General features: G+C 60.6%; 36 protein-coding genes, 2 pseudogenes and 1 riboswitch. Of the genes and pseudogenes, 30 read left to right on the forward strand and 8 right to left on the reverse strand.

What is annotated here, in order from left to right:
- A pseudogene (locus ACQKP2_RS18695) lies at positions 1-191 on the reverse strand (hypothetical protein); the annotation flags it as partial.
- A 72-nt stretch (positions 192-263) separates the two neighbouring features.
- On the opposite strand from ACQKP2_RS18695, the gene ACQKP2_RS18700 reads away from it, so the two are divergent.
- From ACQKP2_RS18700 to ACQKP2_RS18760, 13 genes are all read left to right on the forward strand, one after another.
- Complete coding sequence (locus ACQKP2_RS18700) at positions 264-578, forward strand: hypothetical protein (protein ID WP_427578512.1); 315 nt, start codon at positions 264-266, stop codon at positions 576-578.
- Complete coding sequence (glnE, locus tag ACQKP2_RS18705; protein ID WP_427578513.1) at positions 575-3,514, forward strand: bifunctional [glutamate--ammonia ligase]-adenylyl-L-tyrosine phosphorylase/[glutamate--ammonia-ligase] adenylyltransferase; 2,940 nt, start codon at positions 575-577, stop codon at positions 3,512-3,514. The genes ACQKP2_RS18700 and glnE overlap by 4 nt, the downstream gene beginning before the upstream one ends.
- A 202-nt stretch (positions 3,515-3,716) precedes the next feature.
- Complete coding sequence (gene waaF / locus ACQKP2_RS18710; protein ID WP_427578514.1) at positions 3,717-4,751, forward strand: lipopolysaccharide heptosyltransferase II; 1,035 nt, start codon at positions 3,717-3,719, stop codon at positions 4,749-4,751.
- A gap of 1 nt (position 4,752) precedes the next feature.
- Complete coding sequence (waaC, locus tag ACQKP2_RS18715; protein WP_427578515.1) at positions 4,753-5,814, forward strand: lipopolysaccharide heptosyltransferase I; 1,062 nt, start codon at positions 4,753-4,755, stop codon at positions 5,812-5,814.
- Positions 5,814-6,935 (forward strand): glycosyltransferase family 4 protein, encoded by a 1,122-nt coding sequence (locus tag ACQKP2_RS18720; RefSeq protein WP_427578517.1) that lies wholly within the window; start codon positions 5,814-5,816, stop codon positions 6,933-6,935. The genes waaC and ACQKP2_RS18720 overlap by 1 nt, the downstream gene beginning before the upstream one ends.
- Positions 6,936-7,742: a lipopolysaccharide core heptose(I) kinase RfaP gene (rfaP, locus tag ACQKP2_RS18725; RefSeq protein ID WP_427578518.1), complete on the forward strand. Its 807-nt coding sequence runs from the start codon at positions 6,936-6,938 to the stop codon at positions 7,740-7,742. It abuts the gene before it with no gap.
- The gene (locus ACQKP2_RS18730) at positions 7,742-9,193 is read left to right on the forward strand and encodes a lipopolysaccharide kinase InaA family protein (protein WP_427578519.1); all 1,452 of its coding nucleotides are present in this window, start codon (positions 7,742-7,744) and stop codon (positions 9,191-9,193) included. Before rfaP ends, ACQKP2_RS18730 begins: the two co-directional genes overlap by 1 nt.
- 264 nt (positions 9,194-9,457) lie before the next feature.
- Positions 9,458-11,215 carry a carbamoyltransferase family protein gene (locus ACQKP2_RS18735; RefSeq protein WP_427578520.1) on the forward strand — a complete coding sequence of 586 codons (1,758 nt, stop codon included), beginning with the start codon at positions 9,458-9,460 and terminating at the stop codon, positions 11,213-11,215.
- Entirely contained in the window at positions 11,199-12,329 is a 1,131-nt protein-coding gene (locus ACQKP2_RS18740; protein ID WP_427578521.1) for a glycosyltransferase, read from the forward strand. The genes ACQKP2_RS18735 and ACQKP2_RS18740 overlap by 17 nt, the downstream gene beginning before the upstream one ends.
- A complete protein-coding gene (locus ACQKP2_RS18745; protein WP_427578523.1) occupies positions 12,329-13,225 on the forward strand; it encodes an antimicrobial resistance protein Mig-14 in 897 nt (298 codons plus the stop codon). Before ACQKP2_RS18740 ends, ACQKP2_RS18745 begins: the two co-directional genes overlap by 1 nt.
- Before the next feature lie 8 nt (positions 13,226-13,233).
- The gene (locus tag ACQKP2_RS18750) at positions 13,234-14,634 is read left to right on the forward strand and encodes a PIG-L deacetylase family protein (protein ID WP_427578524.1); all 1,401 of its coding nucleotides are present in this window, start codon (positions 13,234-13,236) and stop codon (positions 14,632-14,634) included.
- 65 nt (positions 14,635-14,699) lie between these two features.
- The gene (locus tag ACQKP2_RS18755; protein ID WP_427578526.1) at positions 14,700-15,656 is read left to right on the forward strand and encodes a glycosyltransferase; all 957 of its coding nucleotides are present in this window, start codon (positions 14,700-14,702) and stop codon (positions 15,654-15,656) included.
- A gap of 162 nt (positions 15,657-15,818) precedes the next feature.
- Positions 15,819-16,913: a glycosyltransferase family 4 protein gene (locus ACQKP2_RS18760; RefSeq protein ID WP_427578527.1), complete on the forward strand. Its 1,095-nt coding sequence runs from the start codon at positions 15,819-15,821 to the stop codon at positions 16,911-16,913.
- Here ACQKP2_RS18760 and ACQKP2_RS18765 read toward each other — a convergent pair.
- Positions 16,902-17,513, reverse strand: a complete 612-nt coding sequence (locus ACQKP2_RS18765) for a toluene tolerance protein (RefSeq protein WP_427578528.1) — start codon at positions 17,511-17,513, stop codon at positions 16,902-16,904. The genes ACQKP2_RS18760 and ACQKP2_RS18765 overlap by 12 nt on opposite strands.
- Before the next feature lie 110 nt (positions 17,514-17,623).
- Here ACQKP2_RS18765 and ACQKP2_RS18770 point away from each other — a divergent pair, with 110 nt between their 5' ends.
- The 5 genes from ACQKP2_RS18770 (at position 17,624) to hldE (ending at position 23,633) form a co-directional block, all read left to right on the forward strand.
- Positions 17,624-18,802 carry an O-antigen ligase family protein gene (locus ACQKP2_RS18770; RefSeq protein WP_427578529.1) on the forward strand — a complete coding sequence of 393 codons (1,179 nt, stop codon included), beginning with the start codon at positions 17,624-17,626 and terminating at the stop codon, positions 18,800-18,802.
- Positions 18,803-18,810: 8 nt separating this feature from the next.
- A complete protein-coding gene (gene msbA, locus ACQKP2_RS18775) occupies positions 18,811-20,616 on the forward strand; it encodes a lipid A export permease/ATP-binding protein MsbA (protein WP_427578530.1) in 1,806 nt (601 codons plus the stop codon).
- A 188-nt stretch (positions 20,617-20,804) separates the two neighbouring features.
- Positions 20,805-21,509 (forward strand): sulfotransferase family 2 domain-containing protein, encoded by a 705-nt coding sequence (locus ACQKP2_RS18780; RefSeq protein ID WP_427578532.1) that lies wholly within the window; start codon positions 20,805-20,807, stop codon positions 21,507-21,509.
- On the forward strand, positions 21,502-22,107 hold the full coding sequence (gene cysC, locus ACQKP2_RS18785) for an adenylyl-sulfate kinase (RefSeq protein WP_427578533.1): 606 nt from the start codon (positions 21,502-21,504) through the stop codon (positions 22,105-22,107). The genes ACQKP2_RS18780 and cysC overlap by 8 nt, the downstream gene beginning before the upstream one ends.
- Positions 22,108-22,208: 101 nt before the next feature.
- Positions 22,209-23,633: a bifunctional D-glycero-beta-D-manno-heptose-7-phosphate kinase/D-glycero-beta-D-manno-heptose 1-phosphate adenylyltransferase HldE gene (gene hldE, locus ACQKP2_RS18790; protein WP_427578535.1), complete on the forward strand. Its 1,425-nt coding sequence runs from the start codon at positions 22,209-22,211 to the stop codon at positions 23,631-23,633.
- Positions 23,634-23,747: 114 nt separating this feature from the next.
- On the opposite strand, the gene ACQKP2_RS18795 is transcribed toward hldE, so the two are convergent.
- From ACQKP2_RS18795 to ACQKP2_RS18810, 4 genes are all read right to left on the reverse strand, one after another.
- The gene (locus ACQKP2_RS18795) at positions 23,748-24,716 is read right to left on the reverse strand and encodes a metal ABC transporter ATPase (RefSeq protein ID WP_427578536.1); all 969 of its coding nucleotides are present in this window, start codon (positions 24,714-24,716) and stop codon (positions 23,748-23,750) included.
- Positions 24,717-24,750: 34 nt separating this feature from the next.
- The gene (locus ACQKP2_RS18800) at positions 24,751-25,563 is read right to left on the reverse strand and encodes an aldo/keto reductase (RefSeq protein WP_427578537.1); all 813 of its coding nucleotides are present in this window, start codon (positions 25,561-25,563) and stop codon (positions 24,751-24,753) included.
- Entirely contained in the window at positions 25,560-26,735 is a 1,176-nt protein-coding gene (locus ACQKP2_RS18805) for an NAD(P)/FAD-dependent oxidoreductase (RefSeq protein ID WP_427578539.1), read from the reverse strand. Before ACQKP2_RS18805 ends, ACQKP2_RS18800 begins: the two co-directional genes overlap by 4 nt.
- 187 nt (positions 26,736-26,922) lie before the next feature.
- Complete coding sequence (locus ACQKP2_RS18810) at positions 26,923-27,255, reverse strand: DMT family transporter (protein WP_427578540.1); 333 nt, start codon at positions 27,253-27,255, stop codon at positions 26,923-26,925.
- A gap of 103 nt (positions 27,256-27,358) precedes the next feature.
- On the opposite strand from ACQKP2_RS18810, the gene ACQKP2_RS18815 reads away from it, so the two are divergent.
- Both ACQKP2_RS18815 and waaA read left to right on the forward strand, forming a co-directional pair.
- Positions 27,359-28,279 (forward strand): LysR family transcriptional regulator, encoded by a 921-nt coding sequence (locus ACQKP2_RS18815; RefSeq protein WP_427578541.1) that lies wholly within the window; start codon positions 27,359-27,361, stop codon positions 28,277-28,279.
- Positions 28,272-29,549 (forward strand): lipid IV(A) 3-deoxy-D-manno-octulosonic acid transferase, encoded by a 1,278-nt coding sequence (waaA, locus tag ACQKP2_RS18820; protein ID WP_427578542.1) that lies wholly within the window; start codon positions 28,272-28,274, stop codon positions 29,547-29,549. Before ACQKP2_RS18815 ends, waaA begins: the two co-directional genes overlap by 8 nt.
- Positions 29,550-29,623: 74 nt before the next feature.
- Here the strand turns inward: waaA and ACQKP2_RS18825 are convergent, their stop codons facing one another.
- Positions 29,624-31,063: a TolC family outer membrane protein gene (locus ACQKP2_RS18825; RefSeq protein WP_427578544.1), complete on the reverse strand. Its 1,440-nt coding sequence runs from the start codon at positions 31,061-31,063 to the stop codon at positions 29,624-29,626.
- Positions 31,064-31,249: 186 nt separating this feature from the next.
- Positions 31,250-31,355: riboswitch (TPP riboswitch) on the forward strand.
- A 145-nt stretch (positions 31,356-31,500) separates the two neighbouring features.
- Here ACQKP2_RS18825 and thiC point away from each other — a divergent pair.
- The gene (thiC, locus tag ACQKP2_RS18830; RefSeq protein ID WP_427578546.1) at positions 31,501-33,390 is read left to right on the forward strand and encodes a phosphomethylpyrimidine synthase ThiC; all 1,890 of its coding nucleotides are present in this window, start codon (positions 31,501-31,503) and stop codon (positions 33,388-33,390) included.
- 179 nt (positions 33,391-33,569) lie between these two features.
- Positions 33,570-34,862, forward strand: coding sequence for a putative hydroxymethylpyrimidine transporter CytX (gene cytX / locus ACQKP2_RS18835; RefSeq protein WP_427578548.1), 1,293 nt, complete (start codon positions 33,570-33,572; stop codon positions 34,860-34,862).
- Here the strand turns inward: cytX and ACQKP2_RS18840 are convergent.
- Positions 34,831-35,577 carry an RsiV family protein gene (locus tag ACQKP2_RS18840; RefSeq protein WP_427578550.1) on the reverse strand — a complete coding sequence of 249 codons (747 nt, stop codon included), beginning with the start codon at positions 35,575-35,577 and terminating at the stop codon, positions 34,831-34,833. The two genes, cytX and ACQKP2_RS18840, sit on opposite strands and share 32 nt — an antisense overlap.
- Positions 35,578-35,802: 225 nt before the next feature.
- Here ACQKP2_RS18840 and ACQKP2_RS18845 point away from each other — a divergent pair, with 225 nt between their 5' ends.
- The 8 genes and pseudogenes from ACQKP2_RS18845 to ACQKP2_RS18880 all read left to right on the forward strand — a co-directional run.
- Positions 35,803-36,420: an NUDIX domain-containing protein gene (locus ACQKP2_RS18845; RefSeq protein WP_427578551.1), complete on the forward strand. Its 618-nt coding sequence runs from the start codon at positions 35,803-35,805 to the stop codon at positions 36,418-36,420.
- Positions 36,411-36,863: a DUF1249 domain-containing protein gene (locus tag ACQKP2_RS18850; RefSeq protein WP_427578552.1), complete on the forward strand. Its 453-nt coding sequence runs from the start codon at positions 36,411-36,413 to the stop codon at positions 36,861-36,863. Before ACQKP2_RS18845 ends, ACQKP2_RS18850 begins: the two co-directional genes overlap by 10 nt.
- 111 nt (positions 36,864-36,974) lie before the next feature.
- On the forward strand, positions 36,975-37,790 hold the full coding sequence (gene cpdA, locus ACQKP2_RS18855) for a 3',5'-cyclic-AMP phosphodiesterase (protein WP_427578553.1): 816 nt from the start codon (positions 36,975-36,977) through the stop codon (positions 37,788-37,790).
- Between the two features lie 127 nt (positions 37,791-37,917).
- Positions 37,918-38,526, forward strand: a complete 609-nt coding sequence (locus ACQKP2_RS18860) for a YqiA/YcfP family alpha/beta fold hydrolase (protein WP_427578554.1) — start codon at positions 37,918-37,920, stop codon at positions 38,524-38,526.
- A 63-nt stretch (positions 38,527-38,589) separates the two neighbouring features.
- Complete coding sequence (gene parE, locus ACQKP2_RS18865; RefSeq protein WP_427578555.1) at positions 38,590-40,497, forward strand: DNA topoisomerase IV subunit B; 1,908 nt, start codon at positions 38,590-38,592, stop codon at positions 40,495-40,497.
- Entirely contained in the window at positions 40,497-41,483 is a 987-nt protein-coding gene (locus ACQKP2_RS18870; RefSeq protein WP_427578557.1) for an esterase-like activity of phytase family protein, read from the forward strand. Before parE ends, ACQKP2_RS18870 begins: the two co-directional genes overlap by 1 nt.
- On the forward strand, positions 41,480-42,004 hold the full coding sequence (locus tag ACQKP2_RS18875) for a retropepsin-like aspartic protease family protein (protein WP_427578558.1): 525 nt from the start codon (positions 41,480-41,482) through the stop codon (positions 42,002-42,004). Before ACQKP2_RS18870 ends, ACQKP2_RS18875 begins: the two co-directional genes overlap by 4 nt.
- Positions 41,994-42,088, forward strand: a pseudogene (locus ACQKP2_RS18880) (carbamate kinase); the annotation flags it as partial. The gene ACQKP2_RS18875 and the pseudogene ACQKP2_RS18880, both read left to right, overlap by 11 nt.

Consider the following 42,088-nt stretch of genomic DNA (forward strand, 5'->3'; position numbering starts at 1 on the left):
GTGGTTTGATCTGTTACGCACAGGACGGCGACGAAGACGGCGATGGCGTTTTCGAAATTGCGAGCCGCTGCGGGTCGCGAGTTCGCCCATACGGGTCATCAGATAGTGAGCACGGTCTTCGCCTCTTTGTCGAGAACCGATTCCAGGGCGTCCAGCCATTCCTGGGTTTCGACGGGATCGAGGTCTTGCATGGCTTGCTCCAGGGCGGAAAGGCTACCAGAATCGGTTGCCTGAGTTAGCGACTGGCCTTGTGGGCAGACGTTATGAATTCTTGGATTGCCGACAGGTTGGTCCGGCGGCGTGTAGTTTTACTACAAATCATCCGGCATTTCAGCCTGCCTAATGTATATACGAGTAGTAAAACTACACATGAGCGGCTTGTGGCTCCCGGCTGCGTTGTGAGAAATATCGTTAAGGTTGGTCTTTTTCCAACCGGAAAAGGTGAAGACTTGATGCTCACTGCCAAAAAAGAAGAATTTTCAGCTATTTCTAACTTTTGTTCGACAGTCCCTCAGGTAGTGGGTTTTGCAAAATCACTACATGCAGCCCGATATACGCCGATCAAGGATAGACCATGAGCCTCCCGACGCTTGCCGAACTGCCCGCCATTCTCCTGCCGTTTGTCACCCGCGCCGAGCAGTCGCTGCGCGCCGCCGTTGCTGCGTTGGACGACGATCATGGGTTGTCCGCCTGGACAGCTGAACGCTGGGCGCAATTCGCCCGCGTTACCGCAGCCAGCGATTTCGTGATTGAACAGTGTGTTCGTGACCCTTTGATGTTGCTGGAGCTGGTGCAGTCTGGCGAACTGGACCGCCGCTTCGCGCCTGGCGAGTTGTGTGCGCAGATCGCCGCGGCAGCGACCGCTGCCGATACCGAAGAGGCCCTGGGGCGTGCCTTGCGCCGCCAGCGTGCCCGTCACCAGGTGCGCATCATCTGGCGGGACCTGACGCGTCAGGCCGATCTGGTCCAGACCTGTCGCGATTTGTCGGACATGGCCGATGCCAGCATCGACCAGGCTTATCAATGGTTGTACACGCGTCATTGCCAGCAGTTTGGCGTGCCCACCGGCCGACGCAGCGGCGAACCGCAGCACATGGTGATCCTGGGCATGGGCAAGCTGGGTGCGGTGGAGCTCAATCTGTCTTCGGACATCGATTTGATCTTCGCCTACCCCGAAGGTGGTGAAACGGTCGGCGTGAAGCGTGCGCTGGATAACCAGGAGTTTTTCATCCGCCTGGGGCAGCGTCTGATCAAGGCCCTGGACCCCATGACCGTCGATGGTTTCGTCTTCCGTGTCGACATGCGCCTGCGGCCTTACGGATCGTCCGGCGCCCTGGTCCTGAGCTTCAATGCGCTGGAGCAGTATTACCAGGACCAGGGGCGTGACTGGGAACGCTACGCGATGATCAAGGCACGCGTGGTGGCCGGCGACCAGGTGGCCGGCGCCCAGTTGCTCGACATGCTGCGGCCTTTTGTCTATCGGCGTTATCTGGACTTTTCCGCCATCGAAGCGCTGCGCACCATGAAGCAGCTGATCCAGCAGGAGGTGCGGCGCAAGGGCATGGCCGACAACATCAAGCTCGGTTCCGGCGGTATTCGCGAGGTGGAGTTCATCGCCCAGGCGTTCCAGCTGATTCATGGCGGTCGCGACTTGAGCCTGCAGCAGCGCCCGCTGTTGAAAGTGCTCGGTACGCTGGAGGGGCAGGGGTATCTGCCGGCGGCCGTGGTCAGTGAGTTGCGCGAAGGCTATGAGTTCTTGCGCTACACCGAGCATGCCATCCAGGCGATTGCCGACCGCCAGACCCAGATGCTTCCCGATGGCGAGCAGGATCAGGCGCGCATTGCCTTCATGTTGGGCTTTGCCGATTGGCCGGCCTTTCATGAGCAACTGATGCATTGGCGTGGCCGCGTGGCCTGGCACTTTGGTCAAGTGATCGCCGATCCGGACGAGGAGCAGGGCGCAGAAAGCGAAGTGGTGGTCGGTGGCGAGTGGCTGCCGTTGTGGGAAGAGTCCCAGGATGAGGAAGCGGCTTGCCGGCAGTTGCAGGAGGGCGGTTTCACCGACGCGGTCAAGGCACTCAAGGCGCTGGCCAGCCTGCGTGGCAGTGCGCAACTGCGCGCCATGCAGCGTTTGGGGCGCGAGCGCCTCGATGCCTTTATTCCGCGCTTGCTGGCTCAAGCGGTGGAGCATGCCAACCCGGATCTGGTGCTGGAGCGGGTGTTGCCGTTGGTTGAGGCCGTGGCGCGTCGATCCGCTTACCTGGTGTTGCTGACCGAGAACCCCGGCGCATTGCGCCGTTTGTTGACCTTGTGCGCGGCGAGTCCGTGGATTGCCGAGCAGATCACGCGCTTCCCGTTATTGCTCGACGAACTGCTCAACGAAGGCCGGCTGTTCAAGCCACCGTTGGCGCCGGAGTTGGCCGCCGAGTTGCGCGAGCGTCTGACGCGGATTCCCGAGGACGACCTCGAACAGCAAATGGAAGCCTTGCGCCATTTCAAACTGGCGCACCGGTTGCGGGTGGCAGCCTCGGAAATCGCCGGCAGCCTGCCATTGATGAAAGTCAGTGACTACCTGACGTGGCTCGCCGAAGCGATTCTGGAGCAGGTGCTGGCCCTGGCCTGGCGTCAGACCGTTGCCAAGTACGGCACGCCGTTGCGTACCGATGGCACCTTGTGCGATCCGGGCTTCATTATTGTCGGTTACGGAAAAGTCGGTGGCCTGGAGCTGGGGCATGGTTCGGACCTGGACCTGGTGTTCATCCATGACGGTGATCCACAGGCGGAAACCGACGGGCCGAAGTCTATCGACGGTGCACAGTTCTTCACCCGGCTCGGGCAGCGGATCATTCACTTGCTGACGGCCCAGACCAACTCCGGTCAGCTGTATGAAGTGGACATGCGCCTGCGACCGTCCGGTGCGTCGGGATTGCTGGTGAGTTCGCTGGGGGCGTTTGCCCGGTATCAGGAAAATGAAGCCTGGACCTGGGAGCATCAGGCGTTGGTGCGGGCGCGGGTGCTGGTGGGCAGCGAGGATGTCGGCCGCGCGTTCGAGCAGGTTCGCGCGGCGATCTTGGGCAAGACGCGGGACTTGTCGACCTTGCGCCAGGAAGTCAGCGAGATGCGCGCCAAGATGCGTGACAACCTGGGCAGCAAGAGCACCGCGGCCGGCACTGGGGCAAACGCCTTTGAGGCCACGGCGCCATTCGATCTCAAGCAGGACGCCGGAGGTATCGTCGATATTGAATTTATGGTGCAATACGCGGCCTTGGCGTGGTCCCATACGCACCCGGCGTTGCTGCGCTGGACGGACAATATTCGCATTCTGGAAGAGCTGGAACACGAAGGGCTGATGCCTGTCGAAGAGGCCAGTCTGTTGCGCGAAGCCTATAAAGCTTATCGCTCCGCCGCCCATCGGCAGGCCTTGCAGAAGGAGGCCGGCGTGATACCGGGTGACCAGTTCACGAACGAGCGGCAACAGGTCATGCGGATCTGGCGCGAGCTGGGGCTAAACTGAACAGGATATTTGATACGCCGATATTCCCTGTAGGAGCGAGCATGCTCGCGATGGTCGTTAACGATAACGCTGGGTACCTGACAACCAGCGGTGTTCTTCAGTCCATCGCGAGCATGCTCGCTCCTACAGCAGATTTGCAGTGTTTTTGTAGAATTATCGAGGCGGGGAGGCGTATGCCTCCCCGGATCGTTTTGGAAGCCACATGAATATTCTGATCGTTGGGCCCAGTTGGGTCGGTGACATGGTGATGGCGCAGACACTGTTTCAGTGCCTCAAACAGCGCCACCCGCAATGCGAGATCGACGTGCTGGCCCCCGAATGGAGCCGGCCGATTCTTGAACGCATGCCCGAAGTCCGCCAGGCCTTGAGCTTTCCGCTCGGCCACGGTGTGCTTGAGCTGGCAACGCGTCGGCGCATCGGCAAATCCCTGGCCGGCCAGTACGACCAGGCGATCCTGTTGCCCAACTCCTTGAAATCGGCGCTGGTGCCGTTTTTCGCCGGCATTGCCAAACGCACCGGTTGGCGTGGCGAGTTCCGCTACGGCCTGCTCAATGATGTGCGCACGCTGGATAAAGAACGTTACCCACTGATGATCGAGCGCTTCATGGCGCTGGCGTATGAGCCGGGTGCCGAATTGCCCAAGCCCTATCCGCGTCCCAGCCTGCAAATCGATCCGGTGACCCGTGAGGCGACGCTGGCCAAATTCGGTCTGGTCCTCGACCGCCCGGTGCTGGCGCTGTGCCCCGGTGCCGAGTTCGGCGAAGCCAAGCGCTGGCCATCGGAGCACTACGCCAAAGTGGCCGAAGCGAAGATCCGCGAGGGTTGGCAGGTTTGGCTGTTCGGTTCGAAAAACGATCACGCCGTGGGCGAGGACATCCGTTCGCGGTTGATTCCGGGTTTGCGTGAAGAGTCGGTGAACCTCAGTGGCGGCACTTCGCTGGCCGAGGCCATCGACCTGCTGTCCTGCGCCGATTCGGTGGTTTCCAACGACTCTGGCCTGATGCACGTCGCTGCAGCGCTCAATCGCCCACTGGTCGCGGTATACGGCTCGACGTCGCCGGGTTTCACGCCGCCGCTGGCCGAGCATGTCGAGATTGTGCGCCTGGGCATCGAATGCAGCCCGTGCTTTGACCGCACGTGCCGGTTCGGCCATTACAACTGTTTGCGCCAGTTGATGCCGCAAGCGGTGAACGAAGCCTTGCAGCGTTTGCAGGGCACTGTGGTTGAGGTCAAATAGTTTGCGGGTATTGCTGATCAAGACGTCGTCGCTGGGCGACGTGATTCATGCCTTGCCGGCATTGACCGATGCTGCGCGGGCGATTCCCGGCATCACATTCGACTGGGTGGTGGAAGAAGGCTTTGCCGAAATCCCGACCTGGCACCCTGCAGTGGGCAAAGTGATCCCTGTGGCGATCCGCCGCTGGCGCAAGAATATCTGGCAGACCGTCAAGAGCGGTGAGTGGAAGCGCTTCAAGCAAAGCCTTCGCGCCACGAAATACGATCTGGTCATCGATGCCCAGGGTCTTTTGAAAAGCGCCTTGCTGACTCGCTATGTCAAGGCACCGGTTGCCGGGCTCGACAAGCATTCGGCCCGTGAGCCGATCGCCTCACGCTTCTACTCCCGTCGTCTGGCCGTGGCTCGCGGGCAGCACGCGGTGGAACGGGTGCGTCAGCTGTTCGCCGTGGCCCTGGGTTACGACTTGCCCCAGGGCATGGGCGACTACGGTTTGAACGTCGAACGCCTGGTGGAATTGCCGCGCAAGAATCCTTATGTGCTGTTCCTCCACGGCACGACCTGGGACACCAAACACTGGCCCGAGGCTTACTGGCGCGAGTTGGCCGAGCGTGTTGGCTACCTCGGTGTCGGCGTGAAGCTGCCCTGGGGTAATGCGATCGAGAAGGCCCGTGCCGAACGCATTGCCAGGGACATGAAGCATGTCGAAGTGTTGCCCAGGTTGAATCTGGCCGGCGTCGGCAAAGTGCTGGCCGGTGCGCAAGCCTGTGTCGCGGTGGATACCGGTCTTGGCCACCTCGCTGCGGCGCTGGACGTGCCGACCCTGTCGTTGTTCGGACCGACCAACCCGGGCCTGACCGGCGCCTACGGCAAGTCGCAGATTCACCTGGCCAGCGACTTCCCCTGTGCGCCGTGCATGCAAAAGAAATGTACTTACCAGCCGACGGCCGAAGATGCCCGCCGGTTTGACCTGAAACGCGACTGGCCGTTGTGCTTCACGCGTCTGAATCCCGAGCGTGTCGCCAGCAGACTGAGCACGTTGTTACTGGCTGAGGAGCTGCGCTGATGCAATTGGCATTTGTCCTGTACAAATACTTTCCCTTTGGCGGCTTGCAGCGCGATTTCATGCGCATCGCCCTGGAGTGCCAGAAGCGTGGCTATCAGATTCGCGTCTACACGCTGATTTGGGAAGGCGATGTACCACCGGGTTTTGAAGTGCTGGTGGCACCGGTCAAGGCGTTCTTCAATCATCGGCGCAACGAAAAGCTCAGCGAATGGATGGAAGCGGACCTGGCCAAACGTCCGGTGGACCGTTTGATCGGTTTCAACAAGATGCCCGGCCTGGATGTCTATTACGCCGCCGACGGCTGCTTCGAAGACAAGGCGCAAAACCTGCGCAACTCGCTCTATCGACGCTGGGGGCGCTACCGCCACTTCGCCGAGTACGAGCGGGCGGTATTCGCCAGGGATGCGAAAACCGAAGTGCTGATGATTTCCGAAGTGCAGCAACCCCTGTTTATCAAGCATTACGATACGCCGCTCGAGCGCTTTCATTTGCTGCCGCCGGGCATCGCCCAGGACCGTCGCCGACCGGCGGACGCGGACGAAATCCGTGCCGGGTTCCGCGCCGAATTCGACCTCAAGGACGATGACTTGCTGGTGGTGCAGATCGGTTCGGGGTTCAAGACCAAGGGGGTCGATCGCAGCCTCAAGGCACTGGCGGCATTGCCCGCCGATCTAAAAAAGCGCACCCGCCTGTTTGTAATCGGCCAGGACGACCCCAAGTTATTCCAGATGCAAAGCGCCACATTGGGGCTGGGCGACAGCGTGACGTTCCTCAAGGGGCGCAGCGATATCCCGCGCTTCCTGTTGGGCGCTGATCTGTTGATTCACCCGGCGTACAACGAAAACACTGGCACCGTGCTGCTCGAAGCGCTGGTGGCCGGGTTGCCGGTGTTGGTCAGCGCAGTCTGCGGTTACGCTCATTACATTGCCGAGGCCGATGCCGGCCTTGTGCTGGACGAACCTTTCGAGCAGGCGCAACTGACGCAATACCTGACCGGCATGTTGCATGACACCCAGGCGCGAGCAGCCTGGAGCCGCAATGGTCTGGCCTTCGCCGAGACGGCCGACCTCTATAGCATGCCGCAGCACGCGGCCGATGTGATTCTGGCGGAGCACGCTTAAATGAAGTTGAAGCTGGCTGAACCCTTCAAGAGCCTTTGGGCCGGACGCGATCCGTTCATCGAGGTCGAGGGGCTCAGGGGCGAGGTGTACCGCGAGCTTGAAGCTCGCCGCACCCTGCGCACCGAAGTGAACGGCAGCGGATTTTTCGTCAAGATCCACCGTGGCATCGGCTGGGGCGAGATTTTCAAGAACCTGCTGACCGCCAAGATGCCGGTGCTCGGTGCAGGCCAGGAATGGACGGCCATCCAGCGTTTGCAGGAGGTCGGTGTTCCCACCATGACGGCCGTCGCCTATGGCGAAAGAGGCAGCAACCCGGCAGACCAGCATTCGTTCATCGTCACCGAAGAACTGGCACCGACCGTCAGCCTCGAAGATTTCAGTATCAATTGGCGCAAGCAGCCCCCCGAGCCGAAACTCAAGCGTGCACTGATTGCTGAAGTGGCACGCATGACCGGCAAGATGCACCGTGCCGGGGTCAACCATCGCGACTGTTATATCTGCCACTTCCTGTTGCACACCGACAAGCCGGTGACCGCGGATGATTTCAAGCTGTCGGTGATCGACCTGCATCGTGCCCAGACGCGGCCGGCCATTACGCGACGCTGGCGCAACAAGGATCTGGCGGCACTGTATTTCTCTGCCCTGGATATCGGCCTGACCCGTCGCGACAAATTGCGGTTTCTCAAAGGTTATTTCCAGCAACCGCTGCGGCAGATCCTCGCTGAAGAGGCCCCGCTGCTTCATTGGCTCGAAGGCAAGGCGAACAAGCTCTACGACCGCAAGCAGCGATACGGGGACGCGCTCTGATGCGTTTGTCTGAACTGAAAAGCGCCGGTCGCAGCCCGGAACTGCCCTTGAACGTGACATTGGCCGATGCCGCCGGGACGGCCGATTTGCAGTTGCTGAGCCTCTTGCGGGTCTTGCCCGGCCAGCGTTATGTCGGTGCCGGTGTCTGGCGTGGCCGTCCCGTGCTGGCCAAGCTTCTGGTCGGCAGCAAGGCCGCGCGGCACTTTCAGCGCGAGCTTGAGGGCGTGCGCCTGCTGAGCGCGCAGGGCCTGACCACGCCGCAGCTGTTGGCCGATGGCCTGAAGGAAGGTGAGGGTGGCTGGCTGCTGTTCGAGTTTCTGGAAAATGCCGAAAGCCTCGGCGATGCCTGGAAGCAGGTCGAGCACTTGCCTGCGTTGGCAGAAGAACAGGCTGCGGTATTGGCCGAGGCGCTCGGTGCAATCGGACAGATGCACCGCAAGGGTTTGTGGCAGGCAGATCTGCACCTGGACAACCTGTTGCGACAGGGAGATCGCCTGTACTTGATCGACGGCGCCGGCATCTGCGTTGAAACGCCCGGTCAGGTGTTGTCGCGCCAGAAGGTCCTGGAAAACCTCGGGGTTTTCTTTGCCCAGCTGCCAAAGACGCTGGAGCCGTTCACCGAAGAGTTGCTGGTGTACTACCTGCTGAGTAATGGCGAGCATGCGTTGCCCATGGAGGCGTTGCAAAAGCAGATCGACAAGGTGCGCAGTTGGCGCCTCAGGGATTTTCTGAGCAAGGTCGGCCGTGAGTGCACGCTGTTCAGTGTCCGGCGCGGAGCGTTCGGGCTGCGGGCGGTTCGCCGCGAAGAAGAAACGACCCTGCTGCCGGTGCTGGAGCGGGCCGATGCCTTGCTCGATCAGGGGCATCTATACAAAACCGGCGGCGCAGCGAGCGTCGGCAAGGTTGTGGTGGACGGTCGTACGCTGGTGATCAAGCGTTACAACATCAAGGGCTTCGCCCATTGGCTCAAGCGCTTCTGGCGGCCGAGCCGGGCCTGGCATTCCTGGCGCGAAGGCAATCGCCTGGCGTTCCTCGGTTTCGCCACACCCCAACCCCTGGCGTTGCTGGAGAAGCGTTTCCTGTGGTTGCGCAGTCGCGCGTACCTGATCACCGAACATCTGTCGGGACCGGACATCATCGAGCGCTTTGCACCTTACGTCGAGAGTGGGGATGCACCAGAGGCTGAGTTGGCGGCGCTGGATCATCTGTTTGCCGAATTGATCCGCGAACGCATCAGTCATGGTGATTTCAAGGGACACAACCTGTTCTGGCAGGATGATCGCTGGGCCCTGATCGACCTGGACGCGATGCGCCAGCATGCTTCGCCGGGCAGCTTTGCGCCGGCATACGCACGGGATCGCGCGCGATTCATGCGTAACTGGCCCGAGAACAGTGCCTTGTATCAGGTGATTGATCAGCGATTGCCCAAAGACATCTCCAGCGCGACCTGAATATTTTCGCGAGCAGGCTCGCTCCCACATTGGAAGTCATTCCTCTTGTGGGAGCGAGCCTGCTCGCGAAAGAACGTGCGGCCGGCAGGTTTACGATCTGCCCCGGCATTTTCAGATGCATGGGCGCTTGCCAATAGCCGCTAGAGGCTTACCACTGCTTTTAAGCTATAATCCCGCCCTTTAGCTGCCTCGCGCTCGTTGCGAAGGCACATCATTTTTGAGGCGCCCATGCGCCTGCATGCAGACTAAAGAGGCTAGACCCCTGTGGCATTGACGATTCTTGGCCTGTCCGGCGCCCTTAGCCATGATCCTTCCGCAGCCTTGTACATCGACGGCAAGCTGGTCGCTGCGGCTGAAGAAGAGCGCTTTGTGCGCGATAAACATGCAAAGAACCGCATGCCCTACGAATCGGCGAAGTTCTGTCTGGAACAAGCCGGCATCAAGCCTTCCGACGTTGACGTGGTCGCGATTCCGTTCGCGCCGATCAGCCTGTTCGGCAAGGCACGCTGGCACTACGCCAAGCGTTACTGGTATGCACCGGACCGCGCGCTCGACGCGATCCTGATGGGCAACCGTCGCTACAAGCGCTATCGCAAGAAAATCGTCTGGTGCCTGGAGCAACTGGGCTTCGATCCGAAAAAAATCAAGATCGAACCGGTCGAGCACCACCTGGCTCACGCTTCCAGCGCCTACCACTGCTCCGGTTTCAAAGAGAAAACCGCGATCCTGGGGATCGATGGCAAGGGCGAATACGCCACGACCTTCTTCGGCTACGGCCAGAACGGCAAGATCCACAAGATCAAGGAATTCTTCGATCCGGACTCCTTGGGCGGACTGTATGGCGCGATCACCGAATTCCTCGGTTTCGAAATGCTCGACGGTGAGTTCAAGGTCATGGGCATGGCGCCGTACGGCGACGCCAGCAAATACGACTTCTCGCGCCTGGCCTCGTTCGAGAACGGCGAGCTGGTAATCAACACCGAATACGCCAACGTGATCGGCCTGCGTCGCTATAAAGAGAAGGGCAAGGGTTTCTACTTCTCGCCGAAACTCATTGAGTGGCTGGGTCCGAAGCGCGAAGGCGACATCGCCGACGAGCCTTACATCCACTACGCCGCGAGCATGCAAGCGCTGTTCGAAAAGCTGGCGTTGCAGATGATCGACCATTACCTGGGCGATGTGCTCAAGGAAACCGGCAAACTGGCCTTCGCCGGTGGCTGTGCGTTGAACGTCAAGCTCAACCAGAAAATCATCGCTCGTGACGACATCAAGGAACTGTTCGTGCAACCGGCGTCCGGTGATGCCGGTACCGCAGTCGGCGCCGCCGCCTATGTGTCCCATGCCCGTGGTGTGCCGGTCGAGAAGATGGAGCACGTCTACCTCGGCCCGTCGTACAGCAACGAGGATGTGATCGCGGCCTGCGCCCGTCACGCCGACAAGCCGAAGTGGCGCAAGCTGGACAACATGCCGCAGCAGATCGCCAAAATCATGGTCGATGGCAATCCGGTTGCGTGGTTCCAGGGACGCATGGAGTTCGGCCCGCGTGCGTTGGGTGGTCGTTCGATCATCGGTTGCCCGAGCGTCGAAGGCGTTGCCGACCGCATCAACCACCAGATCAAGTTCCGCGAGCGCTGGAGGCCATTCTGCCCGTCGATGCTCGACACCGTGGCACCGCAGATGATCAAGATCGATCACCCGGCGCCATTCATGACCTTCACTTTTGAAGTGGCCGAAGAGTGGAAAACCCGTGTGCCGGAAGTCGTCCATGAAGACGGCACCTCCCGCGCCCAGGTGCTCAAGCGCGAATACAACCCGCGTTACTACGACATGATGAAGGCACTGGAAGAGCTGACCGGTAACGGCGTGTCGCTCAACACCTCGCTCAACCGCCGCGGCGAACCGATGATCTGTTCGCCGACCGACGCCTTGAACATGTTCTTCGGTTCGGATCTACAGTATCTGATCATGGAAGACATCCTGGTGGTCAAAGAGGGCGCGAACGCCTATGACACGCTCGGCTGAGCGCCATGTGCTGCAGTTCTGCCACGGTTATGACGGACCGTTTCTGGACTGCGCCCGGCAGTACGCCACCCTGTTCGCGGGGACCGGTTATCGCGTGACCACGGTGTTTCTGACCGGGGTTGCCGACGCCGAAGTCGCCGCGGGCTGCGCCAGCGATGAAGTGTTGTTCATGGAGTACAGCTCCAAGGCCATTCGCGGCCTGAAGCTGGGCGCCATCGGCGATCTGCGCAAGATCGCCGCTTCACGCAATTTCAGTTTCTGCATCGCCCATCGCTTCAAGCCGATCTACATCGCCTTGCTCGGTACCTCGTTGCCGGTGATTGGCGTACATCATGCGTTTGATGATTACAAGCGCGGCACACGCAAACTCTTCGCTCATGTTTTCCGCAAGCGACTGAGCCTTCTCGGGGTCTCCGATGCGGTGCGTGACGACATGCGCAAATGCCTGCCAAAGTGGCCGGCTGCGCGGATTCAGACGCTGTATAACCGTATCGACGTGCAAACGCTGCAAGAGACCCAGGTGTCTGCCCGAGAGGCCCGTGAAACGCTGGGCCTGGCGCCGGATGCCTGGATTGTCGGCAACGTCGGGCGGCTGCATCCGGACAAGGACCAGGCCACTTTGCTGGACGGGTTTGCCGCTGCACTGCCGGGCTTGCCGGCCAGCAGCCAGTTGGTGATTCTCGGCAGCGGTCGGCTTGAGCAGGATCTCAAGGCCCAGGCTCGTGAACTGGGGATTGGCGACCGCGTCCTGTTCCTCGGCCAGGTGCCCGAGGCTCGGCGGTATTTCCGCGCCTTCGATGTGTTTGCCTTGAGCTCCGACCATGAACCATTCGGCATGGTGCTGCTCGAAGCCATGGCCGCCGGCGTGCCATTGCTCGCCACGGCCTGTGGTGGAGCGAAGGAAGTGGTCGAGGGCGTGGGCATTCTGTTTCCGCTGGGCGACGCCGGACACCTGGCCCAAGGGCTGCAACATCTGGCGGCGATGGATGAGCAGCAGCGTCGCCAGTGTGCCGAGCTGATGCTTGACCGCTTGCGCGAGCGATTCTCCGACCGCGCGGTACGTGATGCCTTCTGGCATCTGCCGCACGTTATCGAACTGGCACCGAGGGGCTGATGCTCAACCGATTTCAAGGCTGGCGCGAACGTGGCTGGTCGCTGGCCGATGCTTCGACCTATGCCCAGACCTGGCAGCGTTATGGCGGCAGCGTCGCGACTCACCCGATGGTGGTCGAGCGCCTGGCACAGTTGGCCGATATCCCGGTGCGTTACCTGGCCTGGGAGCAAAACGGCGACGTAAAAGCAGCGATCCCGACCTGGGGGCGCGACCTTGCGTTGTCCAAGGACGTGCTCAAGCGTCGTGGCAAAAAAGGCCTGTTCGACCTCGGCAATGCCGAGATCATCCTGCCCGCCGCTGCCGATGCCCAGGCTCCACTGCGTCATCGCGGTCGTTATCTGTCGGCGCTGAACGAAAGCCGATTCACCGGCATCAAGTTGCAGCCTGAGCAATTGGCCATGGCCCGCACACCTGAAGAACTGTCGAAGAAATTTCGCTACAACCAGCGTCGTGAACTCCGCTTGCTGGAAGAGGCGGGCGGGGTGGTGCGACCGGTTTCGGACTTCTCCAGCAGCGAACTGGCAGCCATTTATTGCGATCTGTTCCAGCGTCGCTGGGGGTTCCCCGCCACCGGCGCCGAGCGTATGGCCGAGGTCATCGGGTTGCTGCGCGAGTTGCTGATCGGTTCGGTGATTTTCCTCAACGACGCACCGATTGCGATTCAACTGGTGTACCGCGTCGAGACGCCGCAGTGGATCAGCGTCGAGTACATCAATGGTGGCGTCGACCCTGAAACCCGCGAATTCAGCCCCGGCAGTGTGCTGAGTTTTCTCAATACCCAAAGTGCCTGGGAGCATGCCCGGGCACTGGATAAACCCTTGCGTTTCTCTTTCGGTCGCGCCGACCGGGAGTACAAGGATCGCTGGTGCAACCCCGTGCCGGTCTACACCGTATGAGCCAACCCATGAGCCGCAAACAGCAACTGCTCAAGCGCCACCGGCGCAACAAACGTATCGGCCTGCTGATTGCGCTGGTGCTGTTGGTGATTTGCGGTGTGCTGCTGGCCTGGTGGTTGCCGCTGCTGTTGGCGGTTCTGGGCTGGATTGCCCACGAGGCCTGGTTTGCCGACCACCTGTTCTATTCGCCCAAAGACGATTACCAGTACAACTTTCCTCCTTACACGCCGCAGCCCAAGGTTCATCTCAACGGTGATCGCCTGCGACTGGATGATGGGGTCATGCTGGTCGAAGACGCGACCCTGGTGCTGGCACTGCGGATCAAGAGCACGTGGCTGGGGCGTTTTTTCGATCCTGTGGTCGAATTGTCCGGTGGCGAGCAGCCGGACCGACAAACCTTCGAACGCGGAGTTAACGGGCTGCGTTACCTGAACCTCAGCGGTCAGGCGCAGGTGTTGTCGCGAGGGGAGTTGCGCTTGCGTGGACGCTTTTGCCGGCTTCTCGGTGAGCCGGTGCTGTGGGCCTTCGAACATCCGGATTACCGCCGCCGGCGGGTCATGGTCATCGCGCCCCATGCCGATGATGCGGAACTGGCGGCCTACGGCTTGTACAGCCAGGCGGATGAAGCATGGATCGTCACGCTGACCGCGGGTGAAATCGAAGCCGAGCACTATCAGCAAATGGGCTTGGGCAAGGTCGAAGCTGCACGCCTCAAGGGCCGTTTGCGGGCCTGGGACAGTATCGCCGTGCCACGTTGGGCCGGGGTGCCCGAAACCCGGTGCGTGCAATTGGGTTACTTCTGTCTGCAGTTGGCAGCCATGCAAGCGTCGCCCACGGTGTCCGTAGGTTCGCGGGAAGCGGACTTGTGCGATACCCGACTGTTTCGCCAGATGAACCCGTTTGCCCTGCCTGGCGATGGCGATGGTGCGCCAACCTGGAACAACCTGCTGGCCGACCTGCGAGAGCTGCTGTTGCGGGCGCAACCTGAAGTGATCGTGCTTCCGCACCCGACCCTGGATCCGCACCCGGATCATATCTGTGCTCAAGCAGCGGTTCTCGAAGCCTTGAAAGGGCTGGAGTTACAGCCCGCGTTGCTGGGTTACGCCAATCACCTGCATGACAACGACCGCTGGCCGATGGGTGACAGTGGCGTCGGTGTGACGCTTCCTCCTGTGTTCGATCCGGCGCAATCGCTGCACCCTTATTGTCTGTTGCTTTGTGCGGCGCAACAGCGTGACAAGGCCATGGCATTGGCGATGATGCACGACTTGCAGCCCCGGTCTCCGTTCAAGCGGCGCATGCGTCGTGGATTGCAGCGTCTGCTGGCAGGACGGTCCGGCTCGCCCTATGGTGAAAACGAGTTTTTTCGCAAGGCTGTGCGTCGCCATGAGCTGTTCTGGCATTTATAAAGTGCTACGGACCTGAATCGGGTGGTTCAGGTACGCCCGGTTTGCCTGTTGCGGCAAGGAAGACGATGAAAGTTCTATTTCTGGTACAGAAAGATCAACGGGCCATTCTGGACCGTCTCTACGATGGCGTAGCGGCTCATTGCGAGTGCGATTTGCGATGGCTCAGCAGCAAGGAGCAACGCAATCTGCGCAGCTACTTCCGACGTGAAGTCGATGTTTCACGTTATGACCGCATCGTGTTTTTCCTGCGCTTCAAGCAGGAGATCCGCCAGGTTGCGTTTATCCGCACGATTCCCAACCTCGTGATTCTCGAGCACGACGCCTACCAGAACTACATTCCTTGCAAATACACCGGCAAGTTCAGTGCGCACTACCGTCGTCTGCCTTGGGCTCGAGTCATCAGCTCAGGTTTTGTCGTCGCCGAGCGCCTGCGCGGCGAGGGCTTCGATGCGGTGTTCGTTCCCAAGGGCTACGACCAGACGCAGCTTGAGGATCAGGGGCGCGAACGGGACATCGAACTGGCGTTTGTCGGCAGTACCAACAGTGTCGCCTACAGCGGGCGCAAGGCCCTGCTCGATGAGTTGGCGAGCGTCGAGCCGCTGGTCGTCACCCGCACAAAATCCGGAGAGGAATACCGCGATACGCTCAACCGCATTCGCTTTTTCGTCAGTGCCGATGTAGGCATGGGCGAGTTCATGATCAAGAATTTCGAAGCCATGGCCTGTGGTTGCGTATTACTGGCCTATGACCAGGGTGCTGCGGAAAGTCAGGCGCTGGGCCTGCAGGATATGCACAACATCGTGTTTTATCGCAGCATTGCCCAGCTACAGGAGAAACTCTCCCTGCTGCGCGGCGACCCTGCACTGGCGCAGCGCATCGCTCGCAATGGACGCGAGTTGGCGGCCAGCCAGTTCAGTTTTGCGCGTATCGGTCAGCGTATCGTCGAGGAACTGGAGCCTGCATTGCGCGCGCGTGCACCGCTGAGTCTGCTGGAAAAGGTTCGACTCAAATTGGGCATTTGACAAGCAAGGTAGAGCAATCGATATTGCTCGCGACTTATATTCTATTGAGACTTCGGTGCAATTTTTCCACGAAAGTGACATCACCCTGGTAGTCACCTGTGTTGACCGGCTGGGTCTGCGGGAAACCGCTTTCGAGAGCGCCACGCCTTGGCCTTTCACCCCATGAGTATTCTTAATGTCATGTGGGCCAGCGGTGCCGCGTTCGCCTCAACTCACAAGGTGCATCAACTCATCCTGTCTCAGGTATCGCCCCCTGTACCGGTTCAAACCTGGCTGCTTCAGGGGAGTGCTGCCGAGTGCGGCGTGAGCATCGGTGAGGTGCGTGAATGGGGATTGTCCTCTGCCCGGTTGAAAGGGCGAGGTTTCTGGCGGTTCACCCGGCCCTGGATGGAGTCCAGGTTCCAGAGAGCCCTTGAAGGCAGTGATACGCGTGTGGCGTTGCTCGACGGCCTGGGTGTAGCGCGCACGCTTTTGCCAGCGCTTGAGGCATTGCCGGCTATTCGTGCGGTGGTGATCTTTCATGGTTCGACGCGCCTTCATTCGGCAGACCGGGCATTGTTTCAACGATTCCCGGCCTCCCGGCTGACATTGGTGGCGGTATCCAACACGCTCGCGGCTTCGTTGAGCGAAGACCTGAAAATGCCGGTGCTGACATTACGTAGCGCCTACGATCCTGCCGCTTTCCGTTCTGCCCTGCTTCCCGGAAACGAGGCTCGTGCCCGCCTGGGGTTGCCCCAGGATCATTCACCGGTACTGGGTGCGGTCGGTCGGCTGGTGGCAGGCAAGGGTTTTGCCTGTTTGATCGATGCCTTTGCCGGAGCATTGCAAACGCGGCCCGATCTGAAGTTGGTGATCCTGGGTGAAGGTGCGGCCCGTGCCGAGCTTGAGATGCGCATCGATCAATCGCAATTGCATGGCAAGGTCTTGTTGTCGGGCCATTTGAACGATGCGGCGCAACTCTACCGTGCATTCGACTGGGTCGCGATACCCTCTCTGAGTGAGGGCCTGGGGTTGATCATGCAGGAAGCGGTGATGGCCGGTGTACCGGTATTGTCCAGTGATCTGGACGTATTTCGCGAGCAGTTGGGGGATGCCGGTGTTTACGCTCCGGCCGAGGATGCAACGGCCTGGCGCGAGTCGATCGTGCGGGCATTGAATGTTTCTGCCGCAGAGGTCGCAGCCGAGCAATATCAGGCTCTTGCGCCGGATCAAGCCTGGCTGGAGTTCAGCCGGACCGCCCGAAATCTACTCGCTTGATGGCAAGACGGCCTGTTCGAGCGCTTGCATCGGAAAGCTCTCGTTCAGGTTCTCGCGTGCAATATAGCGGGCAAAATGCTGCAGGTTGCGCTTGATCAGGTGACGGGGCAGCGGCCCGCGCAGGAAACGCATGTCGGCTACATCAATGAGGCCCATGCGGTTATCGGGCGTCACGACGATGTTGCCCAAGTGCAACGATCGGAAGTAGATCCCCGATTGATGAAGATTGCGAATCAGTCCGGCCAGGTCTGGCAGCGCCTGCGGCCAGGTAAATCCCTCCTTGCCGGCGATCTGGCGCAACGTTTCTCCAGGTAACGGCTGGTAAAGCACCGCCGTCATGCCCGGGGACTCCAGTCGGTAGTATTGCAGGACCTGCAAGGTCGGCACGCCGAGTTTTTCAAGCTCCAGAGCATTGTCGATGAAGCGTTTCGAATAGGGACGAAACAATGCCGATGAAAAAAAACGCTTGCGGCGGAATAGTTTCAGAATATTCCCATTCTGCAACAGGTAGACTTTCGGCCCGAAGCTGTCGGCCTCCAGTACCTTGGCACCGCCAATCAGATTTTTTAAAGCCGCTTGTGGCAGCCGGGAGCATTGCATCGTAGGAAGCCTTGTTGGGAAGACGGAGCACTTTGGCGGGCAATGATGCCGAAAAGTTTCAGCTTTCACCATGCCGCTTTGGGTGGGAGAACGAACTCAGGAGCAATTTGATGCAAGAAACACGTTGGGCGCAAGTCTGGATGTCGATAGGCCTTTTGTGGTTTTTATTGGCGATCGCCATCGCACCCACCAACAAGATTTATCAGCAGGGCCTGGTCGCATTTCTCTGGTTGCCCGCCATGATTTTCACCTGGTCGGCACGCGCCCGGCTCCGGGAGTTGTTCCATGAACAACGCTGGGTCTATCTGCCGATGCTCGGTCTCCTGATCTGGTCGTTGATCAGCCTTACATGGACAAACGCCAGTGACATAAGCCGTGAAAGCAAGCGATTGCTCTACATTGTGGTGTTTCTGCTGTTTTTTCCGGTTTTTGCCAACGGCCGCACCGAGCGCGTGATTCGCATCATGCAGTGGGGAGGATTTGGTCTTGCAGTGACTGCCGTGGTGGCCATCGTCAAGTTTTATGGCGTGAGCGGCAACGGCTTGAGCGCACGCCTGGAGGGGTTGGGAGAACTGTCTCATCCGATTCTGGGGGGCTATGTCATTGGTGTCGCCGCTGTGTGGCTGGCCCTTTGGGCGCCGAGCACCGGCAAGATCCAGATCAACTGGGCCGTCGCGCTGGCAGTGCTCGTCGTCTTTGTGCTGCTCAGCCAGAGTCGTGGTGCTGCCTTGGCGTTGTTTCTGACACTGCTGGCCATGCCGATCTGGTGCAATGACCGCCGTAGCCGTGTAGTCGCTGCGGCTGCATTGATCATCGCCACGCTGGCTTTCCTGTTTTTCGAACCCTTGGTCATGGCCCGTGGCGTGTCATATCGTCCGCAGATCCTCGCGGCCAGCCTGCAAATGATTGCCGAGCATCCCTGGTGCGGCCTCGGGCTGGGCGGTGATTACAAAGTGTTCGCATCCGGTCAGTATTTTGATCATGCACATAATTTGTTCACCCACATTGCCATCGAGCTCGGCCTGCCTGGGCTGGTATTGTGGTGTGCGATCTGGTTCGCGGCGCTGTTCCAGGCCTGGAAAGTTCGTGAAACCTTCTATGCCAGGGGCGTCATCGGCATCTGGGTGTTCTCGACCCTGGCGATGCAGTTCGATGCCGCCAGCCTGACCGGGACGCCAAGAGCCGAGTGGTTCATCAGCTGGTTGCCATTAGGGTTGGCCAGTGTTTTGGTATGGGCGCGGGTCAAGCCCGATGCCTGTGATAAAATTTCCCGTCTTCCTAACCAGTGAGCTCTACGATGAGTGACGCACCGCCCAAAGCGGAACAGGATTCCAGCATGAAGATTTATCTGCGGCTGTTGGGGTATGTGAAACCCTACGCCGGTCTCTTCCTGCTGAGTATCGTGGGCTTCGTGATCTTTGCCTCCACTCAGCCAATGCTGGCAGGCGTTCTTAAATATTTCGTCGACGGCCTGAGTAATCCGGAAGCAGCACTGTTTCCCAATGTTCCTTACCTCAAGGACTTGCAATTATTGATGGCCGTTCCATTGCTGATCATCCTGATCGCAGCGTGGCAAGGCCTGGGCTCGTTTCTTGGCAACTACTACCTGGCGAAGGTTTCGCTGGGGTTGGTGCATGACCTGCGCGTCATGCTGTTCAACAAGTTGCTGGTTCTGCCCAACCGCTATTTCGATACCCACAACTCCGGGCATTTGATTTCGCGCATCACGTTCAACGTCACCATGGTGACCGGTGCCGCCACCGATGCCATCAAAGTGGTTATTCGTGAAGGTCTGACAGTGGTTTTCCTGTTTGGCTATCTGGTATGGATGAACTGGAAACTGACCATTGTGATGCTGGCTATCCTGCCGCTGATCGCACTCATGGTGGGTAATTCCAGCAAGAAATTCCGCAAGCAAAGCAAGAAAATCCAGGTGGCCATGGGCGACGTGACCCACGTGGCCTCCGAAACCATTCAGGGCTATCGCGTGGTGCGCAGCTTCGGCGGTGAAACCTACGAAGAGAATCGTTTTGCCGCGGCGAGTCAGAGCAATACCGACAAGCAATTGCGCATGACCAAGACCGGGGCTGTCTATACGCCCATGCTGCAATTGGTGATTTACACCGCCATGGCGGCGCTGATGTTCCTGGTGTTGTTCCTGCGTGGCGACGCTACCGCCGGTGATCTGGTGGCTTACATTACCGCCGCCGGCCTGCTGCCAAAGCCGATCCGCCAGCTGTCGGAAGTCAGTTCGACCATTCAGAGGGGTGTCGCAGGGGCCGAAAGCATTTTCGAGCAACTGGACGTCGAGCCTGAAGTCGACAATGGCACGATCGAGCGCGACCGCATCAATGGTCATCTGGAAGTGCGCAATCTGAGCTTCACCTATCCGGGGACCGAACGTGAAGTGCTGAAGAACATCAGCTTCACAGCGTCGCCAGGGCAGATGATTGCGCTGGTTGGTCGCTCCGGCAGTGGCAAATCGACGCTCGCCAGCCTGATTCCGCGTTTCTATCATCACGACATCGGTGACATTCTGCTCGATGACGTCGAGATCGAAGACTACCGTCTGCGCAATCTGCGCCGGCACGTGGCCCAGGTCACCCAGCATGTGACCCTGTTCAACGACACCATTGCCAACAACATCGCCTACGGTGACCTGGCGGGCGCACCGCGTGCCGACATCGAAAAGGCCGCCAGGGATGCCTTTGCGATGGATTTCATTTCGCAGATGCCCGACGGCCTGGATACCCTGGTCGGTGAAAATGGCGTGTTGCTGTCCGGCGGGCAGCGTCAGCGCCTGGCCATCGCACGGGCTCTGTTGAAGAACGCACCGCTGCTGATTCTCGATGAGGCGACCTCGGCACTCGATACCGAATCCGAGCGCCACATTCAGGCGGCGCTGGATCAGGTCATGAAAGGCCGAACCACGCTGGTCATCGCCCACCGCTTGTCGACCATCGAGAAGGCCGACCTGATTCTGGTGATGGATCAGGGGCAGATCGTCGAACGTGGCACCCATGCGCAACTGCTGGCACACAATGGCTACTACGCACGTCTGCATGCGATGGGCCTGGACACGCCGGCTGAAGACATCGCCTGACCCCGACAACAGGGTGGGCCGGGCCCACCCTGCTGTACTCCCGGCGTGCAAGGCGTCCGGGGGAATTGTATCCAGATCCTTACGGTTCTTGACCAAACCTGAATAAATCTCAGCAACGCGGCTGTTAAGGTTCCTGAACGAATTTTGACGTCAGTCGAAGAGGCCATCCTTTTCGCGCGGGTGCTGGAATGTTGCAACGCTATCTCTGGAAGCTGTTACCCAAACCACAACGCCAATTCCTTCTGGGGCGCCTGTCGGTCGTGGATCGCCAGGTCGTGAACAAATCGATGTCGGCCAATCTGCGTTACCCGGAAAATTTCACGCAGCATTCCTGTCTGTTCATCCACGTTCCGAAATGCGCCGGCAGCAGTGTTTGTGTTGCGTTGTTCGAAGGCTGGACGCCGGGTCACTTGCCTTTGTACTGGTACGAACAGCAGTTTCCCGAGCAGTTTGCCAACAGCTACAAGTTTGCCTTTGTCCGCGATCCTCTGGAGAGAGCGTACTCGGCCTACTCTTATCTGCGCGGCAATGCCATGAGCCGGCGCGATCAGCCGGCGCAGAAGCTGGTCAGCCAGTACCGCGATTTCGACGATTTCGTTGCACGCTGGCTGCACCCCGAAACCATCCAGCGACAACTGCACTTCGCTGCACAGACGGACTTCCTTACCGACTCGTTCGGTCACCTGGCAATGGACTTCATCGGTTATCAGGAACACCTGGAACGGGATTTCCGGCTGGTTTGCCAAGCGTTGGGGCATGAGGTGTCATTGCCACACGTCAACGGCTCGCGGCAACGTCATCCGATCCCGGCCCGGGAATTCTGTTCTGTACGTACCCGCCGGCTCGTACGCCGCGCGTACCAGCGCGACTATGAGCTGCTCGGCTATGAATGAAATGGTGTCGATGCCGGTATCAGGGATCAGCCCTTATGCGTTAACGCTGTCGAGCGCCGACCGGGCTGTGCTCAAGTCGCAGCGACCTCGTTGTCTATGGTTGACCGGGTTGTCCGGGGCGGGCAAGTCGACTTTGGCCAATGCGCTGGAGTTGCAATTGAACCAGCGCGGGTTGCACACGTTCGTGCTTGATGGAGATAACCTGCGTGCCGGTCTTTGCCGCGATTTGGGCATGGACCCTGAGAGTCGCCGGGAAAACATCCGGCGCATGGCCGAAGTTGCGCGGTTGATGGTTGATGCGGGGCTGATCGTGATTGTTGCGGCGATCTCGCCGTTCAGGAGTGATCGTGACGCGGCGCGCGCCCTGTTTGCAGAGGGTGAATTCATCGAGGTGTATGTGAGTACGCCGTTTGATGTATGCGAGCGGCGTGACCCCAAGGGCCTGTATCTGGCTGCCCGGCAGGGGCGGCTGAAGAGTTTCACGGGCATCGACAGCCCCTACGAAGCGCCGCTGAGCCCGGAGTGCGAAATTGATACGCAGGCGTTGGAAATGGCCCAGGCGTGTCGGCGCTTGACGGACGCTTTGCTCAAAAAATAAGCAATTGGCTCGGCGAATCATCCCGTTGCAGCCGCCACACAAGCATAAGCCTGCCCTGTGTTAATATCGCGCCCCTGTTCATTTTGTATGTGGGTTGCTCCATGAAGTTGTCCATGCCGCGATTCGATCAAGCCCCTGTCTTGGTGGTCGGCGATGTCATGCTCGACCGTTATTGGCATGGTGGTACCTCACGGATTTCTCCTGAGGCGCCAGTACCCGTCGTCAAGGTCGATCACATCGAGGACCGCCCGGGCGGTGCCGCCAACGTTGCGCTCAACATTGCCGCCCTTGGCGCCCCGGCCTCATTGGTCGGTGTAACCGGTGACGACGAGGCCGCCGACAGCCTGGCCAACAGCCTCAAGGGCGCCGGCGTACGGGCGTTGTTCCAGCGTATTGCCCATCAGCCAACCATCGTCAAGCTGCGGGTGATGAGCCGTCACCAGCAATTGCTGCGTATCGACTTCGAAGAACCGTTCGCCACGGACGCGCTGGCCTTGTCGGTGCAGGTCGACGAATTGCTCGAAGGCATCAAGGTGCTGGTGCTGTCGGACTACGGCAAGGGTGCGCTGAGAAATCACCAGGTGCTGATCCAGGCCGCCCGCGCCCGTGGCATTCCGGTATTGGCCGACCCCAAGGGCAAGGATTTTTCGATCTACCGCGGTGCGAGCCTGATCACGCCGAACCTCAGTGAGTTCGAAACCATCGTCGGTAAATGCGCCGATGAACACGAATTGGTGAGCAAGGGTGCGCAGTTGATGCACGACCTTGATCTGGGCGCCTTGCTGGTGACCCGTGGCGAGCACGGCATGACGTTGCTGCGCCCGGATCATCCGGCGCTGCACCTGCCAGCTCGTGCCCGCGAAGTGTTCGACGTGACCGGTGCCGGCGACACGGTGATTTCCACCCTGGCGGCGGCAATCGCCGCTGGCGAGGAGCTGCCTCACGCGGTGGGCCTGGCCAACCTGGCGGCGGGTATCGTGGTCGGCAAACTCGGTACGGCTGCCATCAGTGCGCCGGAACTGCGCCGTGCCATCCAGCGTGAAGAGGGTTCGGAGCGTGGTGTGCTGGGGCTCGAACAACTGTTGCTGGCGGTCGATGATGCGCGTGCGCACAACGAGAAGATCGTCTTCACCAATGGCTGCTTCGACATTCTGCACGCCGGCCATGTGACCTACCTGGAACAGGCCAGGGCGCAGGGCGATCGCCTGATCGTGGCGATCAACGACGATGCCTCGGTCAGTCGCCTGAAAGGGCCAGGACGGCCGATCAACAGTGTTGACCGGCGCATGGCCGTACTGGCCGGACTGGGTGCCGTGGATTGGGTGATCAGCTTCCCTGAAGGCACACCGGAAAACCTGCTGCGCGAGGTCAAACCGGACGTGCTGGTCAAGGGCGGAGATTACGGGATTGATCAGGTCGTCGGCGCGGACATCGTGAAGGCCTACGGCGGGACGGTCAAAGTGTTGGGCCTGGTGGAAAACAGCTCGACAACCGCGATTGTCGAGAAAATCCGTAAATCCGAGTGATGCGCTGATCGCTCCCACGCTCCGCGTGGGAGCGCCTCTACGGACGCTCCGCGTTCGGCTTCAAAGGGACGCGGAGCGTCCCGGGCTGCGTTCCCACGCAAAGCATGGGAACGATCAAGGGCGTGCAGCCCTGCTCGGCACGATCTTCTTCAGCAATTGCCGGGCCTTGCCTTGCAGTCGCGTCAGTCCCGAATCTTTCGCCGGTGGGGTCAAGCCCTGCTGGCTTACCCAATCCTTCCAGCGAATCCGCTCATCCTTCACCAGCCAGCCCTCCTGCCGGGCGAAGCTTTCGGCCAGGAACAGCCCGCGCGTGCTGGCCGGATACAGGTGGTCCTTTTTCAAGGTGTAGAGCTCGGCCTGTGGTTGACCGTCCTTCAAGGGCATCAGGTACAGATCGGGGCGCTTGCGGTCCAGGCGTGCCACCAGTTGATCGCCCTCCAACCGTTCGTCGACGTGAAACAGGCTCAGGGACTTGGCTTCCTTCGGAACGTCCAGGCGCAGGTCGTAGATCAGTTGCAGCGATGCCGTAGGCAAGTGCACGTAGGCCTGAGGCCGTTCGATCAGCGGCAAGTTGGCGCAACGCACCGGCCGGGCAGAGCCGGACAATGGCGTCAGGCGAAAGGGCAAGGCCTCGCGATAATGCAGGGCCGAAGCGTAGGGCGCAGGTAACCAGGTGTCGTTGAAGCGCCCACCGAGCCAGCCTTCCGGGGTTTCCAGCAGGCACTCCTCGGCAATCTCCTGCGTCGCTGTATGCAGCGGCAGGTTCAGTTCATGGGCCGGCACGTAGCCTGAAATCAGCTTGAGCACCACGTCGCCACGGTCCTGCCGGCGCTGCCGTACCAGCACCCAGTAATCGCGATTCTGCCAATGCAGTGTCAGGCGCACCGAAACCCCGAGGTTGGCCAACTCCAGGGCAAATCGCTCGGGGTTGGCGACGGTCACCGGACGGCGCCGTTGCAGGATCTGGGAGAAGTTGAGCGGCCTGCCCACGCTCTGATAACTCAGGCCTTCGGGAGTCGCTTCGACGAACAATGGCAGGGTCTTGAAGTTGCTCGGGTTCTTTCTGATGAGCGTACGCGGCATGTCGGCTCCTGCTTAAGGCCGCGTTTTGGCGGCGTCAGTTGCTACGTAGGACCTGGGCAACGGTCGCGACGTTATGGGCGAGGTGCAGCGGATTGATGGTCCCGACAATAGCACTGGCGACACCCGGTTGTTCAAACAAAAGCTCGAAACTGGCGCGCACCGGATCCACCCCCGGGCTCAGGCACGCGTGACCGCTGGCAAGGGCTTTTTTCACCAGAATGGCTTTGCCGTGAGCAGCAGCGTAGTCAATGACGGGCTTCTCGCTTTGCTCGTTCAGATTGTAGGTCACCATGGCGCAATCGCCCTGCTCCAGCGCTTTCAAACCACCCTCGACTGTTTTGCCGGAAAAGCCGAAGCCGCGAATCTTGCCTTCGGCCTTGAGTGCGGCCAGGGTTGCATAGACTTCGCAGTCATTGAGGATGGTCAGGTCGTTGCCGTCGGAGTGCACCAGCACCAGATCGATAAAGTCCGTCTCAAGGCGTTGCAGGCTGCGCTCGATGGAAAACCGCGTGTGCGCGGCCGTAAAGTCGTGACGGGACAGGCCGTCGGCGAACTCTTCGCCAACCTTGCTGACAATCACCCAATCCTGGCGCTGTCCACGCAGGAGCGGGCCGAGACGTTCTTCGCTGCGGCCATAGGCAGGCGCGGTGTCGATCAGATTGATGCCCAGGTCGCGGGTGAGCTTGAGCAGGCGGCGCGCGTCATCGTCATCGGGGATCTGGAAGCCGCTGGGGTACTTCACCCCTTGATCGCGGCCAAGTTTCACCGTGCCCAGGCCCAGCGGAGAAACCAGCAGGCCGGTGCTGCCCAAGGGGCGATGCAGATTGTGCAGGGTTGGTTGGCTCATGGCAGCAGTTGCTCCCAGGCCGGTACGCCCATCGGCGGTTTGGGCAGGGGCGGCAGCGGCGTTGCAGGGCCCGGTTGAATGCCGTCGCGGGCCAGGCTGGCGATCACCCTGTCGGCGAAGTCCGGTGCCAGCGCCAGTTTGGTTGGCCAGCCCACCAGCAACCGGCCTTCATCGGCGAGAAATGCGTTGTCGGGGCGGGTCAGTCCCGATTGCAGCGGCTCGGCGCGATCAACGCGAAGGGTTGCCCACTGCACTGCGCCGAGGTCAATCCAGGGCAGCAACTGGCCAAGTTCCTTGCGGGCGGTGGCGATCTGTTCGGCCGGTTCGCGAGCCACGCCTTCGGATTCGGCGATATCACCGCCCAGGTACCAGACCCATTGACCATCGGCGGCCGGGTGAGTGGTCACGGTGATGCGCGGTTTGGTGCCGCCACCCAGGCAGTGGGCGTACAGCGGTTTCAGGCCGGGGCCTTTGGCGATGATCATGTGCAAGGGGCGGCGTTGCATGGCCGGCTGGCTCAGACCCAATGCTTCAAGCAGAGCCGCGGTCCCGGCGCCGGCGCTCAAGACAATGCGCTGGGCGCGTATCTCGCGCTCGTCAACCTTCAGGCCGACCAGGCTGCCATCCTCCAGCAGCGGCTCGATTTTCTGGCCGGCGAGCAAACCGTCGCCTGCCAGGTCGGCCAGGCGCTGGATCAGGCTCGGTACGTCGATCACCAGTTCGGCCAGGCGATAGACCTTGCCCTTGAAGCGCTTGTCCTGAAGAGCGGGCGGCAGCTGGTCGCCCTTGACCTGATCGACCCGACCGCGCACGGCTTTGCTGGCGAAGAAACTGGTCAGATTGCCCGCGAGGGTGCCAGGGGACCACAGATAGTGGGCTTCGGACAGCAGGCGCACGCCGGACAGGTCCAGTTCGCCGTCACCGGCCAGGGCCTCGCGCCAGCGCCGCGGCATGTCGGCGATGGCTTCCGAAGCGCCGGTCAGGGCGCCATGCAACGCATATTTGGCGCCGCCGTGAATGATCCCCTGGGACTTGACGCTCTGCCCGCCACCCAGGCTGGCATTTTCCACCAGCACGGTCGAAAACCCCTGGCGGCGCAGGCGCGCATTCAGCCAGAGGCCGGCGACACCAGCGCCGACAATCAGAACGTCGGTGGAAATAACGGATGGCATGCAGCGACCTCAAAATTCAAGACGAGGGCGCAGTATACAGACTCAATGAGGAGCGGATTTGCTGGTGGGTACAAATCCTGTGGGAGCGAGCCTGCTCGCGAAAAGGGCATGGCGGTCGACATCGATGTTGTCTGACGCACCGCTTTCGCGAGCAGGCTCGCTCCCACAGTTGATCGGGCTTGAACCGTCAGTGCCCTGCGGTTTTGGAAAACAGCTGGATGACCACGACGCCCAGAACAATCAACGCCATTCCCATCATCGCCGGCACATCCAGCTTCTGCCCGTAGATAAACAGGGCCGCGACGCTGACCATCACGATGCCCATGCCGGCCCATACCGCGTAGGCGACGCCGACCGGCACGCTGCGTACCACCAGGGTCAGCATCCAGAACGCGATGCCGTACCCGGCGATGACCAGCATCAGCGGCAACGGGGTGCTGAAACCCTTGACTGCTTTCATCGATACAGTGGCAATCACTTCGGCGCAGATGGCTATGGCCAGGTAGTAGTAAGCGGTCATGGTTCGATCCTCGTGTGAAGTGTTGCTTTCTGAGGTCGGCATTCTAGAGATCCTCCAGATGCGGTAAAGTCATTACCTATCTGTTTTCAAGATGGGTTGACTCATGGACATGCAGTGGAATCTGGAGCAGTTGCGTTTATTCGTCAGCGTAGCGGAGCAACGTTCGTTTTCTGCCGTGGCACGAGACCAGCGCAAGGCGCAATCGGCGGTCAGCAGTGCGATTGCATTGCTGGAGGAGGACCTGGGCGTCAGCCTGTTCGACCGCAGCAGCGGCCGGCAACCCAAACTGACAGAGGCTGGCAACGCCCTGCTCGAAGAAGCGCGTGAGGTCCTGCGTCAATGCGAGCGTCTCAATGGCCGGGCGCTGGCGATGATGCGCGGGCAGGAGGCTCGCCTGCGTCTGGCTCAGGACGAAGCCATGCCGTACCAGCCGATCATCGAAAGTTTCGAAGCCCTGGCCGAGCGATTCCCCAGCCTGGAAGTGCAATTGACCAGTGCCGCCCAGGGCGAGGTCGCGCGCAAGCTGGTGGAGCGCCGTGCCGATCTGGGCTTGCTGTTTTTCCACGACCAGATCCCCGAAGCGTTGGAGCGGCGGGTGCTCGGCAGCGTTGAAATGGTCACCGTGTGCGGTGTCGACCATCCGTTGGCAAAACCTGCGCAAGTCAATTGCCAGCAACTGGCACAGCATCGTCAATTGCTGATGTCGACGCAGTCCAGCGTCTATCCCGGCAGTGAGCCGGCCAGTCCGCAAGTCTGGCGGGCCGACAGTTTCTATGTGATGGCCGAATGGTTAGTGCGCGGTCTCGGCTGGGCCTGGTTGCCCAGGCATGTGGTGCAGTACCCCACTTATCATGGCCAGATGGTGGAGCTGGTCAGCGAGTGGACACCGCCGGCGCTGGTGGTGGAACTGGTGTGGCGTCGCGATGAACCGCTGGGGCCGGCGGCCCGTTGGCTGGCGGAACGATTTGCCGTGCATTTGCAGGCGATCGGCGAAAAAACCGATAAACTCCGCGGCCATGAATAGAACCCTTTACACCGTGCTGTTTTACCTGGGGCTGCCATTGGTGGCGATTCGGCTGTGGCTGCGGGCGCGCAAGGCGCCGGCCTATGCCAGGCGCATCGGCGAGCGTTTCTCCTGGGGGATGCCGACGATGAAGCCAGGCGGCTTATGGGTGCACGCGGTGTCCGTGGGTGAAAGCATTGCTGCCGCACCGATGATTCGTGCCCTGCTGCAACGCTACCCGCAGTTGCCGATCACCGTGACGTGCATGACCCCGACCGGTTCGGAGCGTATCCAGGCGATGTTCGCCAATGAGCCGCGCATCCAGCACTGCTATTTGCCCTACGACTTGCCGTGCGCGGCCAAGCGTTTTCTTGATCGAGTCCGGCCACAACTGGCGGTGATCATGGAAACCGAGCTGTGGCCCAATCATATCCACCAATGCGCCAGGCGCGGGATTCCCGTGGCCCTGGCCAATGCGCGATTGTCCGAGCGTTCGGCCAGGGGGTATGGCCGCTTTGCCAGATTGACCGGGCCGATGTTGGCCGAAATGAGTTTGTTCGCGGTGCAGACCGAGGCTGAAGCCCAGCGTTTTCGTGAGTTGGGTGCCCGGCCCGAAACTGTCGAGGTCACGGGTTCGATCAAGTTTGACCTGACCATCGACCCGCAGCTGCTGCAGCGTGCTGCCGATTTGCGCGAACAATGGCAGGCGCAGGAGCGTCCGGTATGGATCGCCGCCAGCACCCATGATGGTGAAGACGAGGTGGTACTGGCTGCCCATCGCCAGTTGCTGGCCAGTCATCCCGATGCCTTGCTGATTCTGGTGCCGCGCCATCCGGAGCGCTTCAATCCAGTGTTCGAACTGTGCCGGCAACAGGGTTTTGCCACAGTCCGGCGTTCCGGCGGTGAGCCGGTCACTGCCGGCACTTCGGTGCTGCTGGGCGACACCATGGGCGAACTGTTGTTTCTCTATGCCTTGGCCGATAGCGCTTTTGTCGGCGGCAGCCTGGTGCCCAACGGCGGGCATAACCTGCTGGAGCCGGCGGCGCTGGCCAAACCGGTGCTCAGTGGTCCGCACCTGTTCAATTTCCTGGAAATCGCCGCGCAGCTACGCAATGCCGGGGCGTTACAGGAAGTGGAGGATGCCGAAGGGCTGGCGTTGGCGGTGCAGCGTCTGTTCGAGTTGCCGCGGGATGCGCAGCGCATGGCGCAGGCGGGTTTGAAGGTGATGCGCACCAATCAGGGCGCATTGCAGCGACTGCTGGATGGGTTGGGGCGGTTGATCGATCGCTGAACCCGCAGGAGCCAGGCTTGCCGGCGAAGGCGATTTCAAAGGCGCCTTCGCCGGCAAGCCTGGCTCCTACAAGTTTATTGGCCCGGGCGGGCCTTGAGCTGTTCCGCAGCTGCCTTGGCCAGATCCGGTGGCAGGAAGTCCTTGTCCGGGTTGTAGTCGGGTTTGAGCCAGCGCGCCAGGTCCTGCAAATCTCCCGGATTCAATGTCCCGGCCTGCTGCTTCAAGCGCAGGTTGTCGAGGATGTAGTCGTAGCGGGTGTTGTTGTAGTCGCGAACCGAGCTGTACAGCTGGCGCTGTGCATCCGATACGTCGACGATGTTTCGCGTACCCACCTGATAGCCGATTTCGGTCGCTTCCAGCGCGCTCTGGTTGGAGATGATCGACTGTTTGCGCGCCTGGACCTGCTCGACGTCAGTGTTCACCGCACGGTGCAGGTCACGGGTGTTCTGGACGATCTGCCGACGCAGGGATTCACGCTGTTGCTCGGTCTGGTCCAGTTGCGCGTAGGACTGGCGTACCTGGGAGTTGATCAACCCGCCGCTGTAGATCGGGATGTTCAGTTGCAGGCCGATCGAGGTTTGCTCGACGTTGCCACCATACGGCTGGCCGAAGGCGCTCGGGTTACTGAAGCCCAGCGCATCGTTGTCGCCTTTCTCATACTTGGCCACTGCATCGATGGTCGGTGCATGCCCGGCCTTGCGTTGCTTGAGGGTTTGTTCGGCGGCGCTGACGGCGTAGTTGCTGGCCAGGAGATTGAGGTTCTGCTTGGCCGCTGTTTCGACCCACGCCTTGGCGTCGTTAGGCGTCGGCGGCAAGATCGGCAGGTTGTGGCTGATGCCCTGGATCGACTTGTACTCGCGGTTGGTCAGGGTGACCAGCGCCTGGAAAGCATCATCGACCTGACGCTGCGCGACGATGCGGTTGGCCCGTGCGGTGTCGTAGCTGGCTTGGGAGTTCAGCACGTCGGTCTTGTCCGAAAGGCCGACGTCGAAGCGCTCGTTGGACTGATCGAGCTGGCGCTTGAACGCGGCTTCCTCGGCCTTGGTCGAGGCCAGGTTGTCCTGGCTGCGCAGCACATTGAAGTAGCTGTCTGCCGTCTGCAGGATCAGGTTCTGTTGGGTGGCCGACAATTGCAGGGCCGCCTGTTCGTTCACATCCTTGGCTGCCTGGAACTGGAACCAGCGATCGGCACGGAACAGGGGCTGCGCCAGGGTCGCCTGATACGAGTGGGCATCGCGGTTGGCAGTGGCGGCAGGCTGGTCGATGGCGGTGCGAACGCTGGTGACGGCTGCACCACCCGACAGGTTGGGCAGCAACCCGGCGCGGGCCTGGGGCACGACTTCTTTCTGGGCGCCATATTGGGCGACGGCGGCGGCGAGGTCGGCGTTGTTGTCCACTGCTTCCTGGTAGACGCTGACCAGGTCGGTTTTGGTGGATAAGGGCGCTTCTGCTGCCCAAGCCATTCCATTGGACGCACAAGACACGGCCAGGGCCAGTGAAAGTTTGCGCAGCATAGGCGTTCCCTAGAATTAATATTACACAAGTAATTTGAGCGCCAAGGCTAAGGCGCGGCACGTGCAGCGTCAATGTGCACGATGGCGTAGCGAGTGTAGTTGCGCCGATGAACGGCAACAATCCTGCAATTGCGCCATTCATCATCATGGAGTTGGTGTTCTTTGCCAGTTGTGTCTAGACTGGCCGGGTTCTTGTCGGGGTGCCTTGCTATGAGGCTGAGATCGAATAATTTCGGATCCCGTTGAACCTGATCAGGTTAGCGCCTGCGTAGGGAACAAGATTTCTCGTCACCCGGCGAGTCCTCTTGTGCTTCGTCCGGGAAATTGTTCGACAATCGAACGACTGCGACGATGCACAGCACCAGTCATGGTGCGTCCGTGCCTTTCAGGTTCTGCCCCGACAATCCACTGCCTGGATGCTGTCTGGAGAGCCCGTGATGACCACAAAATCAAAGAGCGCGATCAACCTGAGTGAATCGGCCAAGGTCGATGAGCAGTCGGTTCAACCGTTCACCCGTTCGCAGAAAGTCTACGTTCAGGGCTCCCGCCCGGATATCCGCGTGCCGATGCGCGAAATCACCCTCGATGTGACGCCGACCGACTTCGGCGGCGAGATCAACGCCCCGGTGACCGTCTACGACACCTCGGGCCCGTACACCGATCCGAACGTGGTGATCGACGTGCGCAAAGGCCTGGCCGATGTCCGTTCGGCATGGATCGACGACCGTGGCGACACCGAACGTCTGAGTGGCTTGAGCTCGAACTTCGGCCAGGAGCGTCTGGCCGATCCGGAACTGACCAAGCTGCGTTTCGCTCACGTCAACAATCCGCGTCGTGCCCGTGCGGGCGCCAACGTCAGCCAGATGCACTATGCGCGCAAGGGCATCATCACCGCCGAGATGGAATACGTCGCCATCCGCGAAAACATGAAGCTGCAAGAGGCCCGCGCTGCCGGCCTGTTGAAGCAGCAACACGCCGGCCACAGTTTCGGCGCGAGCATCCCCAAGGAAATCACCGCCGAATTCGTCCGTGAAGAAATCGCCCGCGGTCGCGCGATCATTCCGGCCAACATCAACCACACCGAACTGGAACCGATGATCATCGGCCGTAACTTCCTGGTGAAGATCAACGGCAACATCGGCAACAGCGCCCTGGGTTCGTCCATCGAAGAAGAAGTGGCGAAACTGACCTGGGGCATTCGCTGGGGTTCGGACACGGTCATGGACCTGTCCACCGGCAAGCACATTCACGAAACCCGTGAGTGGATCATTCGCAACTCGCCGGTACCGATCGGCACCGTGCCGATCTACCAGGCGCTGGAGAAGGTCAACGGCGTGGCCGAAGACCTGACCTGGGAGCTGTTCCGCGACACGCTGATCGAGCAGGCGGAGCAGGGTGTGGACTACTTCACCATCCACGCCGGCGTCCTGCTGCGCTACGTGCCGCTGACCGCCAAACGCGTCACCGGCATCGTTTCCCGTGGCGGTTCGATCATGGCCAAGTGGTGCCTGGCGCATCACAAGGAAAACTTCCTCTACACCCACTTCGAAGAAATCTGCGAAATCATGAAGGCCTACGACGTCAGCTTCTCGCTGGGCGACGGCCTGCGTCCGGGTTCGATTGCCGACGCCAACGACGAAGCGCAGTTCGGCGAGCTGGAAACCCTGGGCGAGCTGACCAAGATCGCCTGGAAGCACGACGTGCAGTGCATGATCGAAGGCCCGGGCCACGTGCCGATGCAGTTGATCAAGGAAAACATGGACAAGCAGCTGGAGTGCTGCGACGAGGCGCCGTTCTACACCCTTGGCCCGCTGACCACCGACATCGCGCCGGGCTACGACCACATCACGTCCGGCATCGGCGCGGCGATGATCGGCTGGTTCGGTTGCGCCATGCTCTGCTACGTAACGCCCAAGGAGCACCTGGGCCTGCCGAACAAGGATGACGTCAAGACCGGGATCATCACCTACAAGATCGCCGCGCATGCCGCCGATCTGGCGAAGGGGCATCCGGGTGCGCAGATTCGTGACAATGCCTTGAGCAAGGCGCGTTTCGAATTCCGTTGGGAGGACCAGTTCAACCTCGGCCTGGATCCTGACACCGCTCGTTCGTATCACGATGAAACCCTGCCGAAGGATTCGGCCAAGGTCGCGCACTTCTGTTCCATGTGCGGGCCGAAGTTCTGCTCGATGAAAATCACCCAGGAAGTCCGCGAGTACGCGGCCAACCAACGGATCGATACGGTCGACGTGGACGTCGCCCAAGGCATGGCCGAACAGGCCGAGCGGTTCAAGCAGGAAGGCAGCCAGCTGTACAAGAAGGTTTGATCTGCTCCCCTCCGACTGATCGTTCCCACGCTCTGCGTGGGAATGCCTCCTGTGACGCTCTGCGTCACGCTTTGGGACGCAGAGCGTCCCGGGCTTCGTTCCCACGCGGGAGCGTGGGAACGATCAGTGAGGTGGCGACGAATCGACACAACAACAAATGTTCCTCTGAGATAACACCCTTGAGCATTCAACCCAGTACGTATTCACCTGATATCGCGGTGCCCGCCGACAAGCGTGTGTTCGGCGGCCGCGATCTGTTTTCCCTGTGGTTTTCCTTAGGCATCGGCCTGATGGTCCTGCAGACCGGCGCATTGCTGGCGCCCGGCCTGGGGTTGTCCGGCTCGCTGCTGGCGATTTTTCTCGGCACGCTGGTGGGCGTTTTGCTGCTGGCGGCCGTCGGTGTGATCGGCAGCGACACCGGTCTGTCGTCGATGGCTGCGCTCAAGTTGAGCCTTGGTACAAAAGGCGCCAGTCTGCCGGCGGTTCTGAACTTGCTGCAATTGATCGGCTGGGGCTCTTTCGAAATCATCGTCATGCGCGACGCCGCCAGCCTGTTGGGCGCACGTGCTTTCAGCGAAGGCAGCCTGCTGTCCAATCCGATGCTGTGGACATTGATCTTCGGTGCACTGGCGACCTTGCTGGCCGTCAGCGGTCCATTGACCTTCGTACGGCAAATCCTGCGCAAGTGGGGTATCTGGCTGTTGCTGGCCGCGTGCACCTGGCTGATCTGGAACCTGTTCGCAAAGGCTGACCTGGCCGCGCTGTGGGCCCAGGCCGGTGATGGCTCGATGCCCTTTGCCGTGGGCTTCGACATCGCCATTGCCATGCCGTTGTCGTGGTTGCCGCTGATTGCCGACTACTCGCGTTTCGGCAAGCGGGCGAAGAATGTTTTCGGCGGCACCGCCATCGGTTTCTTCATCGGTAATTTCTGGCTGATGAGCCTGGGTGTGGCTTATACCCTGGCGTTCGCGCCCAGCGGTGAAGTCAATGCCCTGCTGTTGGCACTGGCCGGGGCCGGACTTGGAATTCCGCTGCTGCTGATTCTGCTGGACGAATCGGAAAACGCCTTTGCCGATATACACTCGGCGGCGGTGTCCAGCGGCATTCTATTGCGCCTGAAGGTCGAGCACCTGGCGTTGGCTATCGGTGTGGTCTGCACCTTGATCGCCTTGCTGGCGCCATTGGCGCAGTACCAGAACTTCCTGCTGTTGATCGGCTCGGTGTTTGCGCCGCTGTTCGGCGTAGTACTGGTGGATCACTTCATTCTGCGCAAGCGCAGCGCTCGGGTGGCCTCGGCAGCTTTGCGCTGGCCGGCGCTGCTCGCCTGGCTGGGCGGGATCGGCACCTACCATCTGCTGGCGAATGTGTATCCGGACATCGGCGCAACCCTGCCGGCGCTGGTCCTGGCAGGGCTGTTGCAACTGGTACTGGGCCGTGCCTTCAGTTACGGCCGGGAAACAGCTCGGGCTTGATGATGCCGTTGAGGCGAGGGTAGGGGATCTTCAGTTCGACATGGCCCAGCGCGTAAGGCGCGATGCTGCTGGTTTCGTACTTGAGGATTACCCCGCCGTAGGTCAGCGCCACGTTCTGGGTCTTCTGGAACGGCCAGCTCTTCACGAACTCCGGTTCCTGATCGAGCTTGGTGCTGATCAGCCAACTGTTGTGCGCCACCTGCGCCGCTTTCCAGAACGCCTCTTCCTGGCCCGGCAGCAGCATGTCCGAAAGCGTCAGCACCTTGTGTTGCTGGCGCGAATAGTTGATGAAACCTCGACCCGGCGTGCCATGGGCACCGCCGGTGTCCAGGTAACTGGACAGTTCGACGATCACCAAGCCGTCATGCTGTTCGCGTACCTTCGCCTGCAGATAGCTGCTGTTGCGAGGGGCGGCCGTGCGTAAAAACTGTTCGCGATAGGCGCTCAACGTGGGGGCCACCGGTGCATCGGGCGAAGTTCGGGTCATTTGCAGCAGGCGTTTTTCGACAATCGCGTCAAGTTGCGGCTCGGCGGGAAAGTGCACGGTGTCGATGTTCACCAGCGGGCAGTCCTGGTCCTTGCAACCGGGTTTGAGCTGCTCACTGGCGTCGCGAGTGGTTTCCAGCGGCACTCGATAATTGGGCTGGAACAGGCTCTGGCAGGCACCCAGGGTCAGGGCGATAGCGGCCACAGAGGCAAATTTGAAAAGCGACATGGGCGTCCTTCGTAGAACTGGGAAAGGCCAAAAGTTACCCGCTTCGACTACCAACAGGGCAATCAGTTCGCCACTAAGCTAATTAGAGTGGGTTTCGCCTTCACCGTCCATCCCGCTGACGGGAAAGGGGCTGCATCAAATGTCGCGGGCGCGTTAGGATGGCGCGAAGTCGAGGCTACAAGAAGGAAGGAGCCTCGTATTGGATGTGAAGTAACGAGGATTGTCATGACTGATTTTGCCAACGCCATTCCGACCGCCGTTGATATCGTTCGGCGCGAAAAGTGCTTCGAGGGCTTCTACAAGCTCGATCGCGTGCACTTGCGCCACGAATTGTTTGCCGGGGGCATGAGTCGTGAAATCAATCGGGAAGTGTTTGTCCGTCACGATGCAGTCTGCATGCTGCCCTACGATCCTCAGCGCGACGAAGTGGTGTTGATCGAGCAGTTTCGCGTCGGTGCCCTGGGCAAGACCGACAATCCGTGGCTGATCGAACTGGTCGCTGGTCTGATCGACAGGGACGAACAACCGGAAGAAGTTGCCCGCCGCGAAGCGCAGGAGGAAGCTGGACTTGTGATCAAGGCGCTGTGGCCGATGGCTCAATATTTTCCATCGCCGGGCGGCAGCAATGAGTTCGTGCATCTTTACCTTGGGCGCTGCAACAGTAACGGGGTCGGCGGCCTGCATGGGGTGGCGGAGGAAGCAGAAGATATCCGCGTGACGGTATGGGCCTTCGAGGATGCCCTGCAAGCCGTGCGCGATGGGCGTATTGCCAACGCGGCCAGCATCATTGCCTTGCAGTGGCTGGCTTTGAACCGCGTTGAAGTGAGGGGGCTATGGTCGTAAACAAGGTGCGCGATCGCTATCGGGTAGACCTGGCGGGGCTGCAAGCGTCTTGCGAGGCAAACTACGCGCGCCTGATGCGACTGTTGCCGGACATGCGCAGCGAGCCGGCGGCGCGGCGCATCGCCGTGAGCCATGGCGAGCAGATGCTCGGCGTGCTGGCGCTGGAGGTGTTGCAGGTCTGTCCGTACACCACGACCCTGCAGGTGCGCCAGGAGCACAGCCTGCCGTGGCTGCCGGTGCCGCAACTGGAGGTTCAGGTCTATCACGATGCGTGCATGGCCGAAGTGGTCAGCGCGGAGCATGCGCGCCGCTTTCGTGGTATCTATCCTTACCCGAACGCCTTGATGCACCAGCCGGACGAAAAGGCCCAACTGAACATGTTCCTGGGTGAATGGCTGAGCCATTGCTTGGCACTGGGGCATGAGTACGAGGTCGTACGATAGCTTCAAGCGCAGTTGTGAACTGCGTCAGGTTCACAGGTTTCCCCTTTCGAGCGTCCCCCAGCATAATCTCTTCTCTGATCCCGCCCTGTGATCACGCCCCGGGAGGACACCTTGTTGCGCGTATCCAATTTGACCACCGACGATCCTGCGCTGCTGGTGCAGCTATCCGACAGTCACCTGTTTGCCGAGGCGCATGGCACATTGCTGGGCATGAAGACTCGTGACAGCCTGCAAAAAGTCATCGAGCTTGTGCTCGCGCAACAGCCTCGTATTGACCTGCTCCTGGCCACAGGCGACCTGTCCCAGGACGGAACGCTGGAGTCCTATCGGCAATTTCACGAGCTGACACGACAGCTCGACGCACCGGCCCGCTGGATTCCCGGCAATCACGACGAGCCGCAGATCATGGCCGAGGCCACGGTGCAAAGCGCCTTGCTCGATCCGGTGGTAGATATCGGCAATTGGCGGGTCACGTTGCTCGATTCGGCGGTGCCGGGCTCCGTGCCGGGGTATTTGCAGGCCGAACAGCTACATCGACTGGAACGCTCGCTGAGCGAGGCGCCGCAGCGACATCATCTGGTGTGTTTGCACCATCATCCCGTGCCGATTGGCTGTGCGTGGATGGAGCCGATCGGCCTGCGCAATCGCGACGCACTGTTCGCAGTGCTGGATCGCTTTCCACAGGTGCGGGCCGTGCTGTGGGGGCATGTGCATCAGGAAATCGATCAGTTTCGCAACAATGTGCGTCTGATCGCTTCACCATCGACCTGCATTCAGTTCGAACCGGGCAGCGAAGATTTCAAGGTCGGGGAGCAGGCGCCGGGATATCGCTGGTTACGGCTGCTGCCGGACGGGCGGTTGGAAACCGGTGTGGAACGGGTGACCGGGTTCGAGTTCCAGGTCGACTACAACTCCAACGGCTACTGATTTAGCCGTCATTTCCAAAAAACGGGCGCGATGACGCCCGTTCAGACGGCAAAATTCCCGCGCATATCCCGATTCCCCCGACACCCTGTAAACTTCGCCATCTTTACCCGACGCACAGGGAGTCCCAATGTCCGGCTCGATCCTTTATATCCACGGCTTCAACAGCGCGCCCGCATCGCAAAAGGCCACTCGGTTGAGCGATGTGATGGGGCGTCTGGGCCTGGGTGATCAGTTGCGCGTGCCGGCCTTGCATCACCACCCTCGCGAGGCCATTGGCCAACTGGAGCAAGCGATTGTCGAACTGGGCCGGCCGCTGCTGGTCGGCAGCTCGCTCGGCGGCTACTATGCGACCTATCTGGCCGAGCGGCATGGCCTCAAAGCCCTGTTGATCAACCCTGCCGTCAGTCCGCACCGGATGTTCGACGGGTTCCTGGGAACGCAGAAAAACCTGTATACCGACGAGACCTGGGAGCTGACCCAGGACCACGTGACGGCCCTGGCCGAGCTGGAAGTGCCGGCACCGCAAGATCCGCAGCGCTTTCAGGTGTGGTTGCAGACCGGTGACGAAACGCTGGACTATCGCCTTGCCCAGCAGTATTACCGGGCTTGTGCCTTGCGCATTCAGGCCGGTGGCGATCATGGTTTCCAGGGTTTTGCCGCACAACTGCCGGCCATGCTGAGCTTTGCCGGCATTGGCGCGGATGTGTATCAGGCGATTGATTTCACGGCATTGTGATTTCGGCTTTTTTACACCGAACTTTTTACTGAGCAACTTTTCACTGAAGGACGACGAGACCCCATGGCCACTCCCAGCGCTAGCTCTTATAACGCCGACGCCATCGAAGTCCTCTCGGGCCTCGACCCGGTGCGCAAGCGCCCCGGCATGTACACCGACACCAGTCGACCGAACCACCTCGCCCAGGAAGTCATCGACAACAGTGTCGACGAGGCCCTGGCCGGGCATGCCAAATCGGTGCAGGTCATCCTGCACGCCGATCACTCGCTGGAAGTCTGCGATGACGGCCGTGGCATGCCGGTGGACATTCACCCCGAAGAGGGCGTCTCGGGTGTCGAGCTGATCCTCACCAAGCTCCATGCGGGCGGCAAGTTTTCCAACAAGAACTACCAGTTCTCCGGCGGTCTGCACGGGGTCGGGATATCGGTGGTCAACGCCTTGTCGACCCAGGTCCGGGTGCGCGTCAAGCGTGACGGTAACGAATACCAGATGACCTTCGCCGACGGCTTCAAGGCCAGCGAACTGGAGGTCGTCGGTACCGTTGGCAAGCGCAACACCGGCACCAGCGTATTCTTCGCCCCGGACCCGAAATACTTCGATTCGCCGAAATTCTCCATCAGCCGTCTCAAGCACGTGCTCAAGGCCAAGGCCGTCCTGTGTCCGGGGCTGTTGGTCAGCTTCGAGGACAAGGCCACCGGCGAGAAAGTCGAATGGCACTATGAAGACGGATTGCGCTCCTATCTGGTCGACGCCGTCAGCGGTTTCGAACGCCTGCCGGACGAGCCGTTCTGCGGCAGCCTGGCCGGTAACAAGGAAGCGGTGGACTGGGCCCTGCTGTGGCTGCCCGAAGGTGGCGACGCCGTGCAGGAAAGCTACGTCAACCTGATTCCGACGGCCCAGGGCGGTACCCACGTCAACGGATTGCGCCAGGGCCTGCTCGACGCCATGCGCGAGTTTTGCGAATTCCGCAACCTGTTGCCGCGCGGTGTGAAGCTGGCTCCGGAAGACGTCTGGGAACGCATTGCTTTTGTGCTGTCGATGAAGATGCAGGAGCCGCAATTCTCCGGCCAGACCAAGGAGCGCCTGTCGTCCCGCGAAGCAGCGGCGTTCGTTTCCGGTGTGGTCAAGGACGCTTTCAGCCTGTGGCTCAACGCACACCCGGAAACCGGTTTGCTGCTGGCCGAGCTTGCGATCAACAACGCCGGTCGTCGCCTGAAGGCCAGCAAGAAGGTCGAGCGCAAGCGCATCACCCAAGGGCCGGCACTGCCTGGCAAGCTTGCCGATTGCGCCGGGCAGGATCCGATGCGTTCCGAGTTGTTCCTGGTGGAAGGCGATTCCGCCGGTGGTTCGGCCAAGCAGGCGCGGGATAAGGAGTTCCAGGCGATCCTGCCATTGCGCGGCAAAATCCTCAATACCTGGGAAGTCGATGGCAGCGAAGTGCTGGCCAGCCAGGAAGTGCACAACATCGCCGTGGCCATTGGCGTCGATCCGGGTGCGACGGACATGAGCCAGTTGCGCTACGGCAAGATCTGCATCCTCGCTGACGCCGACTCCGACGGCCTGCACATTGCCACCTTGCTTTGCGCCTTGTTCGTCCAGCACTTCCGTGCGCTGGTGGAGGCCGGGCACGTCTACGTCGCCATGCCGCCGCTGTACCGCATCGACCTGGGTAAAGAGATCTACTACGCCCTGGACGAAGCCGAGCGCGACGGGATTCTCGACCGTCTGGTGGCCGAGAAGAAGCGCGGCAAACCACAGGTCACTCGATTCAAAGGTCTGGGTGAAATGAACCCGCCGCAGTTGCGCGAAACCACCATGGATCCGAACACCCGGCGTCTGGTGCAGCTAACGTTGGGCGAAGACTTTGTCCAGACCTCGGAAATGATGGACATGCTGCTGGCGAAGAAACGCGCCGGCGACCGTAAAAACTGGCTGGAGTCCAAGGGCAACCTGGCCGAGGTTCTGGGCTGATGCGTTCAGGCTTTGCCCTGGCGTGTCTGTTGCTGCTGACCTCGATCACGGTGTCTGCCGAGCCGACGCCCCAGCTGCGTTTGTTGTCCGAGCATGCCGTCGAAGGCATGCGCGGAGGCAATCTGTCCGGTCTGGCCCAGTGTGGCAAGGAGCTGTGGGCGGTTTCCGATCGCGACGACGATCAGATCTATCGCCTGGATATCGGCAACAGTGTCTGGCGCGCGGAAGCAGTGGGCATAGGCGTTCCTCCGTTACCGGACAGCGGCTTGCCCTGGGGCTTGCGCGTGCGGACCTGGGCGGCATCGTTCGTGCGTGGCGGTGATCTGGATTTCGAAGGCATCACTTGCGACAGTGCCGGCAATCGTTACGTCGTCAGTGAGTCCCATGCCGCCGTGCTGCAAGTACCGCCAACGGGACCGACCTCCTGGCTGAAGCTCTCGCCGCTCATGGTGCGTCAGGCACGGGCCAGCGGCATGCTGCTGCACTTCAATGCGCTGTTCGAGGGGGTGGCGATCAGTCCGGCCGGCGACCAGTTGTGGCTGGCTGCCGAGCGCGAGAGTCGCGGGGTGCTGCTGATCAAGCGCCAGCAAAGCCTCTGGGACTGCGATGGCAGCTGCGTGCTGTTGAGCGAAGCCGGAGTGGAAATGCAGCCGGCACAGTTTCCAAAGGCCAGGGCCGTGTCCCGGGATTTTGCCGATCTTTCATTGTTCAACGGCAAGTTGTTTACCCTTGAGCGCAATGCGTTCCAGATTTGCCGTCGTGATCTGGCAACCGCCAAGGCCGAGCGCTGCTGGTCGTTTGCCGATGAGGCGCTGCAGGAAAACCGGCGTTATCCACAACCCTACGGTTTGGCGGAGGCGTTGATCATCGATGCCGAAGGTGCATGGATCGGCATCGACAATAACGACGGTGCCCGCGCCGATGGCGAGCGGCGCCCGATCGTCTGGCGCTTTGCTGCGCCTGACGGTGGCTGGAGCAAGCCATGAGTCGGCAAACGCCGGGCCAACGTGCCGGTCGTGTGTTGATGGTGCTGGCCTGGTGTGCGGCGCTATTCCTGGCCACGCGTTTTTTTGGTCAGTGGGAGGCGCGTCAGCAAAACCCGAATGTGGTGGTGAGCTCCGAGCAGGGCGAAGGCTATGTCGAGGTCAAGCTGCTTGGCAATGCCCAGGGGCATTTTGTATTCAGCGGCTATATCAACAGTCAGCCGGTGGAGTTCATGCTCGATACCGGCGCTACGGATGTGGCCATCCCGGCGCAATTGGCCAAGCGCTTGAAGCTGGAGGAGGGATTTGGCGTAACCCTGAGCACGGCCAATGGCCTGAGCCAGGGCTATCGCACCCGTATCGAGCGCCTGCAAATGGGTGACATCGTGCTGCGGGACGTCCGCGCACTGGTGGCGTCCGGCCTGCATGGCGACCAGGTGCTGCTCGGCATGAGCGCACTGAACCAACTTGAATTTACCCAGCGCGGTGGCACCCTGCTGCTGCGCCAGACAACGAACCGATGAGGCCCGCATGAGCGACATCCTTGCAGACACCGAAACCGAAGGCATGATCGGCTACATCATCGAACAGGAGCTGGGCAACCTGCT

Source organism: Pseudomonas sp. NPDC089569 (assembly GCF_050280625.1).
In the GTDB taxonomy this organism is placed as follows: Bacteria; Pseudomonadota; Gammaproteobacteria; order Pseudomonadales; family Pseudomonadaceae; genus Aquipseudomonas.

Excerpts from the sequence above, each read along its gene's own strand:
- ACQKP2_RS18720 (WP_427578517.1), top strand. The coding sequence starts at position 5,814 with ATGCAATTGGCATTTGTCCTGTACAAATACTTTCCCTTTGGCGGCTTG.
- ACQKP2_RS18700 (WP_427578512.1), top strand. The coding sequence starts at position 264 with ATGAATTCTTGGATTGCCGACAGGTTGGTCCGGCGGCGTGTAGTTTTA.
- waaF (WP_427578514.1), top strand. The coding sequence starts at position 3,717 with ATGAATATTCTGATCGTTGGGCCCAGTTGGGTCGGTGACATGGTGATG.
- ACQKP2_RS18850 (WP_427578552.1), top strand. The coding sequence starts at position 36,411 with ATGGTCGTAAACAAGGTGCGCGATCGCTATCGGGTAGACCTGGCGGGG.
- glnE (WP_427578513.1), top strand. The coding sequence starts at position 575 with ATGAGCCTCCCGACGCTTGCCGAACTGCCCGCCATTCTCCTGCCGTTT.
- ACQKP2_RS18760 (WP_427578527.1), top strand. The coding sequence starts at position 15,819 with ATGAGTATTCTTAATGTCATGTGGGCCAGCGGTGCCGCGTTCGCCTCA.
- ACQKP2_RS18795 (WP_427578536.1), bottom strand. The coding sequence starts at position 24,716 with ATGCCGCGTACGCTCATCAGAAAGAACCCGAGCAACTTCAAGACCCTG.
- cysC (WP_427578533.1), top strand. The coding sequence starts at position 21,502 with ATGAATGAAATGGTGTCGATGCCGGTATCAGGGATCAGCCCTTATGCG.
- thiC (WP_427578546.1), top strand. The coding sequence starts at position 31,501 with ATGACCACAAAATCAAAGAGCGCGATCAACCTGAGTGAATCGGCCAAG.
- ACQKP2_RS18845 (WP_427578551.1), top strand. The coding sequence starts at position 35,803 with ATGACTGATTTTGCCAACGCCATTCCGACCGCCGTTGATATCGTTCGG.
- rfaP (WP_427578518.1), top strand. The coding sequence starts at position 6,936 with ATGAAGTTGAAGCTGGCTGAACCCTTCAAGAGCCTTTGGGCCGGACGC.
- hldE (WP_427578535.1), top strand. The coding sequence starts at position 22,209 with ATGAAGTTGTCCATGCCGCGATTCGATCAAGCCCCTGTCTTGGTGGTC.
- ACQKP2_RS18815 (WP_427578541.1), top strand. The coding sequence starts at position 27,359 with ATGGACATGCAGTGGAATCTGGAGCAGTTGCGTTTATTCGTCAGCGTA.
- ACQKP2_RS18740 (WP_427578521.1), top strand. The coding sequence starts at position 11,199 with ATGACACGCTCGGCTGAGCGCCATGTGCTGCAGTTCTGCCACGGTTAT.
- msbA (WP_427578530.1), top strand. The coding sequence starts at position 18,811 with ATGAGTGACGCACCGCCCAAAGCGGAACAGGATTCCAGCATGAAGATT.
- ACQKP2_RS18875 (WP_427578558.1), top strand. The coding sequence starts at position 41,480 with ATGAGTCGGCAAACGCCGGGCCAACGTGCCGGTCGTGTGTTGATGGTG.
- ACQKP2_RS18730 (WP_427578519.1), top strand. The coding sequence starts at position 7,742 with ATGCGTTTGTCTGAACTGAAAAGCGCCGGTCGCAGCCCGGAACTGCCC.
- ACQKP2_RS18755 (WP_427578526.1), top strand. The coding sequence starts at position 14,700 with ATGAAAGTTCTATTTCTGGTACAGAAAGATCAACGGGCCATTCTGGAC.
- ACQKP2_RS18765 (WP_427578528.1), bottom strand. The coding sequence starts at position 17,513 with ATGCAATGCTCCCGGCTGCCACAAGCGGCTTTAAAAAATCTGATTGGC.
- ACQKP2_RS18840 (WP_427578550.1), bottom strand. The coding sequence starts at position 35,577 with ATGTCGCTTTTCAAATTTGCCTCTGTGGCCGCTATCGCCCTGACCCTG.
- ACQKP2_RS18745 (WP_427578523.1), top strand. The coding sequence starts at position 12,329 with ATGCTCAACCGATTTCAAGGCTGGCGCGAACGTGGCTGGTCGCTGGCC.
- ACQKP2_RS18770 (WP_427578529.1), top strand. The coding sequence starts at position 17,624 with ATGCAAGAAACACGTTGGGCGCAAGTCTGGATGTCGATAGGCCTTTTG.
- ACQKP2_RS18870 (WP_427578557.1), top strand. The coding sequence starts at position 40,497 with ATGCGTTCAGGCTTTGCCCTGGCGTGTCTGTTGCTGCTGACCTCGATC.
- waaA (WP_427578542.1), top strand. The coding sequence starts at position 28,272 with ATGAATAGAACCCTTTACACCGTGCTGTTTTACCTGGGGCTGCCATTG.
- ACQKP2_RS18750 (WP_427578524.1), top strand. The coding sequence starts at position 13,234 with ATGAGCCGCAAACAGCAACTGCTCAAGCGCCACCGGCGCAACAAACGT.
- ACQKP2_RS18805 (WP_427578539.1), bottom strand. The coding sequence starts at position 26,735 with ATGCCATCCGTTATTTCCACCGACGTTCTGATTGTCGGCGCTGGTGTC.
- ACQKP2_RS18810 (WP_427578540.1), bottom strand. The coding sequence starts at position 27,255 with ATGACCGCTTACTACTACCTGGCCATAGCCATCTGCGCCGAAGTGATT.
- ACQKP2_RS18825 (WP_427578544.1), bottom strand. The coding sequence starts at position 31,063 with ATGCTGCGCAAACTTTCACTGGCCCTGGCCGTGTCTTGTGCGTCCAAT.
- ACQKP2_RS18800 (WP_427578537.1), bottom strand. The coding sequence starts at position 25,563 with ATGAGCCAACCAACCCTGCACAATCTGCATCGCCCCTTGGGCAGCACC.
- parE (WP_427578555.1), top strand. The coding sequence starts at position 38,590 with ATGGCCACTCCCAGCGCTAGCTCTTATAACGCCGACGCCATCGAAGTC.
- ACQKP2_RS18860 (WP_427578554.1), top strand. The coding sequence starts at position 37,918 with ATGTCCGGCTCGATCCTTTATATCCACGGCTTCAACAGCGCGCCCGCA.
- ACQKP2_RS18780 (WP_427578532.1), top strand. The coding sequence starts at position 20,805 with ATGTTGCAACGCTATCTCTGGAAGCTGTTACCCAAACCACAACGCCAA.